This is a genomic window from Cupriavidus neocaledonicus, from assembly GCF_000372525.1.
Taxonomy (GTDB): Bacteria; Pseudomonadota; Gammaproteobacteria; order Burkholderiales; family Burkholderiaceae; genus Cupriavidus; species Cupriavidus neocaledonicus.
Map to the genome: position 1 here is coordinate 1 of NZ_AQUR01000077.1, position 56,971 is coordinate 56,971.

Below are 56,971 nucleotides of genomic sequence, written 5' to 3' on the forward strand. Positions count from 1 at the left end.
TGCCGCCTTCGTGCCGCTGAACGTGCTGGCCGAGCTGATCAATATCGGCACGCTGGCGGCCTTTACGCTGATCTCGGTGGCGGTGCTGGTGCTGCGCAAGACCCGGCCCGAACTGCCGCGCGCGTTCCGCTGCCCGGGCGTGCCGGTGGTGCCGCTGCTGTCGATCGGCTTCTGCCTGTTNCTGATGGCGCACCTGCAGGCGCTGACCTGGGTCGCCTTCCTGGTGTGGCTGGCGCTGGGGCTGGTGATCTACTTTGCCTATGCGCGGCGCAATGCCGTGCTGCACAGCGCCGCCGGATAGACGCCAATACGGGTGGCGAAACGAACCCGGGAATCACAAGTCGTCCACCCGTTCCCGGTCAGCGGCCGGGAACCTCTATTTCACGGGCACAACCAGCGGCGCCCCTTTCGTGACGATATAGGTTGCCAATTCCGATGCCAGGCCGCTGCCAACATTCCGCGCGGAATGCGGCGTGCCTGCCGGGATGAACAGCGATTCGCCTGCCTTCAGCGTCACCGGCGGCTGATCGCCAAGCCGATACTCAAGGCTGCCCTGCAATACATGGGCAATCTCTTCACCCGGGTGCGCGTGCCTGGGCGCGAATGCGCCCGGTTCAAAGTCTACGCGCACCTGAACGCCTTCCTTGCCCGCAACGCTGAGCTCATGGCTGACCAGGTCGGCCCGATGGATTCCCGGCGTTTGTGCGTGGGCGTTGTGTATCGTTGCGGCGAGGCAGGCGACGGTCATGGCGGCGGTGGCAAGCTTGGCGAGAGGCATTTGGGCGTGTCCTTTTCGGGTTGGGATATGTGCAAGCAACGGATATACGTTGCCTGGGCAGCATTGAATGACGCGGATGTATCCCGGCTGTAGCGAAACCCGGCACTTAATGTATTCGTTCGTATCAGCGGGTTGCGCCGCTACGTTGTCATACAAAACTCCCGACAGCCCGCCGCGACGGCGTGCTCTGATGCAAGGCCTATCCTGAAATCACACGTCACCTCCGCCCCGGATGTGCGTGTGGAGGCAACCTCCGCATCAAAGGAAAGCGCCATGCACCCTATCCTCAAGTCCCTTTCAGTGGCCGGCATTGCAGCCGCGTTCTGTGCGAGCGCCTCCGCGCAACCCGCACAAGACGCCATCCGCCCGCCTGCCATCCTTCCCCTTGGCAGCGAACCCGCACCAAAGCTGCTGCCGTATGCGGCGCTGCCGGAGCCGCTCGCGCGCGGCGTCGTCATCGTCCAGTTTCGCACCGAGAATTTCCGCGTGATGCCGGTCTTCGGCAAGGCCGCCACCGAGATCTCGCCTCGCCTCGGGCACCTGCACGTGACGGTTGACGATGGCCCTGGCACCTGGGCCCATACGAGCGAGGATCCCATCATCGTGGTCGGGCTCCCGCCGGGGCCGCACAGGCTACGCCTGGAGCTGGCCGATCCCGGCCACAAGATCCTCGCCACCGAGGTGGTCGCCGTCACGGTGCCTGACGTGAGGGCCCAGGGCTCGCCGCCGGCATCGCCGTCCGGATCCCACCGGCATTGAGCGGATTCTTGCCCGTCTGTAGCGTGCACTACGAAAACTCGCGGATCATGCTGATGGCGAGCCGATGATGGGCTGCCGCAGCTTCCGCCGTGCCCCCGACTGTGCCCGCGCTGCTGCAGCCTGAAGCGGCCCGGACACCGGGCGCAAAGCCTGTCCCCATCAAGCCGATGCGACAGGCGCCGTCATGACGAGGCGGCGATGAGGTGCTATATTGGGAGAAATCGTTTCCCAATTTGCAAATCCACCAGCATGAGCGCGACCCGGCCTCACGTCACCACAGGCTCCCGCAGTCGGGGCCGCCCACGCGAGTTCAACGTCGACCAGGCACTGGATCGGGCCGTGCGCGTGTTCAGCGAACGCGGTTACCACGGCGCTTCGATTACCGATCTCACCCGCGCCATGCGCGTCGCGCAAGGCAGCCTCTACAAGGCGTTCAAGGACAAGCAAGCGCTGTTCCTGGCGGCGTTCGAGCGCTACCGCGCCCAGCGGTCGGAGACACTGCAGCGCGCGCTCGGCAACGCCGGCACCGGGCTGGAGCGCCTGCGCGCCACCCTGGTCTTCTATGCCGACTCCGCCCAGGGCGCGGCTGGCCGACAAGGTTGCCTGGTCGTCGGCAGCACGGTGGAACTGTGTGCATTCGACCAACCCGTCGCCCGCCATATCGCTGGCGCGCTGGCGCGCAACGAGGCGTTTCTCGCCGAACTGATCCGCCAGGGCCAGGAAGACGGCTCGATCCCGGCCCATGTGAATGTCGAAGCGACTGCGCAGATGCTGCTGTGCCTGACGCAAGGCATGCGCGTCGTCGGCAAGACCGGGCGCAGCCGCGCACAGATGCAGGCCGTGGCGGCCGCTGCGCTCAAGGTATTAACCTGAAAAAATTTTTGGCTATTTAGGAAACGTTCATTCCCTTTTAACCAAGGAGAACTTGCTATGAAGATCGCTTTTCTCGGCCTCGGCACGATGGGCCTGCCAATGGCCACCAATTTGCTCAAGGCGGGCTATGCGGTGCGGGCCTGGAATCGCTCGCCCGCGCCGGTGGCGAAATTGGGCGCGCTCGGCGCGCAAATCGCCGCCACACCGGTCGAGGCGGTGGCCGACGCGGACGTGCTGATCTCGATGCTGGCCGACGATGCAGCTACCCGCGCCACGATACTGGATGCGCGGACACTGCCCGCGCTCAGGCGGGGAGCGATCCATGTCAACATGGCCACGATATCGGTGGCGCTGGCAGCCGAACTGGCTGCGTTGCACCAGGCGCAAGGCTTAGCCTACATTGCCGCGCCGGTGCTGGGACGGGTAAACGTTGCGGAAGCGGGCCAGCTCAACATCCTGGCTGCCGGCAACGCCAAGGCCATTGCCGCCGTGCAGCCGCTGCTGGATGTACTCGGCCAAAAGACCTGGCACCTCGGGGAGCGGCCAGAGCAGGCGAATGCCGCCAAGCTTGCCGTGAATTTCATGATCGCCAGCGCCATCGGCACCATGGGCGAAGCCGTGGCATTGGCGCATGGCCATGGGGTAGACAAGGCCGGCTTTCTGGAACTGGTCATGTCCACGGCCTTCGCCGCCCCCGTCTACAAGGGGTACGGGCAGGCCATCGCTGAAGAGCGCTTCGAACCAGCCGGATTCAAGCTCGCGCTCGGCCTCAAGGACGTGCGCCTGGCGTTGGCAGCCGCGGAACAGGTGAACGTTCCCCTTCCCCTGGCCAGTACGCTGCGCGATACCCATATCGAAAGCCTTGCCCATGGCGAAGGCCACCTGGATTGGGCGGCACTGTCGCGCACGTCCGCCCGCCGTGCCGGGCAGGCCTGAACGGCCACCGTACCTGCGACGACATCGCGGCCGTCACGACAACAACATGCCCACCAGACTCCGGCGTGCCGTGCGATGTCTGCCGCGATGTCGACATGTATGCAGGCCGTTCACGCCATGATATTGACGCCGCCATCCACATACAGCGTCTCGCCCGACAGCCGCCTGGCGTATGGCGTCGCCAGGAAGGCGCAGGTGTACCCGACATCCATGATGTCGACCAGTTCGCCAAGCGGAGCGCGCTCCACGGCATCGGCGAGCATCAGATCGAAGCCCTTCAGCCCCGACGCCGCGCGAGTCTGCAAGGGCCCTGGCGAGATCGCATGCACGCGAATGCCGCGCGGGCCCAACTCGTACGCCAGATAGCGTGACACGGCTTCCAGGGCGGCCTTCACCGGACCCATGACGTTGTAGTTCGGCACCACCTTGTTGGCGCCGTGATAGCTCATGGTGAACATCGTGCCACCGTTTCCCATCAGCGGCGCTGCCAGGCGGGCCATCCGCACGAAGGAATGGCAGGACACATCCATTGCCTTGGCAAAGCCCTCTGCCGAACAGTTGAGCAGACCACCCTGCAGATCGTCTTTCGGCGCCCAGGCGATCGAATGCACCAGGATATCGAGCCCGCCCCACTGCTCCCCGATGCGCGCAAACAACGCGTCCATCTCGGCCGGATGCGTGACATCCAGCGGCATAAAGATGGAAGCGCCAAGCTCCTGCGCCACCGGCTCGACAAATTGCCGCGCCTTTTCGCTGGGATAGGTCATCGCGATCTCCGCTCCCAGTTCGCGGAAGGCTTTGGCGCACCCGTAAGCAATGGAATGTTCATTCGCTATCCCGCAGACGAGCGCGCGGGTGTTGGCGAGGATCGGATGTTTCTCGGCTGTCATGTCGCTTTCCCTGATGGGTTCGTTGCTGCGGTGGCGCCGCCGGTGCCCGTGCCCCGTCATCAGCCCGGGTCGGTGACCAGGTCATCGGGCCTGTGCCGCGAGGACCTCCCTGGTATGCCTGGCAATCATCAGCTCCTCGTTGGTCGGGACGACCCACACCGGGACCGGGCTCGACGCCGGGCTGATGCGTGGCCCGCCGCTGTCGTTCGCCGCGGCATCGATGCTCACGCCCAGCCATGCCGCGAGCTGGCAGACGCGCTCGCGGATCGGCGCAGCATGCTCGCCAATGCCCGCGGTAAAGACCAACGCGTCCAGGCCCTGCGCGGCAGCGGCCAGGGAGCCAAGCTCCCGGGCAATGCGGTAGGTGTACAACTCGATGGCAAAGCGGGCTCGCGGATCGTCGCTGGCGAGCAGCGCGCGCATATCGCTCGACACGCCGGAGACGCCGAGCAGGCCGGACTTGCGGTAGATCAGGTCCTCGATGGCCCGCGCCTCCATGCCGAGTTCGCTGATCAGGTACAAGATCACGCCCGGATCGAGACTGCCGCAGCGCGTTCCCATCGGCAAGCCGTCCACCGCGGTAAAGCCCATGGTGCTGGCGACGCTGCGCCCCCCCACCATTGCGCACATGCTGCTGCCGTTGCCGAGGTGGGCAACGACCGTGCGCCCTGCCGCCGCGGCAGCGTCGACGCTCGGCAGGACCCCGGCGATGTACTCGTAGGAAAGCCCGTGGAAGCCGTAGCGGCGGACGCCGCGCCCGGTCACTTCGGCAGGCAACGCGAATGCCTGTGCCACCTCCGGCTGCGCCCGGTGGAAAGCGGTATCGAAACAGGCGACCTGTGGCAGCTCCGGACGCCGCTCGGCGAGGATGCGGATCGGCTTGAGGTTGTGAGGCTGGTGCAGCGGGGCGAGCGGGCACAGCGTGTCCAACTCCGCCAGCAGCGCCTCGGTCACCCGCTCAGGTCCGGTAAAACGCACGCCCCCATGGACAACCCGGTGTCCCACCGCGCTCAGCGAATGCCCTTCGCCGTGGGCGCGCAGGAAATCCGCCAGGAAAGAGATGGCCCCTTCGTGCCCGAGTTCGCTGCCGGCAGCCCACTGCCTGGTCTCGATTTCGGCTCCCGTCCCGTCCATCGCGCGGAATGCCGGTGCCGTGTAAAGCCCGTCGAGGCTGCCGCGCAGGACCAGCCGCAAGGCGTCGTCATGGGTATCGTAGGCACAGTACTTGATGCTCGACGAACCCGCATTCAGGACCAGGATCAGTTCGGCCATGGCATCACCCCGCCACCTGGCCGGATTCGCGACGCGCCCTGGCCACCAGCGCGGCCACCGCGCAGGAGGCCAGCCGTGTCGTGACCGAGTCGGCACGACTGGTCAGGATAATCGGCACGCGCGCGCCCAGCACGATGCCCGCGGCGTCGGCGCCGGCCAGAAAGGTCAGGCTCTTGGCGAGCATGTTGCCGGCGTCCAGGTCCGGCACCAGCAACACATTGGCGCGCCCCGCCACCGGCGAATCGATCTTCTTGATCCGCGCCGCATCCAGGTTGATGGCGTTGTCCAGCGCCAGCGGGCCGTCGACCACAGCGCCGGTGATCTGGTGGCGGTCGACCATCTTGCACAGTGCGGCGGCATCGAGCGTGGACGGCACCTTGGGGTTGACGGTTTCCATTGCCGACAGGATTGCCACGCGCACCTCATCGACCCGCAGCGCGTGGGCCAGGTCGATGGCGTTCTGCAGGATGTCGGCCTTCTCGGCGAGCGTCGGCGCGATATTGACCGCGGCGTCCGTGACGATCAGCGCGTCTTCATGCCCCGGCACATCCATCACGAAGCAGTGGCTGATGCGCCGGGCCGTGCGCAAGCCGCTGTCGCCCTTGACCACCGCCCCCATCAGCTCGTCGGTGTGCAGGCTGCCCTTCATCAGGGCCTCGGCCTTGCTTTCGCGCACCAGCTGCACGGCGGCGGCCGCTGACGCATGGCTGTGCTCGGCATCGACGATCGGGTAGTCGCGGATGTCGATGCCGGCGGCGCGGGCGGCGTCCTCGATGCGGGCGCGCGGCCCGACCAGGATCGGCGCGATCAGGCCCAGCCGTGCGGCCTCCACCGCGCCTTCGAGCGCGGCCTGGTCGCACGGGTGCGCCACCGCGGTAGGCGTGGCCGGCATGGTCTTGCAGTAATCAATCAGACGCTGGTACTTCTCATGCCTGGCGTTCATGGTTTGCTCCTGCGTCAGGATCATCGGTGCCGGCCGCCCGCGCTGCAGGCGACCCACGGCGCGCAGCGATACGCTACGACGCGCGCTTGAACGCGCGTTCCGGCCTGGCGTCAAGCACTGCGCGGATCTTGTCCAGCATGGTTGCCTGCTCGGCCGTGGGCGTGGCGCCAAGCAGCCGCTCATCGTTACGCAGCTTCTCCGCCAGCGCATGCAGCCGCTGCCGGTCGGCCTGGTTCCTGAGCAGCGTCGGCAGGGTCTGGAGCGCCTGCTCGGGCGCGTACCGCGCGATCAGGTCCTGCTGGCCGCGGATCTTGCGCCAGGCATCTGGTGCAAGATCCGGCAGCAGATCCGCATAGTCCGTCACCAGTTCCTTGCCCAACTCCAGCCGGGACAGTGGCAATGGCTCGCCCTTGCGGCTCAGCAGGCAGGCGAGCCGGGCGATGGCCTCGGCGTATCCGCCACGCGCAACCGCGGCCAGCGCCGCCTTGACCTCCGGCAGCTCCTCCGGCGCGATAGCGGCCGTTGCGCCGGCGCGTGCGGCAGGCTCGCTCCTTGTCAGGAACGGGAACAGGTTGGCGTACACGTTGAAGAAGGTGTACTCGGTCATGGCATCGCGCACGGCCCGGTAGGCGTCCAGGCTGGCGCTGAGGATTTCCGAGCCCGCTTGTTCCTGTTGCCGCAGCGGATGGTCCGGCTGCAGTGCCTGCCGGTTGGCCCTGACCGTGTCCGCGGCCGGCTTGAGCCACGCCATCCACGGGTTCAGGTCCGAGAACAGCCAGTTCTGCATGCGCAGCGGATGGAATTCGCGCAGCACCCGCGCGGTCATCTCGTTGGACACCGCCTGGACATAAGGCTGCGCAAACAGTTCGTAGGCGCGCTGCGTGAAGTCTGACAGGTTCGCGACCGCCTCGAACGGCTTCTCGTCTACCCGTTCGAAGCGGTTGAGCCTGCGTGCAATCTCCTCGAGCGAATATTCCTCGAACTCGACCTCGTACTCCACGCCCGCGCTGCCCGTGCGCTCATGGATCCGCATGGCGTAGAGTCCCGGCGGCAACAACTCGATGCTCTTGAGCACCGAGACGATCTGCGCGTGCTCCTTCTGCGCGACCTTGCCGGAGACGAAGATGCCGAGGTGGCCGACGCTCTCGTGCATCATGCCGACGATGACCTGACCGCGCGCCTTGATCTCCTCGGTGCTGCCGTACATGTCAGCGACCCAGTTGAAGGCCTGCTGCGGGGGCGTGATGTTGTCGCCCATCGAGGCAAACAGCACGATCGGCGAGCGGATCTCGCGCAGATCGAACGCCTTGCCGGCGGACCCCTTGACATCACCGCTCCAGAGCTTGTTGCCGACGAACAGATTGCGCGTGATCCATTCGATTTCCTCGCGGTTCATGAGGTAGTAGCCGCCCCACCAGCGCTCGAATTCCAGGAAGCGGGGCGGCTCGGTATCGACCTTGCGGTACAGGTTGTAGTACTTGTCCCAGAGACTATTGGCCGGATTCAGGTTCTCGAAATTCTGCACCAGCCAGGCGCCGTCGAACTTGCCGTTGCCGAGGTCCGCCGTGTACGACGCCAGCCAGGTCCCGCCCAGCAAGCCGCCGGAATAGCGCATCGGGTTATCGCCTTCGCCCTCGCTCCAGGCACCACTCCAGTACGACATCGGCGCGCCGTTGATGACGATGGGCCCGGTGTCGTCCGGGTCAGAGGCGCCGAGCATCATCGCTGCCCAGCCGCCCTGGCAATTGCCGATGATGGCTGGCTTGGCACTGCGCGGATGCAGCGCGCGCACCCGCTTGATGAACTGTTGCTCGGCATCGCATACGTCGAGCAGGGTCTGCCCCGGCTCCGGGTCGCGAAAGAAGATGACGAAATAGACGGGGTGGCCGGCACGCAGCGCGACGCCCACCTGCGAGTCGTCCTTGAAGCCGCCGATGCCCGGGCCGTGGCCGGCGCGCGGATCGATGATGACATAGGGGCGGCGGCTGTCATCAATGGTAACGCAGTCGGGTGGCGTGATCTTCAGCAGTGCGTAGTTGACGGGCCGTTCGAACTGGCGCCCGTCCAGGATGGTTTCGTAGCCGAAATGCAGGACCGGCCTGAGCCCCTGCATGGTGTTCTCGACAAAGTTGTTGCCCCGTTGCCGCAGCGTGTCCCAGAACAGGACCGCGCGCTGCATGCTGTCGATGGCATAGGCATAGCCGCTCATCGGGTCCAGCCCGCCCCCCGGGATGGCCGGGCCGCCCGAAGCGCCGACCGCCTGTTGCACACGGTCGCTGTAGCCCTCCTGTGCATGCTTGAGGCGCTTCTGCAGGACCATGCCGGTCTTGAGGCCCACTTCGCGCGCGCGCACCAGTTGCTTTGCCGCATCCATACTGTTCTCCGCTGGAATCTTTCACACCGCGCGCCGGCAAGGCGAGCCGGCACCTGTCCGCTACCGGGCGGCGGCAGGCTGCACCGACACGGCAACGGCTTCGGTATAGACCGCCTCGACCCGGTCGCCTCTCTTGATGCCGTTCAAGCGGGTCGGGTCCCCCACCAGCAGCACCATGGTGCGTCCCTTCGGACCCTTCAGGGTAACGCTCCTGGCGGTGGTGTCGAAATCGACCACGTCAGCCGTGATGGTCACTTCCCTGCCGATCGTGCCACCCGGCTTGGCACCCGGCGCGGCGCGCTCCGAGATCTCGCGCTCATGCACGGCGAGCGGCCCGCTGCCCTTCTTCAGGCTCAGCGCAAGCGCTTCCCTGTACGCGATCGTGACGGTATCGCCGACCTTGAGCTGCTCGAAGTTGCGCGCGTCCGGCCCCACCACGATATCGGTGGTCTTGCCGTCCGCCGACTTGAGCGAGACCTTACGTGTCGGCGCATCGATCTTGACGATGCGGGCAGTCAGCGTCGCGGTGCCGGTCGCAGTGGCGCCTTCGGGCGTCTGCGTGACACCCACGCTGGTTTCGGTTTGCGCCGCCGCGAGAGCGCTGGCTGCGGTCATCACAGCCGCAATCACAAGTGTGCCGGGTTTCATGTGGTATCCCCTCCTGTCGGTATTGCTGCATGCGCCGCGCGGCCCGATGCCGGCGCTTCAGCTGAAGCGCTCTCTCAGCACCAGGGCAGAAATCTTGTGGCTTCTCCAGAACATGTCGTGGATACGCTCGCGCAGCTTGTCCAGGGTGTCGTCGTCGAGCGTATCGAAGGTCAGCCGCACCGCAGGCCTGGTACCGTCGCCTGGCATGTGTTCGATGCTGGTGTATTCGGGGAACCCGTACTTCACCAGAAAGGAGCCGATTTCCTCATCCGTGGCTGCGGCGTCCAGATTTCCAAGCAAGAGAATAGACATGACTCATCTCCGAGGTTAGGACGGGAATCCGAAGACGCAGTCGACAGCATCGCCGACGACTCAGGCTGTGTGTCCGCTTATGTGCACGCCGATCACCAACTCTAGCTTCCGCCCTGCGCAAAACAGAACTGAATCTTTTTCGATAAAGAAATAAGAAGATTTTTTTATTTACACGACTGATACCGGACTCTCCCCTCGGGCGCATGCGCATGCTTGCTGATTGCGGCACTGGCACGTGTGGGCCTTCGAGGCTGTCCAGCTTCGGAGGTAGTACCGCGGGAAGCAGGCCGTGATCGACAGGGCATCGACCTCGCGCTCCATTGCGTCAGGGGAAAGCGATGACGTCAAACACGGTGAACTGAGTAAAGCGGATCCTCATCGTGTCAGCAAAGGAATTTTCGCGGGCACGACGATGCCGGCCGAAAAGGCATGGGGCTTCCGTCACTTGATGGGCAGGTCGACCGCCAGGGAGTCGCCCTGAAACGGTGCTGTGCGTTTCCGTTTCCATGACAGGGGTCGGGCCCGCCGACGGGATTGCGCGCAGCCACCGCCTCCCGACGTGGCGGGCCGGGGTGCGTGGCGCCTCCATCAGCCTCAGGTCTTCGAGCTTGGAGGCGTGTGTCAGGATACGGTAGTGAAACAGGCATAAAAAAAGGACCTAGATTACTCTAAGTCCTTGATTTGCCAGCCTCGCGGTGGTGGGTGCTGAGGGGTTCGAACCCCCGACCTACGCCTTGTAAGGGCGCCGCTCTACCAACTGAGCTAAGCACCCGCTCGACCATCGCAGGCTGTCTGCCTGCAACTCGCTGAACACTGAACGCTCCGCACCTCGCGGCAGATGCCGTGGTTTGCGTTGCGAGGGCGCAAGTTTAATACAGGTGATTTCGGTTTGCCAAGGCCACGCGGACAAAAAAACGCCGCGGGGCATGGCTGCCCTGCGGCGCTTCGTTCATGCGGCCGACGCGTCGTCAGTGATGCAGGCGCTCGACCTTGGCCGTGGCCTTGTCCGCCACCTCGGCAGGCTTGGCATCTTCTTCCGGCAACGGCTCGGGCTTGCGCTCGAGCGCCAGTTCCAGCACCTTGTCGATCCAGCGCACCGGCACGATCTCGATGGCGTTCTTGACGTTGTCGGGGATCTCGGCCAGGTCCTTGACGTTTTCCTCCGGGATCAGCACCAGCTTGATGCCGCCACGGTGGGCCGCCAGCAGCTTCTCCTTGAGGCCGCCGATGGGCAGCACCTCGCCGCGCAGCGTGATCTCGCCGGTCATGGCGACATCCGCGCGCACCGGGATGCCGGTCAGCACCGACACCAGCGCCGTGGTCATGGCACCGCCGGCGGACGGGCCGTCCTTGGGCGTCGCGCCTTCGGGCACGTGGATGTGGATGTCGCGCTTCTCGAACATCTCATCCGTAATGCCCAGGCGGCGTGCCCGCGAACGCACCACCGAACGCGCGGCCTCGACCGACTCCTTCATCACGTCGCCCAGCGAACCGGTGCGGGTGATGTTGCCCTTGCCCGGCATGATCGCGGCTTCGATGGTCAGCAGGTCGCCGCCCACCTCGGTCCACGCCAGCCCGGTCACCTGGCCCACCTGGTTTTCCTTGCCGGCCAGGCCGAAGTCGTACTTGCGCACGCCCAGGAACTTGTCCAGGTTGTCCGAATCGACCTTGATCGTGCCCGACTCCTTCTTCAACAGCAGCAGCTTGACCGCCTTGCGGGCGATCTTGGACACCTCGCGCTCGAGCGAACGCACGCCGGCTTCGCGCGTGTAGTAGCGGATGATGTCGCGGATCGCGGCATCGGTGACCTCGATCTCGCCAGCCTTCAGACCATTGTTCTTGATCTGCTTCGGCAGCAGGTAACGCGTGGCGATGTTGAGCTTCTCTTCCTCGGTGTAACCCGACAGGCGGATCACTTCCATGCGGTCGAGCAGCGGCGGCGGAATGTTCAGCGAGTTCGACGTCGCCACGAACATCACGTCGGACAGGTCGAAGTCCACCTCGATGTAGTGGTCCTGGAACGTGTGGTTCTGTTCCGGGTCCAGTACCTCGAGCAGCGCCGACGACGGATCGCCGCGGAAATCCTGGCCCATCTTGTCGATTTCATCGAGCAGGAAGAGCGGATTGCGCACGCCGACCTTGGACAGGCTCTGCAGGATCTTGCCCGGCATCGAACCGATGTAGGTACGGCGGTGGCCGCGGATCTCGGCTTCGTCGCGCACGCCACCCAGTGCCATGCGCACGAACTTGCGGTTCGTCGCGCGCGCCACCGACTGGCCGAGCGAGGTCTTGCCCACGCCGGGAGGCCCGACCAGGCACAGGATCGGCGCCTTCACCTTGTCCACGCGCTGTTGCACCGCGAGGTACTCGAGAATGCGTTCCTTGACCTTTTCCAGGCCGTAGTGGTCTTCATCCAGCACGCGCTCGGCATTGGCCAGGTCGTTGTTGACCTTGCTCTTCTTGCGCCACGGCAGGTTCACCAGCGTGTCGATGTAGTTGCGCACGACGGTGGCCTCGGCCGACATCGGCGACATCAGCTTGAGCTTCTTGAATTCGGCGTCGGCCTTCTTCTTGGCTTCCTTCGGCATGCGCGCAGCCTTGATGCGCTTGTCGAGTTCTTCCAGGTCGGCGCCTTCTTCGCCCTCGCCCAGTTCCTTCTGGATGGCCTTGACCTGCTCGTTCAGGTAGTACTCGCGCTGGCTCTTCTCCATCTGGCGCTTGACGCGGCCCCGGATGCGCTTTTCGACCTGCAGGATGTCGATCTCGCCCTCGAGCTGCGAAAGCAGGCTTTCCAGGCGCTCGGTCACGTTGACCATCTCCAGGATCTTCTGCTTCTGCTCGAGCTTGATCGGCAGGTGCGCGGCGATGGTGTCCGCCAGGCGGCCCGCCTCGTCGATGCCCGACAGCGAGGTCAGGATCTCCGGCGGGATCTTCTTGTTGAGCTTCACGTACTGGTCGAACTGCGACACGATCGCGCGGCGCAGGGCCTCGGTCTCGGCGCTTTCGCCAGGCGCGGGCGGCACGGGCACGGCTTCGCACATGAAGTGCGAATCGTCCTCGCTCACCTCGCGGATATTGGCACGCTGGGTGCCCTCGACCAGCACCTTCACGGTACCGTCGGGCAGCTTCAGCATTTGCAGGATATTGGCGATGCAGCCGACCTCGTACAGGTCGTCGGCGGTCGGCTCGTCCTTGGCCGCCGTCTTCTGGGCCACGAGCATTATGCTCTTGCCCGCCTCCATCGCAGTCTCAAGCGCCTTGATGGACTTTGGGCGTCCCACGAACAGCGGGATCACCATGTGCGGAAACACCACCACGTCGCGCAGCGGCAACAGTGGCAGGCGAATCGGCTCGGCCGGGAGGAGTTGTGTTCCGGACATCATTTTCCCCAAGTCAGTCATTTAAGGCGTAAATTGGGCCGCCCGAATCGATTACAAGATACGTGCCGATCGATTCATCAAGCCAGGCAGATGCCGCTACCTGCACTTGGTGGCCCCTCTGAAACAGCATACCCGCGTTTCCTCCCTCTCGTCGGTAGAAATAAACAAAAAAAGCCGCTCGCTTCTACGCGAACGGCCTTTTCCGCCCTGCTGCCGGTGTGGTGCCGACCTCTGACCACTCTGGCAGGCCTCGCGTCAGTTAGACCCTGCCACCTTGGGCTGCTGCTCCTCATACATCAGCAGCGGCGGCGCATCGCCGTTGATCGTATTTTCATCGATCACCACCTTTTGCACGCCCTTGTAATTCGGCAAGTCATACATGACGTCCATCAGCGACTGCTCCAGGATCGAACGCAGCCCGCGGGCACCGGTCTTGCGGCGGATCGCCTTGCGGGCGATGGCGCTCAGCGCGCCCGGGCGGATTTCGAGCTCGACGCCCTCCATCGCCAGCAGCTTCTGGTATTGCTTGACCAGCGCGTTCTTGGGCTCGACCAGGATCTGCATCAGCGCGGCCTCGTCCAGCTTGGCCAGCGTCGCCACCACCGGCAGGCGGCCGATCAGTTCGGGGATCAGGCCGAACTTGATCAGGTCTTCCGGCTCGGTCTGCGGCAGCACTTCGCTGACGTCGCGCTCTTCCTTGCTCTTGACCTGCGCGGCAAAGCCGATGCCGGTCTTGTCGGAGCGCTGCATGATGACCTTCTCCAGGCCATCGAAGGCGCCGCCGCAGATGAACAGGATGTTGGTCGTGTCCACCTGCAGGAAGTCCTGGTTCGGATGCTTGCGGCCACCCTGCGGCGGCACCGATGCCATGGTGCCTTCGATCAGCTTGAGCAGGGCCTGCTGCACGCCTTCGCCGGAGACATCGCGCGTAATCGAGGGGTTGTCCGACTTGCGCGAGATCTTGTCGATCTCGTCGATGTAGACAATGCCGCGCTGCGCCTTCTCGACTTCGTAGTTGCAGTTCTGCAGCAGCTTCTGGATGATGTTCTCGACGTCCTCGCCGACGTAGCCGGCTTCGGTCAGCGTGGTCGCGTCGGCGATCACGAAGGGAACGTTGAGCAAGCGCGCCAGCGTCTGCGCGAGCAGCGTCTTGCCCGAGCCGGTCGGCCCGATCAGCAGGATGTTGCTCTTGGACAGCTCGACATCGTCCTTCTTGCCGAGGTGCTTGAGGCGCTTGTAGTGGTTGTAGACCGCCACGGCCAGGATCTTCTTGGCCTGTTCCTGGCCAATCACATACTGGTCCAGGCTTTCGCGGATCTCGTGGGGCGTGGGCAGGTCGGAGCGCGCGGCCGCGGCGGCGTCTTTCTCGGATGCCGTGGCCTCATCGCGGATGATCTCGTTGCACAGGTCGATGCACTCGTCGCAAATGAACACCGACGGGCCGGCGATCAGCTTCTTGACCTCATGCTGGCTCTTGCCGCAGAAGGAGCAGTACAGAAGCTTTTCGCTGGATGAACCTTTTTTGTCCGCCATAGGAATCAGTCACTTTTGCAGTGCGCACACCGCGGGGCGACAGGCTCCTCGGCGATACGCTTCAAACGCATCATACGCCAAAACAATTGGCACCACCGGCGGTTCCCCCCGGCTGTGGGGCCAAGGCCCCGTTTCACAGCTTCCGATGCAAAAAACGAGGCACGGGGCCTCGTTCCGGTGTAGCCTTCGCCATTTGGGCCCAGCCAGCGCGGCCGGCCGCCGTCGCACCAGAGGCTACGGCGGCGCGCCGCATCAGCCGCGGCGGGCGAGCACCTTGTCGATCAGGCCGTAGTCGACCGCCTGGTCGCCGCTCATGAAGTTGTCGCGATCGGTATCGCGCGCGATCTTCTCGACCGGCTGGCCCGTCACTTCCGACAGGATGGTGTTGAGCCGCTCGCGCAGGTACAGGATCTCGCGCGCCTGGATCTCGATGTCCGAGGCCTGGCCGCGCGCGCCGCCCAGCGGCTGGTGGATCATGATGCGCGAGTTGGGCAGCGCCGAACGCTTGCCCTTGGCGCCTGCCGCCAGCAGGAAGGCGCCCATGCTGGCCGCCATGCCCATGCACAGCGTCGACACGTCCGGCTTGATGAACTGCATGGTGTCGTAGATGGCCAGCCCCGCCGACACCGAACCGCCCGGCGAATTGATGTACAGGGACACGTCCTTGTCGGGGTTCTCGCTTTCCAGGAACAGCAGCTGTGCCACCACCAGGTTGGCGGTCTGGTCGTTGACCTCGCCCACCATGAACACCACGCGCTCCTTCAGCAGGCGCGAGTAGATGTCATAGGCGCGCTCGCCCCGGCCGGACTGCTCGACGACCATCGGCACCAGCCCCAGGCCCTGGGTTTCCAGTGCCGAAGCCTGCGTGGTGGCGAGACGGTCAAGCAAATCATTGCGGGTCATGCATGTTCTCCATGGATTCATCGGATCGCAAGGCAATCCGGGTAACTCGGGAAGTCCGGGCCCCGCACCGTGGCGCGGGGCTGCCGGTCACTTCCGGCCTCAGGCTTGTTGCGAGTTGCCTTCGGCGGTGAGTTCCTCGAAGGACACCTTCTTGTCGGTGACCTTGGCCTTGCCGCACACGAAATTTACCACGTTGTTTTCGAGCACGTAGGCTTCCATTTCAGCCAGGCGCTGCTGGTCGCCGTAGTACCAGCGCATGACTTCCTTCGGGTCCTCGTAGCTCTTGGCGAAGTCCTCGATCTCGGCCTTGATCTGGTCGGCCTTGGCTTCCAGGCCGTTGGCCTTGACGATCTCGGCCAGGATCAGGCCCAGCTTGACGCGGCGCTCGGCCTGCTGCGCGAACATCTCGGCCGGGATCGGCATGTCCTTGGCGTTGGGCATGCCACGCTGTTCCAGGTCGCGGCGGGCCATCTCGACCAGGCGCTCCTGGTCCTGCTCGATCAGGGCCTTGGGCACGTCCAGCTCGCTCGCCTTCAGCAGCGCTTCCATGACCTGGTCCTTCAGCATGGCGTGCGTGCGGCGCTTCACTTCGCGCTCGAGGTTCTCGCGGATGTCGGCGCGCATCTTGTCGACGCTGCCGTCGGCGATGCCCAGCGACTTGGCGAAGGCTTCATTCACTTCCGGCAGGTGGGCCCACTCGATCTTCTTCAGGGTCACGGTGAACTCGGCGGTCTTGCCGGCCACTTCCTTGCCGTGGTAGTCGGCCGGGAAGGCCAGCGGGAAGGTCTTGCTTTCGCCGACCTTCAGGCCCAGCGCGGCCTGCTCGAACTCGGGCAGCATGCGGCCTTCGCCCAGCACGAACGGGAAGTCCTCGGCCTTGCCGCCGGCGAACTCCTCGCCGTCGATCTTGCCGACGAAGTCCAGCGTCACGCGGTCGCCGTTCTGGGCGCTGACGTCGGCACCGCCGTCGCCATGCTCGCCGGCTTCGCCGCGGGCGTGGTAGTGCACGCGCTGCTTGCGCAGAATGTCGATGGTCTTGTCGACTTCGGCGTCGGTGATCTCGGTGCTGGTGCGGGTGACTTCGGCCGCCGACAGGTCGCCGATGGTCACTTCCGGGTACACCTCGAAGGTGGCGTCGAACGCCACTTCATCCTCGCCCACGCCTTCGTTCTTGATCTCGAACTTGGGCTGGCCGGCAACCTTGACGTCCTGTTCCTTGGTGATGTCGAAGAACTTGCGCGCGGCCTTGTCGAAGCGCACTTCGAACTCGACCTGCTGGCCGTACTGCTTCTCGACCATCTTCATCGGCACCTTGCCCGGACGGAAGCCCGACATCTTCACGGTCTTCGACAGGCGAACCAGGCGCTCCTGCTTTTCCTTTTCCACTTCGGCCTTGGGGATGGCCAGGGTCACCTTGCGGTCCAGCTTGCCGAGGTTCTCAATCACGTTCGACATGGTCGTAGATCCAATCCAGAAATGTAGTTGTGTTCGTAGGTGCTGCCGTCTTGTACGCGTACCGCCCGCTTTACCGCCACGGCGCCGTCACCACAAGGACGGCCAGGGCAGCGCACCGGCGAACGGAAAGCTCCGCGCAAACGGAAAACGGGGATTATCGCACGGTTTTGATTCGCTTCCGGCAGATTTTGCCCGGAACGCACCGCAACCCCGCGGCCCGGGCGCACCGCGCTACGCTGCCTGCCCATGGCGCAGCGCGCGCAGCAGCAGGCGTGCCGGATCCACCGCATCGGCCAGGTCCGACTCCAGCGGCAGCGGCTCGCCTTCGATCTGACTGGCGAGCAGTTCCGCGCCCAGCGCGGCCCAGGTCAGGCCGCGCGAGGCATAGGCAAGCGCCGCATAGAGCCCGGGCAGGCGCGGCAGGTCGCGCAGGTGCGCGCCCCGCAGCGCCGCGGCCTGCGCCACCGCGGCGGCCTCGTCAGGCACTTGCCCGATCAGCGGCAGCCGGTTGTGCGTGACCGTGCGCACGCCGACATAGCCCGACACGTCGGTGGCATCGATCGTCGCCACCGCATCGGCCTGGGCCGGCAGCAGCCCGGCCAGCCGGGCCAGGTTGGCGGCGTGGACCGCCGGCTGCGCCACCAGCGGGCCGGTGTCTTCGTCATAGCTCGAGCCGACCCGGCCGCTGCCGTCGGCGGCGCGCGGCAGCAGGTAGCCGGCACCGGTGACCACGCAGTCGGGCCAGCCGCCGAGCGCGTCGACCTGCGCGGCCGCCAGCGTGGTCAGCTGGCCGCGCACGCGCCGCAGGGTCCAGTGTTGCTGCGGCAGCAGTTGCTGCGCCTCGTGTGCGTTGGCCAACACCAGCACCGGTGCCGACGTCAGCACGGCGCCGTCCTGCGCACGTGCCTGCCATTGGCCGTCGACGCGTGCGATCGCGCCGACCCGGCAGCCGAAGCGCGCTGTGACAGCAGCGCCTGCATGCGCCAGTTGCGCCGCGCAGATATCCGGCGGCGCCACCCATCCGCCCTGCGGGAACCACAGGCCGCCGCGCGGCACGCCGGCGTGGTGCGCCGAGGCCGCCTCGGCGGCGCTCATCCAGCGCACGAAATCCTGCGGCAAGCCCATGGCGTCCAGCGCGGCGCGCTGGGCCTCGCCTTCGGCCTCGTCCGCGCCGATCTGCAGCACGCCGCAGCCGTGCCAGCCGACCGGATGCCCGGCCTCGGCCAGCGCCGCCCACGCGCACAGCGCGTACTGGTTGCCGGCACGCGACAGCCGCGACAGCAGGCTGTCATCGGCCGACACATGCGCATGCATGGCCGCGGCGCGATGCGCCGAGGTCTGCCGCGCCGGACCTTCATGGGCGTCGAACAGGGTCACGCGCCAGCCACGCGCGGCCAGGCGCTCGGCCACTGCGCAGCCGGCCAGCCCGGCGCCGATCACGATGGCATGGCGCTCGGCCCATTGTCCCGGCAACGGCGGTGCGTGGCGGCGCGACTTCCATTGCGGGCGAAAGCGCGCCACCGTCATGTCGCGCTTGCCGCCAAAGCCGGGCGCCTTGCCGACCTCGAAGCCGACTTCCTTCAGCCCGCGCCGCACAAACCCCGCGGCGGTATACGTCGCCAGCGTGGCGCCGGGACGCGCCAGCCGCGCCAGGCCGCGAAACACCGCTGGCGACCACATGTCGGCATTGCGCGCCGGGGAGAAGCCGTCGAGGTAGAACGCATCGGCACCGGCGGCCAGCCGTGGCAGCATGGCCTCGGCATCGCCCAGCGCCAGCGTCAGCACCACGCGCCCCTGCTCGAACGCCAGCCGGTGCAAACCGGGCAGCGCCAGCGGCCATTGCGCCTGCAGCGCCTGCGCCAGTGGCTGCAGCCCGTCCAGGCTGGCATGCAGTTGCGCCAGCCCCGCGCGCGTGAACGGATGCTTTTCGATCGAGATGAAATGCAGCGTGCCGCAGCGCTGCGGATCGTCGCGCCACGCCTGCCACGTCGCCAGGAAATTCAGCCCCTGGCCGAAGCCGGTCTCGACGATGACGAACTGCCGCTTGCCGGCCCATGCCCCGGGCAAGCCATTGCCGCCGAGGAAGACATGGGCCGCCTGCGCCAGGCCGCCTTCGGTGCTGTGGTAGACGTCGTCGTAGCGGGGCGAATACGGAGTGCCCTCGGCCGACAGGATCGGCTCGGCGGGCTCGAGTGCGCGCGGCATGGATGGAAAAGTCTGTGGAAGCGAATTGCCCCGGCCGGAGCACCACGGGCGTGGGAAGGACCAGGATGAGCAACTGGCGCCGGATGGTAGCATAGCGGCCTTGCCGCGGACCGCCTCGCCGTCCGCCTCCGATCTTGCGCCGCCAGGGCGCCCCGCTCCACATGCTCAGCTATCGTCACGCCTTCCATGCCGGCAATCACGCCGATGTCCTCAAGCACGCCGTCGTGGTGCAACTGCTGGAGCACCTGACGCAGAAGGACAAGGCGTTCTGGTACATCGACACCCATGCCGGCGCCGGTCTCTATGCGCTGGATCACGCCTACGCGCAGAAGAAGGCCGAATTCGAGACCGGCATCGCGCCGCTGTGGCGCGCCGCCGCAAGTGGCACGCAGTTGCCGCCGCTGCTGGACGAATACCTGGACCAGGTGCGCGCGCTCAACCCGGATGGCAACCTGCGCCACTACCCGGGCTCGCCCTGGCTGGCCTGGCAGATGCTGCGCGAGCACGACCGCTTGCGGCTGTTCGAGCTGCACAGCACCGAGATCCAGGTCCTGCGCGACAACTTCCGCGGCGCCGGGCGCCGCGTGATGCTGTACGACGGCGACGGCTTCGGCGGCATCAAGGCCATCCTGCCGCCGCCGCCGCGGCGCGCGCTGGTGCTGGTCGATCCGTCGTACGAAGACAAGCAGGACTACGCGCGCACCGTGCAGACCGTGCGCGACGGGCTGGAGCGCTTTGCCACTGGCGTCTACGCGGTCTGGTACCCGCAGGTGCAGCGGCGCGAAGCGCTGCAGCTGCCGGTGCAGCTGCAGGGCCTGCCGCTCAAGAGCTGGCTGCATGTGACCCTGACGGTCAAGCGCCCGGTCGAGGGCGGCCTCGGCCTGCACGGCAGCGGCATGTTCATCGTCAACCCGCCGTGGCGGCTGCAGGAATCGCTGCAGCAGGCCATGCCGGTGCTGGTCGACCTGCTGGGCCAGGACGACGGCGCCGGCTTCACGCTCGAAGCCGAGGAGCGCTGAGCCGGCGCACCAGCCAGTCCAGCGCCAGGGCCGCGGCCACGCCGACCGTGTCGGCGAGCAGGTCGAGCCAGTCGGCCTCGCGGTAGCCGGTCTGCCCCTGCAGCAGCTCGATCACGCCGCCATACGCGACCAGGCCCAGCCACAGCGGCCAGCCGCGCGCGGCGTAGGCGCGTGCGCCCAGCAGGCCCAGCAGCGCAAACCCGAGCGCGTGGTTGGCCTTGTCCCAGCCGGTGGTCGGCAGCGGCTGCGTCGGCGGCATCAGCGACAGCGCCAGCATCGCGGCGGCGCAGGCCCAGAACAGCAGGCGCCAGCGCAGCGGGGTCAGGGTCGGAACGGCAAGCATGGGCGGAAACGGAGGTCTGGAAAGCCGACAATATAGCGGCACGGGCCCGCCACGGCGCGCGGTCGCCACGGGGCTGGATTCCCCCCGCGCCTTGCGCTACAATCCGCAACCTCGTTGCACTGCGGGCTGCCGGCGGCAGATCCGGCAAGAAGACGGCAAAGGCGGGCACTTCCAGCCGCCTTTTTTGCTTTCGTCTCCGGCAACGAGCATCGCGGCCGCCCGCCCGGGCAGCGCCGCAAGGACCGCGAGGGTGGCGAAATTGGTAGACGCACCAGGTTTAGGTCCTGACGCCAGCAATGGTGTAGGGGTTCGAGTCCCCTCCCTCGCACCACCCGCCTTCCAAGTGGCGGGCTGACAACCTTCCCCCGAAAGACTTCTATCGGCTTCGACCGGCCATGCGGCAGCCGCTGCGTGCCGAAGCGATGACGCGCGCGTGCGCCCGCTTGCCGCAGGTGGTAGAACACCTGAGTGGCACCGCCTTTCGCGGACCCCTGCGGCGATCTATGCTGAAGATGTCGGAGCCGCCGTGCGCACTGCGCAGGTGGTGCCCGGCATGATCACCTCAGCCCCGCGGAGGGCATATGAAATTCCCTGCCTTGCTGTTGGCAGCGTCGATGGCCGCTGGCTGGACATCGTTCGCACAGGCCGCCGGATGCCAGTACGACATGCAGTGCAAAGGTGAGCGGATCTGCCACCATGGGCAATGCGTCTATCCCGAAGTAGAAGAGTCGGCTGAAGCGGGCGGTCCACCAAAGGCCGGTGCTGCCGCAGCGGCTGCCGCGCCGGCGGCGGAGGTGACTCCGGTACCGACCACTTCGGTAACCCCGAGCGCCCCAGCCACGATAACCGGCACCACTATCAAACGCAGCCCCTACCCGCCACCGCCGCGCGGGTGCTGCACCGTGGCCGGCAAGCTGAAGCTGTCGCCGGCCTCGGCGTCGGATACCAGCCTGGCCAGCGGCGACGCGTGCCAGGGGCTGACCGCCTCGGGCAAGCCTGTTCCCGGCACGATCTGCAACTAGGCGCAGGCCTGGTGCAGTAGCGCAGGACCGTGGCGCCGGCCGTCACACGGCCACGGCGCCCGGTCCGTCTTCGGGCCGCCGCACGCGGAACCATGCCGCGTACAGCGCCGGCAGGAACAGCAGCGTCAGCACCGTGGCGATGATCAGCCCGCCCATGATGGCCACCGCCATCGGCCCCCAGAACATCGAGCGCGACAGCGGGATCATCGCCAGCACGGCCGCCGCCGCGGTCAGGATGATCGGACGGAAGCGGCGCACCGCGGCTTCGACGATGGCGGTCCATTGCGGCACGCCGGCGCGGATGTCCTGCTCGATCTGGTCGACCAGGATCACCGAGTTGCGGATGATCATGCCCAGCAGCGCGGTGATGCCCAGCTGCGCCACGAAGCCCATCGGCGCACGCAGCAGCAACAGCGTCGCGGCGGCGCCGATCAGTCCGAGCGGGCCGGTCAGGAACACCATGGCGGCGCGCGAGAAGCTGTGGAGCTGCAGCATCAGCAACGTGAAGATGATGAAGATGCACAGCGGCAGCTGCGCCGCGATCGAGGCCCCGGCCTTGCCGCTTTCTTCTTCCGCGCCGGCCACGGTGATGCGGTAGCCCGGCGGCAGCTGCGCGCGCAGCACGTCCAGCTTCGGGTTGATCTGCGCGGTGACGGTCGGCCCCTGGATGCCGTCGACCACGTCGGCCTGCACGGTCACGCCGAAGTCGCGGTTCTCGCGCCAGACCACGCCGGGCTCGGAGCGCAGCGTCACGCGCGCCACCTGCGTCAGCGGCACCACGCGCCCGCTGCTGGCCGGCACCAGCATGTTGTTCAGGTCAGAGATCGCGTCGCGCTCATTGCGCGGCGTGCGCATCAGGATGTCGATCAGCTTGTCGCCGTCGCGGTACTGACCCACCGGCACGCCGCTCAGCACCGTCTGCGTGACGCGGGCGATGGCCTGGGTGGTCACGCCCAGCGCGCGCGCCTTGTCCTGGTCGATCTCCAGGCGCAGCATCTTGACGTTCTCGTTCCAGTTGTCGTTGACGCCGACGGTATTGGGGTTGGCGCGCATCTCGGCCTTGACCTGGTCGGCCAGCCGGCGCACCGCGGCGGCGTCCGGGCCGATCACGCGGAACTGCACCGGATAGGCCACCGGCGGCCCGTTGGGCAGCAGCTTGACGCGCCCGCGCAGGTACGGGAACTCGGCGTCGAGCAGCTGCATGATGCGCCGGCGCAGCGCGTCGCGCACTTCGGTGCTGGCCGGCATCACGATCACCTGCGCCACGTTGGTCTGCGGGAAGATCTGGTCCAGCGGCAGGTAGAAGCGCGGCGCGCCGGTGCCGACGAAGGTGGTCAGGCTGGCGACGTCGCGGTCCTTGCCGATCCGCTGCTCGAAGCGTTTCGCTTCCGTCTCCATCTGGGTAAAACTGGTGCCCTCCGGCATCCACAACTCCACCATCAGTTCGGGGCGGCTGGAATCCGGGAAGAACTGCTTCTCGACGAACTTGAAGGCATAGATGCCCAGCGCGAACGCCGCCAGCGTGATCGCGATCACCAGCTTGCGCCAGCTGACGCACCAGTCCACCAGCCGGCGGAAGCGCGCGTAGAACGGCGTGTCGAAGACCTCGTGGGCCTCGCCCGCGCCCGCGCCGCGGGTCTTGAGCAGCAGGTAGCCCAGGTAGGGCGTGAAATAGACCGCGGCGAGCCACGACAGCACCAGCGCCAGCGCCGTCACCGCGAAGATGGCGAAGGTGTACTCGCCCACCGTCGAGCGTGCCAGCCCCACCGGCAGGAAGCCGGCCGCGGTGATCAGCGTGCCGGTCAGCATCGGCATCGCGGTCGAGGTATAGGCAAAGGTGGCGGCCTCCATCTTGGAGAAGCCCTCTTCCAGCTTGCGCACCATCATCTCGACCGCGATGATGGCGTCGTCGACCAGCAGCCCCAGCGCCACGATCAGCGCGCCCAGCGATATCTTGTGCAGGCCAATGCCAAAGATGTTCATGAACAGGAACGTCACCGCCAGCACCAGCGGGATGGTCAGCGCCACCACCAGCCCGGGGCGCACGTCGAGCCGCAGCGGACGCGTGTGCAGGCCGAGCGAGACAAAGCTGACTGCCAGCACGATCACCACCGCCTCGATCAGCACCCGCACGAACTCGCCCACCGAGCGCTGCACCGCCTCGGGCTGGTCCTGCACCTGGTCCATCTCGATGCCCACCGGCAGCTGGCCGCGCAGCCGCTCGAAGGCGCTGCGCAGGTTCTTGCCCAGCTCGATGATGTCGCCGCCCTTCTGCATCGAGATGCCAAGCCCGATCACGTCCTTGCCGTTGAAGCGCATGCGCTGCTGGGTGGGGTCGACATAGCCGCGGTAGACGTGGGCGATGTCGCCCAGGCGGATATTGGCGATGCCGTTGGGCCCGCGCAGCACCAGGTTCTCCAGGTCGGCCACGCTGGCGAACTGGCCCGACAGCCGCACCTGCAGGTTGTCGCTCGGGGTCACCAGCACGCCGCTGCCGGTCAGGTTGTTCTGCTGCGAGATCTGGTCGGCGATGGCGTTGATGTCCAGCCCCAGCTGGGCAAAGCGCGCCTGGTTGAACTCGATGTAGACCTTCTCGTCCTGCAGCCCGATCAGCGACACCTTGGCCACCGACGGCACGCGCAGCAGTTCCTGGCGCACCAGGTCGGCATATTCGCGCAGCTCCTTGTAACTGAAGCCATCGGCCGAGAGCGCGTAGATGGTGCCGTAGACGTCGCCGAACTCGTCGTTGAAGAAGGGCCCGCGCACGCCGGCCGGCAGGGTCTGCTGGATGTCGCCGATCTTCTTGCGCACGGTGTACCAGACCTGCGCGGTCTCTTTCGCGGGCGAGGTGTCCTTGAGCTGGAAGATCACCGTGGTCTCGCCGGGCTTGGAGAAGCTGCGGATCTTGTCCGCATAGGGCACTTCCTGCAACTGGCGCTCGATCTTGTCGGTGACCTGGACCGCGATCTGCTCGGCCGTGGCGCCGGGCCAGAAGGCCTGCACCACCATCACGCGGAAGGTGAACGGCGGGTCCTCGTCCTGGCCGAGCTGGAAGAATGCCAGCAGGCCGCCGAGCAGCAGCACCACCAGCAGGTAGCGGGTCAGCGGCTGGTGTTCGAGCGCCCAGCGCGACAGGTTGAAGCGGGAATGGTCCATCCGCTCACCCCTGCTTCGGGGCGGCGGCCGCCGCCGACGCCGGCGCGACGGTCTGCAGCGGGCGCACCTTCTGCCCGGGGCGCAGCAGGTGCACCCCAGCGGTAACGATGGTCTGCCCCGGCGCCAGGCCCTGGCGCACCTCGATCTCGTTGCCGAAGGCCGTGCCCAGCGTCACCGCCACCGGCTTGACCGTGCCGGCGGCGGCATCGTAGATCCACACCAGGTCGCGCCCCTGCTCCTGCAGCAGCGCGGTCAGCGGCACGCGCAGCGCGGGCGCGGCGCCGGTGCGCACGAAGGTCACCACCGCAGTCATGCCCAGCTTGAGGTCGGCGGGCGGGTTGGGCACGCTCACGCGGGTGGCGTAGGTGCGCGTGACCGGGTCGGCCGCGGCGGCGATCTCGCGCACACGGCCGGGCAGCGCGCGCTGCGGCTCGGCCCAGGTATGGACGGTGACGTCGGTCAGGCCGCGCAGCAGGCCAACCTGGTCCTCGGGCAGGCCGATCGCCACTTCCTTTTCAGCAGTCTGCGCCACCCGCACCACCGACTGGCCAGGGCTGACCACCTGGCCCACCTCGGCGTCGATGGCGGTGACCACGCCGTCGGCGTCGGCATGCAGCACGGCATAGGCGGTCTGGTTGGACTGGCTGCGCAGCCCGGCCTGCGCCTGGCGCAGCCGCGCTTCGGCGGCGTCGAAGCTGGCCTGGCGCCGTTGCTGCTCGGCGGCGCTGATAAAGCCCTTGGCGAACAGGTCGTTGTAGCGCTTCAGGTCGGCCGCGGCGAGGTCGCGGTCGGTGCGGGCGGCCTCGAACTGCGCGCGCGAGCCGGCTTCGGCCAGCGACAGGTCGGCCGGGTCCAGCCGGGCCAGCGGCTGGCCCTTGCTGACCACCGCGCCGACATCCACCAGCCGCGCCGCGATCTTGCCGCCGACGCGAAAGCCCAGCCGCGACTCCACGCGCGGGCGCACGTCGCCGGAAAATTCGAAGGCAGTCTTGCCACTATGCGGGCTGAGCTGCATCATGCGCACCGGGCGGATCTCCGGCGCGGGCTCGGGCGCCTTGCCGCAGCCGGCCAGGACCAGCGCGCCGGCGAGCGACAGCGCCGCCACGGCCGTGCCGCGGCCAGGGCGCCTGGCCCGCCGGTGCGGCGTGGTGACGACAGGGGTGACAGAAGGTTCTGCAGCCGCAACTTCCGGCACTTGGCAAAGCACTGGCATCGGTAGGCAACGAGTCGGAATGGGTACAACGGCCAGGCGGGCCGCGCTCCACCCTCGTTACGCCGCCCGATTGGGCGGGCCGAGGTGGCGGCCTGACGATGGCCGGCGGGTGGGCCGGCGGCTGGCCGGCGGGTGTCAGGAGGCCGGCACGGGCACTAAATAACTTTCCGGTCAGCAATATAACGACCGCTCCGGGGTGCGTCAAACGGCAGGCGACGAAACGACTGGAAGGAAGCCTCAGCGGCGCTACGGGGCGGCGAACCGCGCCGGCCCGCCGGGAGCCAGCGGGCCGCGGTGCTACAATCCGGCGCGCCGCCCGGCGCACCGCGACGCGGCTGACTTCCATCGGCCTGGCACCCCCGCTTATCTGCGATTCGCTGCGATCAGGCGCGGTTTCCACCCATCTTTGACCCGAGACCGGCGTGACGCCCGATCAGTATTGCCAAGAGAAAGTCGCCCAGAGCGGCTCGAGCTTCTATTACAGCTTCCTGTTCCTGCCGGCCGAGCGGCGCCGCGCGATCACCGCGCTGTATGCCTGGTGCCGCGAAGTCGACGACGTGGTCGACGACACCCATGACGCCGGCCTCGCGCACCAGCAGCTCGACTGGTGGCGCGCCGAACTGCGCCGCCTGTTCGACGGTGCGCCGACCCATCCCACCACCCAGGCCCTGCAGCCGCACATCGCCAGCGCCGGCCTGAGCCAGGCCGAGATGGCCGAGGTGCTGGAGGGCATGGAAATGGACCTGACCCAGACCCGCTACCTCGACGAAGCCGGCCTGGCGCGCTACTGCCACTGCGTGGCCGGGGTGGTCGGCACGCTCAGCGCGCGCCTGTTCGGCTACACCGATCCGCAGACACTGGTCTTTGCCGAAAAGCTGGGCCAGTCGCTGCAGCTGGTCAATATCCTGCGCGATGTCGGCGAGGACGCCCGGCGCGGGCGCATCTACCTGCCGGTCAATACCCTGCAGCAGTTCCAGGTGCCGGCCTCCGAGATCCTCAAGGGCGAGCATTCCGGGCGCTTCGTCGCGCTGATGCAGTACCACGCCGGCCGGGCCCGCGCGCTGTACCATGAGGCGCTGGCGCTGCTGCCGCGGCAGGACCGCCGCGCCCAGCGCGCCGGCCTGCTGATGGGCGCGATCTACCATGCGCTGCTCGACGAGCTCGAAGCCAGCCAGTTCCAGGTGCTGAACCAGCGCATCGCGCTGACGCCGCTGCGCAAGCTGTGGATCGCCTGGAAGACCTGGGTGCGCAACAGCTAGCGCGCGCACCACGCCGCCCTTCCCGACCACCTGCCACCAGCCGTACCGCCATGACGCAGACCTCCGCCGCCCTCGGCGACACCATCCTCGCCCATGCCGACGCACTCGCCCGCTTCTCCGACATGGAGGGCGGCCTGACCTGTGCCTACCTGACGCCCGCGCACCGCGCCGTACAGGCCCTGCTGGCGCAGTGGATGGAAGCCGCCGGCATGCAGGTGCGCATCGATGTCATCGGCAATGTGATCGGCCGCTATGCCGCCGATCCCGCGGTGCCCGACGCGCGCGCGCTGCTGACCGGCTCGCATTTCGACACCGTGCGCAATGGCGGGCGCTATGACGGCCGGCTTGGCATCCTGCTGCCGGTCGCCGTGATCGGCGCGCTCAACCAGGCCGGCATCCGCCTGCCCTATCACGTCGACGTGGTGGCCTTCGCCGAGGAAGAAGGCCTGCGCTTCAAGACCAGCTTCCTGGCCAGCAGCGTGCTGGCCGGCCGCTTCGACGCCGCCTTGCTCGAACGCCGGGACGCGGACGGCATCAGCTTGCGCGAGGCGCTGGCCGCATCCGGCCTGCCCGGCGCCGGCGCGCTGCAGGCGCTGCGCGACGCGGCGCTCGACCCGGCGTCGCTGCTGGGCTTTGTCGAAGTGCATATCGAACAGGGTCCGGTGCTGCTGCACCATGAGTTGCCGCTGGGCGTGGTCACGCAGATTGCCGGCAGCAGCCGTTTCTCGGTGCGCGTCGAGGGCCTGGCCAGCCACGCCGGCACCACGCCGATGGGCATGCGCCGCGACGCCGCGGCGGGCGCGGCCGAGATGATCCTGCTGGTGGAGCAGCGCTGCGCGGCGGCACCGACGCTGGTCGGCACGGTGGGCCAGCTGCAGGTGCCGGACGGCTCGAGCAATGTCATCCCCGCGGCCTGCACCTTCTCGATGGACATTCGCGCCGGCGCGGACGCCATCCGCGAGGCGGCCATCGCCGACATCGTCGCCGGCATCGCGCGGATTGCCGAACGCCGCGGGCTGACCGCGCAGGTGGAGCGCGTGCCGCCGGTCAACAACGCGCCGTGCGCGCGCTGGCTGATGGATCAGTTCGGGGCGGTGCTGAGGAAGCGCGGGCTGCAGGCGTTCGAACTGCCGTCCGGGGCCGGCCATGACGCCATGATGATGCAGCGGGTCACCGACGTGGCGATGCTGTTCGTGCGCTGCGGCAACGGCGGCATCAGCCACAACCCGCTGGAGACCATCACCGGCGCGGACGCGCAGCTCGCCGCCGAGGTCTTCGTGGATTTCCTGCGCCACTTCCGGCCGCGCGGCTAGCCGCCCTGGTAGATGTCGCGTCCGAAATCGTACAGGTTCTTGCGCAGCCGGCGGCGTTCGTCCGGCGACAGCCGCGAGCCGCCGCGCTCCTCGCCGCGCCGGCGCTCGGCCTCGCGCTGCTCGGTGCGGTGGCGCTCGGCACGGGCGCGCGCTTCGCGCTGGCTGTTGCCCGGGTCGCTCGCCTGTGCCGACGGGTAGCGCTTGAGCAAGTGGGCCATACCCGCCGATTGCGCCAGCGCCGTCCCGGCCGGCATGCACAGCGCCAGCACGGCCAGCGCCAGCGCAAGGCATGCGCCGGCGATACCATGCTGCGGATGCCCGTGCCGGGTGCGGTTCACTTTCATTGATAATGGCGGTCTTGGCTTCGCGCAAAGGCAGTGGTTGGACCGCCCTGAAGCCTGGAATTCCGGTACCCCCGTCCGGACCGCGCCCTCTGCAAGCAATGCGCCAGCGGCGCTGGACGGGCTGGCGGAAGCCGTGGATCGTCCGGCGGAAATGCGTGGAAAACTGCCGCGCATGGCGCCGAAATGGACGGATTGCGCAGTGTAATCGCACGATTGGTGCACACTGCCATACCACGGGGTAAAGTATGTAACGTTTTGTTAAGCCATTTTGAGCGAAAGCGATAGTCGCTAAGATACCGCCATGGAAAATACCAGCCACAAGATTCTTGTCGTCGACGATGACCCGCGTCTGCGCGATCTGCTGCGCCGCTATCTGGGCGAACAGGGTTTTACCGTGCTGGTGGCGGAGAACGCCACCGCGATGAACAAGCTCTGGCTGCGCGAGCGTTTCGACCTGCTGGTGCTGGACCTGATGATGCCGGGCGAAGACGGCCTGTCGATCTGCCGCCGGCTGCGCGGCGCCAACGACCAGACCCCGATCATCATGCTCACCGCCAAGGGCGAGGACGTTGACCGCATCGTCGGCCTGGAGATGGGCGCCGACGACTACCTGCCCAAGCCGTTCAACCCGCGCGAGCTGATCGCGCGCATCCACGCGGTGCTGCGCCGCAAGGGCCCGGCCGAAGTGCCCGGGGCCCCGTCGGAAACGCCCGAGACCTTTGCCTTCGGCGACTTCGTGCTGAACCTGGCCACGCGCACGCTGACCAAGAACGACGAAGAGATCACGCTGACCACCGGCGAGTTCTCGGTGCTCAAGGTATTTGCGCGCCATCCGCGCCAGCCGCTGTCGCGCGAAAAGCTGATGGAAATGGCGCGCGGCCGCGAATATGAAGTGTTCGATCGCAGCCTGGACGTGCAGATCTCGCGCCTGCGCAAGCTGATCGAGCCGGATCCCAGCAACCCCCGTTTCATCCAGACGGTGTGGGGCCTGGGCTACGTCTTCATTCCCGATGGCGTGAAATAACCGAGTGCGGCCGCTGTTCCTATCGTGGCGACCGTAATCGGCCGTACCGCAACGCGGTTCTTTGGTTCGCTGTTCTGGCGGACCTTCATGCTGATCGCCCTGCTGCTGGCCATCTCGCTGGGGATCTGGTTCCAGAGCTACCGGCTGTTCGAGCGCGCGCCGCGCGCGCAGCAGATCGCCATGCAGGTGGTCAGCGTGGTCAAGCTCACGCGCGCCGCGCTGCTGTATTCCGACCCTGCGCGGCGCCGCTTCCTGCTGCTGGACCTGGTGCAGAACGAAGGCATCAAGGTCTATCCGCGCGAGAAGGACGACGACTTCGCCGCGCCCACCGCCAATCCGTTCCTGACCTCGCTGGTGCAGCAGGAGATCCGCAGCCGCCTGGGCGAGGACACCGTGCTGGCCACCACCGTCAACGACATCCCCGGCGTGTGGGTCAGCTTCGAGATCGAGGGCGACGACTACTGGGTGGCGATCAGCCCGGAACGCTTCGAGCGCGTGCCCGGCATCCAGTGGCTGTGGTGGAGTATCGCCGCGCTGCTGCTGTCGATCATCGGCGCGGCCTTTATCACCGCGCGCGTCAACTACCCGCTCAAGCGGCTGGCCAACGCCGCGCGCGCCATCGGCGCCGGCGGCGACCCGCCGCCGCTGCCCGAGCATGGCGCCAGCGAAGTGGCGCTGGCCAACCACAGCTTCAACCAGATGGTGCGCGACCTGCGCCAGCTCGACGACGACCGCGTGGTGATGCTGGCCGGCATCTCGCATGACCTGCGCACGCCGCTGACGCGGCTGCGGCTGGAAACCGAGATGTCGCCGATGGACGGCACCACGCGCGACGCCATGATCGCCGACATCGAGCAGATGGACGCCATTATCGGCCAGTTCCTCAACTACGCGCGCCCGCCGCTCGAGACGGTCGAGCCGGTCGACCTGTCGGCGCTGGTGCACGATGCCGTCGGCGTCTACGCCGCGCACGACGACGTGCGCGTGCACGTGCGCGCCAACGAGCCGGTGATGGCGGTGGCCAACCGCATGGAGGTGCAGCGCATCCTCGACAACCTGGTCGAGAACGCGCGCCGCTATGCCAAGGACGAGCAGACCGGCATGGCGGTGGTCGAAATCTCCACGCGCGTCGATGACAAGGAAGCCGTGCTGACCGTGGCCGACCACGGCAACGGCGTGCCCGACGGCCAGCTGTCGCTGCTGACGCGGCCTTTCTACCGGCTCGACGCCGCGCGCAGCGAGGCCAAGGGCGCCGGGCTGGGCATGTCCATCGTCAACCGCATCATGCAGCGCAACGGCGGACGGCTGCTGCTGGCCAACCGCGCCGCGCCGGCCACCGGGCTGGTGGTCAGCGCGTGCTTCCGGCGCGCCTGAGCGCGCGCTGACAGGTTTTCGACAGCCGCTGATAGCTTTCTGAAAGCCATTTGACAGGGCAATGACAGGGGCGCGGCGCACACTGGCGCCCGTCATCAGGCCCGCGGCACCTCCCCTCCCGCATGGCGCGGCCCGCGCGCCTGGCTGATACCTCCCGACAATCAAGCCGCCGGCTCGCACCGGCGGTGCCTGAGAGACAGCCATGTCAGAGACCACCGCAGCGTCCGCCGGCTCGCAGCACGGGTTCCGCACCGTGTTCCGCGTCGTCAGCGGCAACTTCCTGGAAATGTATGACTTCATGGTGTACGGCTTCTATGCCGCCGCCATTGCCAGGACATTCTTCCCGAGCGGCAACGAGTTTGCCTCGCTGATGCTTTCGCTCGCCACCTTTGGCGCGGGCTTCCTGATGCGGCCGCTGGGCGCGATCGTGCTGGGCGCGTATATCGACCACCACGGCCGCCGCAAGGGCCTGATCCTGACGCTGGTGCTGATGGCCATGGGCACGCTGCTGATCGCCTGCGTGCCCGGCTATGCCAGCATCGGCGTGGCCGCGCCGCTGCTGGTGCTGGCCGGGCGCCTGCTGCAGGGCTTTTCCGCGGGCGTGGAGCTGGGCGGGGTCTCGGTCTACCTGTCCGAGATCGCCAAACCCGGGCGCAAGGGCTTCTACGTCGCCTGGCAGTCGGGCAGCCAGCAGGTCGCGGTGATCTTTGCCGGGCTGCTCGGCGTGATCCTGCATGGCACGCTGGCGCCGGCGCAGATGGACGAATGGGGCTGGCGCATTCCGTTCCTGGTCGGCTGCCTGATCGTGCCGTTCCTGTTCCTGATCCGCCGTTCGCTGGAAGAGACCGAGGCCTTCAAGGCGCGCAAGCACCGCCCGGCGATCGGCGAGATCTACCGCTCGATGCTGGAGAACTGGCGCATCATCCTGGCCGGCTGCATGATGGTGGTGATGACCACGGTGTCGTTCTACATGATCACCGCATACACGCCGACCTTCGGCAAGACCGTGCTCAGGCTCGACGATACCGACAACCTGATCGTCACCATGTGCGTGGGCCTGTCCAACTTCATCTGGCTGCCGCTGATGGGCGCGCTGTCGGACCGCGTCGGGCGCAAGCCGCTGCTGCTGGGCTTCACGGTGGCGACGCTGCTGACGGCCTACCCGGCGGTGTCGTGGCTGGTGGCGGAGCCGTCGTTCGCGCGGCTGCTGATGGTGGAGTTGTGGCTGTCGCTCCTGTACGGCAGCTATAACGGCGCGATGGTGGTGGCGCTGACCGAGATCATGCCGCCCGCGGTGCGCACCACCGGCTTCTCGCTGGCGTACAGCCTGGCGACGGCGCTGTTCGGCGGCTTCACGCCGGCGATCTCGACCTACCTGATCCACGCCACCGGCAACAAGGCCGCGCCCGGGCTGTGGCTGATGTTCGCCGCGCTGTGCGGGCTGGTCGCGACGCTGGTGATCTTCCGCGCGCGCCGCGGCCGCGAGGCGGCAATGCAGGCGGCTTGATTTCCCCGTGATCGTCACCAAGTTGCCATAAGCGGTGTCATCGCGCGTGGCATACTGGCTCACCGCAGCGGGGGGCGCTGGCGCGACCATGCGCCACATGCCTTGCCATGCAGCTGCCATGTCTTTGCCTATCGGGCTGTTTGAGAATATCAATTAGCCCGGCCCCGCATGATGACGCATAATCACGTTTTGTCGCGGTACGCCGCCGCAGCAGCCGTCTCACCGGTCCCACGCCGGGGCACGCGGCAGTGGCACCGCTCTCATTGCAACCGTATCAGGAGAAGTCTATGAAGACCGTTGGTGACAAGCTCGAAGCCTTCCACGTCGTCGGTGTCAAGCCGGGTTTCAACAATCACGAAGAGAACGGCCAGTCGGCTTTCGAAGACATCACTGAGAAGTCGTTCGAAGGCAAGTGGAAGATCATCTACTTCTACCCGAAGGACTTCACCTTCGTGTGCCCGACCGAAATCGTCGCCTTCGCCAAGCTGAACGCCGACTTCGCCGACCGCGATGCGATCGTGCTGGGCGGCTCGACCGATAACGAGTTCGTCAAGCTGGCATGGCGCCGCGAACACAAGGACCTGAACAAGCTGAACCAATGGCAATTCGCCGACGTGACCGGTTCGCTGATCGACCAGCTGGGCGTGCGTGACCACGCCGCCGGCGTGGCCCTGCGCGCGACCTTCATCGTCGACCCGGAAAACACCATCCAGCACGTTTCGGTGAACAACCTGAACGTCGGCCGCAACCCGGACGAAGTCCTGCGTATCCTGGACGGCCTGCAAACGGACGAGCTGTGCCCGTGCAACCGTGCCGTCGGTGGCGCCACGCTGTAAGTTCTGACCGTCGCCAGACGCCGTGGCGATCCGCGGAGGGCCGCGCCCTCCGCATCGAAACCCGCTCGCGCGGGTTTTTTGAGCCCTGATCGATAGGAGAAATAAATGGAATTCCTCAGCACGATTAAGAATCTCATCCCCGACTACGCCAAGGACATCCGCCTGAACGTCGACGGCACCATCGCGCGTTCCTCGCTGGAAGGCAACGATGCGGTCGGCGTGGCGCTGGCGGCCGCATTCGCGGCGCAGAGCAAGGTGCTGGTGGACGCCATCCGCAATGCCGGCGTGCTGTCGCCCGAGGAAACCAACGGCGCGCTGACCGCGGCGGCGCTGATGGGCATGAACAACACCTGGTACCCGTATGTCGAAATGGCCGACGATCCGGATCTCGCCACCCAGCCCGCCGGGCTGCGCATGAACGCCTACGCCACCCATGGCGGCGTGGACAAGCGCCGCTTCGAGATGTACGCGCTGGCCGCATCGATCGTGGGCAAGTGCCATTTCTGCGTAAAGTCGCACTACCAGCTGCTGAAGAACGAGCAGGGCATGACCGCGCAGCAGCTGCGCGACGTCGGCCGCATTGCGGCGGTGATCGTGGCCGCCGCCAACGTGATTGCGGCCCAGTAAGGAATCTGCGCGCCCCCGCGCCCTCCCTGGCGGCCCGGCAACGGGCGCCGTAGCACAACAGCCGGCAGCTTCCCATCGGAACTTGCCGGCTGTTCCCATCCTGCAACCGTCATGGCCCCGCCCTGCGCAGGCGCGGCGATCCGCCTACAATCCAGGCAGGAACCGCACTCTCAGCCTGCCATGACCCTGCCTTCGCCGACTTCCCCCCGCTTCCACTACCGCCTGGCGGCGGTGCACGACTGGGGCGATATCGCCGCCGTCACGCAACAGGCCTACGGGCAATACGAGCTGGCCATCATGGAAGATTGCCGCGCCTCGTTCCAGCGGGGCATGCAGGCTGTGCTCGCGACCAGCAACCCGGATATGGAATGGTGGGTGGCGGAGACCGATCACGGCATCATGGGCGCGGTGCTGTTCTGCCACCCCGGCGCGACGCTGCCGGCGCTGGACGGCAGCACCATTACCCTGACCCAGCCTGAAGCGCGGCTGCTGTCGGTCAGCCCGCAGGCGCGCGGCCTGGGGCTGGGGCGCACGCTGATGCAGATCTGCATCCAGCGCGCACGTGATATCGGCGCGTCGACGCTGGTGGTGCGCACCATGCCCGAAATGGCGTCGGCCAACCGCCTGTGCCAGCAAATGGGATTCACCAAGCGCACCGAGGCCGGCGCGCGCAGCGGCGCGATGGCGCGGCTGATCGACTACACCTACGCCATCCCGCCCGAAGACGCGGCGCCCGACGCGCCGCGCGCCTGAGCTCAGTCCTGCGCGTCCGCCACCGAGGCGCGCCAGAGCAATACCGCGGCCTGCGCCACGATGCCCTCCTGGCGCCCCTCGAAGCCCAGCTTTTCGTTGGTCTTGGCCTTGACGTTGCAACGCCCGCGCGCGATCGCCAGGTCCTGGGCCAGGTTGGCCACCATCGCACCGATATGCGGCGCCAGCTTGGGCGCCTGCGCGATCACCGTGGCGTCGACATTGCCGATTTCATAGCCGGCCTCGCGCACCCGGCGCGCCGCCTCGCGCAGCAGCGCGCGGCTGTCGGCGCCGGCGAACTGCGCGTCGGTGTCGGGGAAATGGCGGCCGATATCGCCCAGCGCGGCCGCGCCGAAGAGCGCGTCGGTGACCGCGTGCAGCAGCGCATCGGCATCGGAATGGCCCAGCAGGCCACGGTCGTGCGGGATCTCGACCCCGCCCAGGATCAGCTTGCGGCCGGGCACCAGCGCGTGGACGTCATAGCCCTGTCCCACCCGGATATCGAAAGGCATCATGCGGTCATGCTCCTTTGGCGTGGCTGCCCAGCAGCACTTCGGCCAGCGCGAAGTCCTCCGGGTAGGTCACCTTGAAATTTCGCAGCGAGCCGTTTACCAGCCGCGGATGCAGGCCCAGGCGCTCGATTGCGCTGGCCTCGTCGGTCACCACCGCGCCGGCCGCCATGGCGTCCTGCAGCGCCTGGCGCAGTACGCCCAGGCGGAACATCTGCGGCGTCTGCGCCTGCCACAATCCTTCGCGCGGCACCGTGGCGCCGATACGGGCGTCGTCCTGGGCGCGCTTGAGGGTATCCGGCACCGGCACCGCCAGGATGCCGCCGATGGCGGCGTCCGGATCGTCGTCGCCGTCGCTTTCCACCGCGCGCACCAGCGCGTGGACCATCGCCGGGGTCAGCCCGGGGCGCGCGGCATCGTGCACCAGCACCCAGTCGGCGTCGGTCGCGCCCAGCTGCGCCAGGTGGTGCAGGCCGGCCAGCACCGACGCGTGGCGGCTGTCGCCGCCGACAAAGGCGGTATCGAAGCGCAGCCCGGCAAACGCGGCCGCGCCGAAGCGCGATTCCAGCGGCATGTCGTCGGGTGCCAGCACCAGCGCGGTGGCGTTGATGGCGTCGCACGCCGAGAACGCCGCCAGCGCGTACCAGATCATCGGCCGGCCGGCCACGGTCTGGTATTGCTTGGGCACGGTGCCGCCGGCGCGGCTGCCGGTACCGGCACAGGGAATCAGGGCAAAGCGGCGAGCGGACACAGGATCGGCGTGGAGTAAAAGAAGCGCGGGCGGCCCGCCGGCCGGGCAGATGGCTTCGGCAAAGGGGCGGCAGCGGGACAACCGGTGCGCATTCTATAATACGGCCCTTGCCCGTCGCCATGCCGCGTCGCCGTTACCGGCAGGGCGCCACCGGCACCTGGAGTCCCCTGTTCCGACCCCCGCCCGCAATGCCGGCGGGGCGTCGTCGTTTTGAACGCCCCCTGCCGACATGCCTGACGCCACGCCCGCCTTTCCCTTTGTCAACCTGCCGCTGGTCAAGCCGGGGCTGCGCCACAGCGTGGCCGGCCTGCGCGGCTCGGCCGATGCGCTGGCGGTGGCCGCGTACGCGCGCCAGCACCGCGCGCGCGCGCCGATGCTGGCGGTGGTGTGCTCGCATGCGGTCGATGCGCAGCGCCTGGCCGAGGAAATCCCGTGGTTCGCGCCGGAGCTGCGCGTGCGCCTGCTGCCCGACTGGGAAACCCTGCCCTACGACAGCTTCTCGCCGCACCAGGACCTGGTCTCCGAACGCCTGGCGACGCTGCACGACATCCAGACCGGCCAGTGCGACGTGATGCTGGTGCCCGCCACCACCGCGCTGTACCGGCTCGCGCCGCCGGCCTTCCTGGCGGCCTACACCTTCTTCTTCAAGCAGGGCGAGCGGCTCGACGAGGCCGCGCTCAAGGCACAGTTCACGCTGGCCGGCTACGAGCACGTCAGCGCGGTGATGCGGCCCGGCGAATACAGCGTGCGCGGCGGCCTGATCGACCTGTACCCGATGGGCTCGGCGCTGCCGTACCGCATCGACCTGTTCGGCGACGAGATCGAGACCATCCGCGCCTTCGATCCGGACACGCAGCGCAGCCTGTATCCGGTCAAGGAAGTGCGGCTGCTGCCCGGGCGCGAGTTCCCGCTCGACGAAGCCGCGCGCACCGCCTTCCGCGGCCGCTGGCGCGAGGTCTTCGAAGGCGACCCGACCAAGTCGCCAATCTACAAGGACATCGGCAACGGCGTGCCGTCGGCCGGCATCGAGTACTACCTGCCGCTGTTCTTCGAGCACAGCGCGACCGTGTTCGACTACCTGCCCGCCGACACCCAGCTGGTGTTCGCCGGCAACATCGACGAGGCCATCCGCCGCTTCTGGGCCGACACCACGCAGCGCTACAACTTCATGCGCCACGACCGCGAGCGCCCGCTGCTGCCGCCCGCGGACCTGTTCCTGTCCGAGGAGCAGTTCTTCGTCGCCGCCAAGCCGATGGCGCGGCTGGTGCTGCAGGTGGAAGCCGGCGCGGAGCAGCCGGCATTCTCGGGCATCCTGCCCGACGTCGCGGTCAACCGCCGCGCCGAAGACCCGCTGGTCAACCTGGAGTCGCTGCTGCTCGACCGGCAGACCCGGGTGCTGATGTGCGCCGACTCCGCCGGCCGGCGCGAGACGCTGCTGCAGCTGTTTGCCGAAAGCGGCCTGCGCCCGCATCCGGTCGACGACTTTGCCGCGTTCCTCGCCGGCGACGCGCATTTCTCGATCGCGGTGGCGCCGTTGCAGAGCGGCTTTGCGCTGCCGCAGGCAGGGCTGGCCTTCGTCACCGAAGCCGAGCTGTACGCCGGCACCGCGCGCCGCACCGGCCGCCGCAAGCAGGAGCAGGCCTCCGCGGTCGACTCGATGGTGCGCGACCTGGCCGAACTGAAGATCGGCGACCCGGTGGTGCACAGCGAGCACGGCATCGGCCGCTACCAGGGCCTGGTGACGCTCGACATGGGCCAGGGCGACGAGGAATTCCTGCACCTGGACTACGACAAGGGCAGCAAGCTCTACGTGCCGGTGCACCAGCTGCACGTGATCTCGCGCTACTCCGGCGCCGATCCCGATACCGCGCCGCTGCACCACCTGGGCTCCGGCCAGTGGGACAAGGCCAAGCGCCGCGCCGCGCAGCAGATCCGCGACACCGCCGCCGAACTGCTCAACCTGTACGCGCGCCGCGCCGCGCGCGAGGGCTTCGCCTTCCCGCTGTCGCCCAAGGACTACGAGACCTTCGCCGAGAGCTTCGGCTTCGAGGAAACCCCCGACCAGGCCGCCGCGATCGCCGCGGTGATCGCCGACATGACTTCGGGCAAGCCGATGGACCGGCTGGTGTGCGGCGATGTCGGCTTCGGCAAGACCGAGGTGGCGCTGCGCGCGGCCTTCGTCGCCGTGCTCGGCGGCAAGCAGGTGGCGATGCTGGCGCCGACCACGCTGCTGGCCGAGCAGCATTTCCAGACGCTGTCCGACCGCTTCGCCGAATGGCCGGTGCGCATCGTCGAGCTGTCGCGCTTCAAGACCAAGAAAGAGATCGACGCGGCCATCAAGCAGATCAACGAGGGCAGCGTCGACATCGTCATCGGCACCCACAAGATCCTGTCCGACCAGGTCAGGTTCCAGCGCCTGGGCCTGGTCATCATCGACGAGGAACACCGCTTCGGCGTGCGCCAGAAGGAAGCGCTGAAGTCGCTGCGCGCCGAGGTCGACGTGCTCACGCTGACCGCCACGCCGATCCCGCGCACGCTGGGCATGGCGCTGGAAGGGCTGCGCGATTTCTCGGTGATCGCCACCGCGCCGCAGAAGCGGCTGGCGATCAAGACCTTCGTGCGGCGCGAGGAAGACGGCGTGATCCGCGAGGCCATCCTGCGCGAGCTCAAGCGCGGCGGGCAGGTGTACTTCCTGCACAACGAGGTCGAGACCATCGAGAACAAGCGCGCCAGGCTTGCCGAGCTGGTGCCCGAGGCGCGCATCGCGGTGGCGCACGGCCAGATGCACGAGCGCGAGCTGGAGCGGGTGATGCGCGACTTCGTCTCGCGCCGCGACAACATCCTGCTGTGCACCACCATCATCGAGACCGGCATCGACGTGCCGACCGCCAACACCATCCTGATCCACCGCGCCGACAAGTTCGGGCTGGCCCAGCTGCACCAGCTGCGCGGCCGCGTCGGGCGTTCGCACCACCAGGCCTATGCCTACCTGCTGGTGCATGATGTCGACGGCCTGACCAAGCAGGCGCAGCGCCGGCTCGAGGCGATCCAGCAGATGGAGGAGCTGGGCTCGGGCTTCTACCTGGCCATGCACGATCTGGAAATCCGCGGCGCCGGCGAGGTGCTGGGCGACAAGCAGTCGGGCGAGATCCACGAGATCGGCTTCCAGCTCTACACCGACATGCTCAACCACGCGGTCAAGGCGCTGAAGGCCGGCAAGGAGCCCGACCTGATGGCGCCGCTGGCCGCCACCACCGAGATCAACCTGGGCACCCCGGCGCTGCTGCCCAACGACTACTGCGCCGACGTGCACGAGCGCCTGTCGCTGTACAAGCGGCTGGCCAACTGCGAGACCCCGGAGCGGGTCGACGATATCCAGGAAGAGCTGGTCGACCGCTTTGGCCGGCTGCCGGCGCAGGCGCAGGCGCTGGTCGAGACCCACCGGCTGCGCATCGCCGCGGCGCCGCTGGGGGTGCGCAAGATCGACGCCGGCGAAGCCACCATCAGCGTGCAGTTCGTGCCCAACCCGCCGATCGATGCGATGCGCATCATCGACCTGGTGCAGAAGAACCGCCATATCAAGCTGGCGGGGCAGGACAAGCTGCGCATCGAGGCCAAGATGCCAGACGTGGCGGTGCGCGCGCAGACCATCAAGCATACGCTGCGGCAACTGGCCTAACGCCGATGCCGGGCGTGCATGGACGCGGCGCGCGGCCGGGTGTAGCATCGATTCCTTAACAAGTTAGCGATATCGCCCCATGCCCTCCCAAGCCGCCCCCGCCCGATCCGCCGGCCAGCCCGTCACCGAACCCGCCGCGCGCGGCAGCGCGCTGGAATGGACCCAGCGGCTGGTCGCCTACGACACCACCAGCCGCCATTCCAACCTGGGACTGATCGAGGCGGTGCGCGACCATTTCCTGGCCAAGGGGCTGAAGCCGCATCTGAGCTACAACCCGCAACGGGACAAGGCCAACCTGTTCGTCACCGTGCCCGCGGCCAATGGCGAAACCAACGGTGGCATCGTGCTGTCGGGCCATACCGACGTGGTCCCGGTGGACGGGCAGGCATGGACCACCGACCCGTTCAAGCCGGTGGTGCGCGACGGCAAGCTGTACGGCCGCGGCACCTGCGACATGAAAGGCTTTATCGGCACCAGCCTGTCGCTGCTGCCCGCCATCCTCGACGCCAGGCTGCGCGAGCCGGTGCACTACGCGCTGTCGTTCGACGAAGAGATCGGCTGCATGGGCGCGCCCTACCTGCTGGCCGAACTGCGCGAGCGCGGCGTGACCCCCGGCGGCTGCATCGTCGGCGAACCCACCAGCATGCGCGTGATCGTCGCGCACAAGGGCATCAACGCCTACCGCTGCTGCGTGCGCGGCCAGGCCGCGCATTCTTCGCTGACGCCGCGCGGCGTCAATGCCATCGAATACGCGGCGCGGCTGATCTGCTTCATCCGCGACATCGCCGACGAGTTCAAGGCCAACGGCCCCTACGACCAGGCCTTCGACGTGCCCTACACCACCGCGCAGACCGGCACCATCCAGGGCGGCATTGCGCTCAACACGATTCCGGCGCTGTGCGAGTTCGTGTTCGAGTTCCGCAACCTGCCCGGCGTCGATCCGGAAGCGATCTACGCGCGCATCCAGGGCTATGCCAACGACGTGCTGCTGCCGAAGATGCGCGCCGAACATGCCGACGCCGACCTGACGCTGAGCAAGATCGCCGCCGCGCCGTCGCTCGACGTGGCCGAGCAGGAAGCCATTACGCAGCTGGTGCGCGCGCTGACCGCGGACCGCGACACCAACAAGGTGGCCTACGGCACCGAGGCCGGGCTGTTCCAGCGCGCGGGCATTCCGGCGGTGGTATGCGGGCCCGGCGATATCCAGCAGGCGCACAAGCCGGACGAGTTCGTCGCGCTGGAGCAGCTGGCTGCGTGCGAGGCGTTCCTGCACAAGGTGGTGGACAGCCTGCGCGTGGCGGCCTGACCAGCCCGGCGCGGCTTTGTCGCTTGCACTTCGTCGAGACGCCCGCCCTCACTCCAACCCTCTCCCGCACGCGGGAGAGGGAGCACACCATCTGCGTTACACATCATCGTAGCCATCCCATCCCGCCGGTTTGCGCCCCGCTTGCGCTAGCGGGAGAGGGGCGGGGGTGAGGGCCGGCGCTTGCAGCACTGCAGCGCCCCGCTCACAAGCAGCCAACCGCACCGCCAGCACCAAACCAACAACAACGAAGGAGATCTCGCATGGCCGCACGTCGCACCGCATCCCGTTCCACCACCCGCTTCGCCGTCGCCGGCCTGGCCCTGGCTGCCAGCCTGCTGTGCCACACCGCGCAGGCACAGGCCGTACCTGCCGGCGCCGATGCACTGCATGCCCAGATCGAAACCCGCGCCAGGGCGGTCGAAAAGCAGCTGATCGCCTGGCGCCGCGATATCCACCAGCATCCGGAGCTGGGCAACTACGAGACCCGCACCGCAAAGCTGGTGGCGGACCACCTGCGCAAGCTCGGCATGGAGGTGAAGACCGGCGTGGCCAAGACCGGCGTGGTCGGCGTGCTCAAGGGCGGCAAGCCCGGGCCGGTGGTGGCGCTGCGCGCCGACATGGACGCGCTGCCGGTCAAGGAGCGCGTCGACGTGCCGTTCGCGTCGAAGGCCAAGGGCCAGTACCTGGGCAAGGAAGTCGACGTGATGCACGCCTGCGGCCATGACACGCACGTGGCGATCCTGATGGCCACGGCCGAGGTGCTGGCCGGCATGAAGGACCAGCTGCCCGGCACGGTCAAGTTCATCTTCCAGCCGGCCGAGGAAAGCCCGGCCGACTTCGAGCCCAACGGTTCCAACATGTGGGGCGCCAAGCAGATGGTGGCCGAGGGCGTGCTGGACAACCCGAAGGTCGATGCCATCTTCGGCCTGCACGTCACCAGCGGCATCGAGTCGGGCAAGCTGGGCTGGCGCAGCGGCGCCTCGATGGCGGCGGCCGACCAGTTCTGGATCGACGTCAAGGGCCGCCAGACGCACGGCGCGCGGCCGTGGGGCGGGATCGACCCGATCGTGGTGGCGTCGCAGATCGTGATGGGCCTGCAGACCATCCAGAGCCGCCAGGTCAATGCCATGCTGGAGCCGTCGGTGATCACCGTGGGCACCTTCCACGGCGGCAACCGCATGAACATCGTGCCGGAGAAGGTCGAGATGATGGGCACCATCCGCACCTATGACGAAGGCATGAAGAAGGACATCCATGCCCGCATGAAGCGCACCACCGAGGCGATTGCATCCAGCGCAGGGGCCGAGGCCAGTTTCCGCGTGGTCGAGCTGTACAACGCCACCATCAACCAGCCGGCCCTGACCGAGAAGATGGCGCCCACGCTGCAGCGCGTGGCCGGCGACGGCAACTGGATGATCACGCCCAAGGCCACCGCATCGGAGGATTTCTCGTTTTACCAAGAGAAGGTGCCGGGGCTGTTCTTCAACCTCGGCGTGACGCCCAAGGGACAGGATGTCACCAAGGCGCCGTCGAATCACTCGCCGGAGTTCTATGTGGATGAGCCGGCGCTGATCAACGGCGTGCGCGCGCTGTCGAGCCTGACCGTCGACTACATGGTGATGGCGCAGCGCTGACTCGCCCCGGGGCGCCGCGGGGGGCTACAATAGCGCTTTTGCCGCGTAGCAGCCCCCGCCTTGCCGACGACCGCGGCAAGCGGCCGATTTTCGCCCGTCATGCCCCTGATCCTGCAGAGCCTCGCCCCGCTTGCCCCCGCCGACCTCGACACCGCCCGCACCCTGGCGCGCGCTTCCGCGCTGCTGCCGCGCAGCGACACCGTGGCCGTGGCCGAGGACTGCGCGCCGCTGACCCCGGCACTGCGCGACGCGCTCGATGACTTCTGCGGCCCGCGCGCGATCGACTGGGCGGTGGTGCCTGCCGGGCGCCGGCTGTCCGACTTCCGCCTGGTGGCGATGGACATGGACTCGACCCTGATCACGATCGAGTGCATCGACGAGATCGCCGACTTCTGCGGCCTCAAGGCCGAGGTCTCCGCCATCACCGAAGCCGCCATGCGCGGCGAGATCACCGATTTCAACGAAAGCCTGCGTCGCCGCGTGGCGCTGCTCAAGGGGCTTGACGCCGCCGTGCTGGAGCGCGTCTACGCCGAGCGCCTGCGGCTGTCACCGGGCGCCGAGCGCATGCTGGAGACGGTGCGCGCGCTGGGCCTGAAGACGCTGCTGGTTTCCGGCGGCTTCGTGCACTTCACCGACCAGCTCAAGCCGCGCCTGCGGCTCGACTTCACCCGCGCCAACACGCTCGAAATCGTCGACGGAAAGCTGACCGGCAATGTCGTCGGCGAGATCGTCAACGCCGACGTCAAGGCCCGCACGGTGCAGGAAATCTGCGCGCAGATCGGCGCCACGCCGGACCAGGCCATCGTCATGGGCGATGGCTCGAACGACCTGAAGATGATGGCCGTAGCCGGCCTGTCGGTGGCGTTCCGCGCCAAGCCGGTGGTGCGCGCCCAGGCCAGCGTCGCGTTCAACCACGTCGGGCTCGACGGCCTGCTGGCGCTGTTTCCGCACTGATCCGCACTGGTCCGCACGGACCCCGCACGAATTCGCTGCCGCGGGTACGCGCTATCCGCGGCAGCCGCCAGACCGCTGGCCTTGTGGTTGTCCGCCCCACGCGGGTGCCGCACTAGCGTGCCGCCCCCGCCAACGCCTTTCCAGGCGCAGTGAAAAATCCCCGCCACGCCATGCCATGCCCCCCGAGCTGGTGCTTGCGCATACAAATGCGAATCATTATTATTAATGTTTCGTTGATCTGACATTGCCCCATGCAAGTTCTGGCCGTCCTTCTTGGCCTGGCTGCGGCCGCGTGCCTGTACCTGGCCGCGCCCAACCAGGTGTTGCTGCCGCCCGGCACCATGCCCGGGAACCTTTTCCGGCCGCGGCTGGCCGGCTGGCTGGGGCTAGCGCTGATCTGCGCCAGCACCTGGCTGTGGCACCTCACCGATGGCTGGCCGGTAGCGATCGCCGCCAGCCTGGTGACGGTGCCGTGCGCGCTGTCGATGTGGCCGTTCATCGGCACCTACGCGGCACGCAAGCGCCGCGGCGCACGGGAGCGGCAAGCATGAGCGCGGACACCTCCGGCATGGGCACCAAATGGCTGGCCGGCACGCTGCTCGGCCTGCCGCTGGCAATGGTGCTGTGCACGCTGGCGATCCTGGGCCTGCCGGGCGGCTGGCAGAGCGGCATCGTCGCGGCCGTGACGGCCTGCCTGCCGGTGTGGGTCGCGATCATCAGCGCCAGTCTGCTGTTCCGTTCCAGCCGCAGCGCGTGGCTGTGGCTGGGCGGCGCCAACCTGCTGGGCTTCGGCGTGCTGTGGGCGCTGCGCCTGGCCGGCCTGGCGCCGGCCGCACTGGCCGCCCTGCCCACCTCCTGAGACTGCCATCATGAAAACCGCAACCCTGCGCCTGTACCAGACGCTGCATACCTGGGTCGGCCTGATGGCCGGCTGGGCCCTGTTTATCGCCTTTTTTGCCGGCGCGGTCACCGTGTTCCACCACGAGCTGCATGTGTGGCAGTCGCCAGCGCGGCTCAAGGGCAGCGCGCCGGTCGAGGCCACGGCCGACCCCGCCGCGGTCGACCGCTTCATGCAGAAGCTGGTTGCGATCCACCCCGAAGCCGCGGCCAGTGCCTACGTGATCATGCCGTCGGAGGGCGAGCCCAATATCTCGGCTTACTGGCAGGACCAGGCCGGCGAGTGGCAGATGACCACCGACGCGCGCCTGGCCGGCAACGCCGCGATGCAGCGCGACACCTCGCGCGACCACGTCATGGGCGAGCTGTCGGCGTTCCTGAACAGCCTGCACTATTCGCTCGGCATCCCCGTCGGCGGCATCTATTTCATGGGCGCGATCTCGGTGCTGTACGGGCTGGCGCTGGTCTCCGGCGTGCTGCTGCACCTGCCGCGGCTGAAGAAGGATCTGTTCGCGGTGCGTCCCGGGCGCAACCTCAAGCGCTTCTGGATGGACACGCACAATGTGCTGGGCCTGTTCAGCCTGCCATTCCACCTGGTCTTCGCCATCACCGGCGCGCTGTTCTGCCTGTCACTGGTGCTGATGATGGTGTTCAACACGCTGACCTTCGATGGCCGCCTGTTCGAGGCGGTGCCGACCGCCACCACCGCAGTGCCGGAAGTGGCCGCGGCAGGCCGCGCGGTGCCGACGCTGCCCACCGCGACGCTGATGCAGATCGCGCGCGAACACGGCGGCGAGCGCTTCACGCCGGAGTCGTTCCGCTTCCAGCGCTACGGCGACGCCAACGCCGTGGTCGAAGTGCGCGGCACCAGCACACAGGCACTCGGCAACCTGGGCTCGGTCGGCATCCACGCCGCCAGCGGCGAAGCCAATGCCGGCCAGCTGACGGCCAACCAGACCGCCGGCGCGCGCGACAGCAACCATGGTCTCTACAGCGCGCTGTACGCGCTCCATTTCGGCACCTTCGGCGAGCTGCCGGTGCGGCTGGTCTACCTGCTGGCCGGCCTGGCCGGCGCCTTCCTGTTCTATTCGGGCAACCTGCTGTGGATCGAATCGCGGCGCAAGCTGCGCCAGGCCGAGCAGCCGCGCGTGCATCGCCTGCTGGCGCAGGCCACCGTGGGTGTCTGCATCGGCTGCTGCATCGGCGTGGCGCTGTGCTTCCCGGCGGCGCTGCTGTGGCCCGAGCGCGCCGTCAGCCAGACCTATTTCACCGCGTTCGGCCTGGCCTGCGCCTGGGCGCTGCTGCGCCCGCCGGTGCGCGCCGCGGTGGAGCTGCTCTATGCCGCCGCGCTGGCCGCGCTGACGGTGCCGCTGTCGAACGCGATCCTGACCGGCGACCACCTGCTGCACAGCATCCCCAGCGGCCACTGGATCATCGCCGGCTTCGACCTTGGCGCGCTGGCGCTGGCGGCGGGCTTCGTCGCCCTCGCCCGCGCCACCGCGCGCCGCGCTCGCAGCGGGCCGGCGGAATCGGTCTGGGCCATGCCGCGCCCGGCACGGGCGCAACGGAGCGTCAGGCCGGCCACCGGGGCCAAGGCGATGTCCGGCACCGAGACGCGCTGACGCGCAGCGCCGGCACAACAAAAACGGACGCCGCGGCGTCCGTTTTTGTTGCCGGGGCTGCCCTACACTACCAGAGGCCAACCACCGCGAGCCCGATCATCATGGAACCGACCTTCCACCAGTTTGCAGAACTGTTCGACCAGCTTGGCCTGGCGTCGGACGAAACCAGCATCCGCGACTTCATCGGCAAGCATGCGCCGCTGCCCGAGACCCTCGAACTGGCCGAAGCCCCGTTCTGGACGCCCGCCCAGGCCGCGCTGCTGCGCGACGAGCTGCTCGACGACGCCGACTGGGCCGAAGTCGTCGACCAGCTCAACCTGGCGCTGCGACAGCCGGCCTGATCAGGCCGACAGCGTGCCCTCGAGCGCCTGGCGCAGGTCGGCGATCAGGTCGCGCGTGTCTTCCAGGCCGATATAGAGCCGCACCAGCTCGCCGGTATCGTGCCAGTCCGCCGGCGGCCAGGTGCCCGCCGGGCGCATGCCCTGCACGTGGTACGGCACCGCCAGGCTGTGCGCGCCGCCCCACGACCAGCCGATGGCGAACAGCTGCAGGGCCTCGACGAAGGCATCGACCTGCTGGCGCGTATAGCGCTCGCGCAGCACGATGGCGAACAGCCCGCTGGCGCCGGTGAATTCGCGCCGCCAGTTGGCATGGCCGGGACAATCCGGCAGCGCGGGATGCAGCACGCGTGCCACCTCCGGCCGCTGGCGCAGCCATTCGGCCACCTCGCGCGCGGCGCGGTCATGGGCCGCCAGCCGCACCGGCAGGCTCGGCAGCGCGCGCAGCACCAGGTGGCAGTCGTCGGCGGACACGCCCCAGCCCATCAGCATGCGGGCACGCTTGAGCCGGCCGTGCAGGCCGTCGTCGCAGGTCAGGACCGCGCCCATCAGCACGTCGCTGCCGCCGGACTGGTACTTGGTCAGCGCCTGTACCGAGATGTCGATGCCCAGCTCGAACGGGCGGAAATAGACGCCGGCCGACCAGGTATTGTCGATCGCGGTCAGCACGCCGCGCGCGCGCGCCGCGGCGACGATGGCGCCGCAGTCGGGCACCTCCATCGTCACCGAGCCGGGGGATTCCATCCAGATCAGGCGCGTGTTGGGCTGGATCAGCGCGGGCAGCGCGGCGGCGTCCATGGGATCGTAGTAGCGCACGGTCACGCCGAAGTCGCGCGCCAGCCACTCACCGTGGTCGCGGTTGGGGCCGTAGACGTTATGCGGCACCAGCACGTCATCGCCGCTCTTGAGCAGCGCGAAGTACACCAGCGAGATCGCCGCCAGCCCCGACGGCTGCAGCAGCGTGTGGCGCGCGCCCTCGAGCAGCGCCAGGTGCTGGCACAGCGCCTCGCTGGTCGGCGTGGCATGCAGGCCGTAGCGCCAGTAGGTGGTGGCGCCGTCGCCATGCGCGCGCAGTTCGGCGAGGTTGCGGAACACCACGGTCGAGCCACGGTGCGTGGCCGGGGAAAACGAGGCAAAGCCGGGGGCGATGTCCAGCTGCGGCTGGACCGCGACGGTCTGCAGGTAATGGGATGCGGGCTTGTCGGATGGCGAATCGGACACGGCGGTTTCCTTGCTGGCTTGCCGGCCGGCTGCGCAACTCCGAATGCGACGGAGCGCGGCACGGTCAGGCATGAGACGCGATGAGCCTCCGAGCTTACCAGCAAATGCCGCGCGCGCCACCGGGATGCTTCAGCGCGCGGCAGCGGAAAAGGCTTACCAGCCGGAAATCGACGACTTCGGCGGCGGCGGCGCGTAGGTCACGCCGCTGTTGGGCGTCATGTCGAACGGCGGGATCACCAGCATGCCCAGCGGGCGGATGAAGAACGGCAGCACGATGGCGGGATTGAAGGCATCGGTCCAGGTGCCGCGCACGGCGCCGCTGGCGTCGATGGTGCCTTCCCAGTTGCCCGACACCCGGGTGCCGTCGTCGGACTCCTCCATCAGGAAGGCGCCATCCTCCCACTCGCCGGCCAGCAGGCGCACGCCGGCGCCGCGGCCGCTGTACTCGCCGCGCACGCTGTCGCGCTCGTCGGGCTTGGGGCCCAGGCGCAGCCGCACCGGCTGGTCGCCGAGCTTGCCGACATAGACCGGCAGCGATGCATACTCGGGCCGCGGCGCCAGCGGCCTGGCGGCGGCGCCTGTCGACAGCGCCGCGCCGCGGCGGGCCTCGCCGTCGCGGATGGCCTGGTTCAGGCCCAGCGCTTCACCGCCGGCGGCGGCGCCATGCACCGGGCCGGTCGACAGCTCGGTGGCCGGTGCCGCCTGCGCCGCGCCCGCCAGGGCGAACACGGCGGCGGCACCAAGGGTCGTGCAAAGATCGGTCAGCCGGGCCACGCGCAAGGCAATCCTCAGATCCGTTCGAAGATGGCGGCAATGCCCTGCCCGCCGCCGATGCACATCGTCACCAGCGCGTAGCGGCCTTGCACGCGGTTCAGTTCATGCAGCGCCTTGACCGTGATCAGCGCGCCGGTGGCGCCGATCGGATGGCCCAGCGAGATGCCCGAGCCGTTCGGGTTGACCTTGGCCGGATCCAGGCCGAGCGCCTTGCTGACCGCGCAGGCCTGCGCGGCAAAGGCCTCGTTGGCTTCGATCACGTCCAGGTCCGACACCTGCAGGCCGGCACGCTCGAGCGCGATCTTCGTCGCCGGCACCGGGCCGATGCCCATGGTCTTGGGGTCGACCCCGGCATGGCCGTAGGACACCAGGCGCGCCAGCGGCTTCAGGCCGCGGCGCTCGGCCTCGGCCCGCTCCATCATCACCACCGCGGCGGCGGCGTCGTTCAGGCCCGAGGCATTGCCGGCGGTGACGGTGCCGTTTTCCTTGACGAAGACCGGCTTGAGCTTGGTCATGTCGTCCATGGTGGCATCGTGGCGCACGTGCTCGTCGGTGTCGAAGGTGACCTCGCCCTTGCGGCCCTTGGTCACCACCGGGACGATCTGGTCCTTGAAGTAGCCGGCCTTGATCGCGGCCGAGGCGCGGCGGTGCGATTCCAGCGCGGCCTCGTCCTGCTGCGCGCGCGAGATCTCGTATTCCTTGGCGACGTTCTCCGCGGTCACGCCCATGTGGATGCGGTGGAACGGGTCATGCAGCGCGCCCAGCATCATGTCGACCAGGCCGGCATCGCCCATGCGCGCGCCCCAGCGTGCCGCCGGGGCCAGGTACGGGGCACGGCTCATGCTCTCGGCACCGCCGCCGATGGCGACGTCGGCATCGCCCAGCAGGATGGTCTGCGCGGCGCTGACGATGGCCTGCAGGCCCGAGCCGCACAGCCGGTTGACGGTCAGCGCGGGGGCGTTGACGGAAACGCCGCCGTTGACGGCGGCAACACGGCCCAGGTACATGTCGCGCGGCTCGGTCTGGATCACGTTGCCGAACACCACATGGCCGACATCGTCGCCCGACACCTGCGCGCGGGCCAGCGCCTCGCGCACCACCAGCGCACCCAGCTCGGCCGGCGCCACGTCCTTCAGGCTGCCGCCAAAGGTTCCGATCGCGGTGCGGACACCGCTCACTACTACGACTTCACGCGTCATGACTGTCTCCATCCAGGTTATGTTGCACCGCACAGTATAGCCGCAGCGCAGCCGAAGCGAACGGTCGTACTTTTACCTAATGGCAGCCTTGCCGGCATCGTCCGGCGGGACTAGCTCAGACCTCGCCCCACAGGTCGTGGCCGTCGGCGCCGGTGATCTTCACGTCGACGAACTCGCCGGCGCGGTAGCGTTGCGAGGTGCGCTGTGGCGGCGCGATATAGACCAGGCCGTCGATTTCCGGCGCATCGGCAGACGAGCGGCCGATGCCGCCGTCCTGGTTGACCTCGTCGACCAGCACGCGCAGGGTCTGCCCGACCTTGCGCTGCAGGCGGCGCGTGGACACCGCCTCGGCCACCTCCATGAAGCGGGCGCGGCGTTCCTCGCGCACTTCATCGGGCAGCGCACCCGGCAGGTCGTTGGCCGTGGCGCCCTCCACCGGCGAATAGGCGAAGCAGCCGACGCGGTCCAGTTCGGCCTCGGCAATGAAGTCCAGCAGCGTCTGGAATTCGGCCTCCGTTTCGCCCGGGAAGCCGGCGATGAAGGTGCTGCGGATGGTCAGTTCCGGACAGATCTCGCGCCAGGCGCGGATGCGGTCCATGGTCTTCTCGGCGTTGGCCGGGCGCTTCATGCGCTTGAGCACGTCCGGGTGCGCGTGCTGCAGCGGCACGTCGAGGTAAGGCAGCACGTGGCCGTTGTTCATCAGCGGGATGATCTCGTCGACGTGCGGGTACGGGTACACATAGTGCAGGCGCACCCAGGCGCCGTACTGCGCGGCCAGCTCGCCCAGTGCCGCCACCAGCTCGGTCATGCGGGTCTTTAGCGGGCGGCCGTTCCAGAAGCCGGTGCGGTACTTGACGTCGACGCCGTAGGCACTGGTGTCCTGCGAGATCACCAGCAGTTCCTTGACCCCGGCCTTGAACAGGTTTTCGGCCTCGAGCATGACCTCGGCCACCGGGCGCGAGACCAGGTCGCCGCGCATCGACGGGATGATGCAGAACGAGCAGCGGTGGTTGCAGCCCTCGGAGATCTTCAGGTAGGCGTAGTGCTTGGGCGTGAGCTTGATGCCGGCGGCCGGCACCAGGTCGGTGAACGGGTCATGCGGCTTGGGCAGGTGCGTGTGCACGGCTTGCATCACCTCACCGAGGGCGTGCGGGCCGGTCACGGCCAGCACCTTGGGATGCACCGACGACACGATGTCGTGGCCGGCGGCGTCCTTCTTCGCGCCCAGGCAGCCGGTGACGATGACCTTGCCGTTCTCGGTCAGCGCTTCGCCGATCGCGTCGAGGCTTTCCTGCACGGCTTCGTCGATAAAGCCGCAGGTGTTGACCACCACCAGGTCGGCGCCGTCATAGGTCCCGCTGATGGCATAGCCCTCGGCGCGCAGCTGGGTGATGATCTGCTCGGAATCGACCAGCGCTTTCGGGCAGCCAAGGGAAACGAATCCCACACGCGGACTATGGTCTTTCTGGTTCGTTGCTTCTGAGGGGTTTTTCACGTTGGAATCCGAATGTGGGGCAAGGCGCGGCAGCCGCAGCGTCGGTCACGCAGACAAGGCCGCCAGGCGCAAAACAGGCAATCGCGCATTTTAACCGTTTGCCGGAATTTGCCGGCGCCTGACGCACGACATCCGCACCGGCCACGGTTACGCCGGCGTCACTCCGCGCTTGACAGGCCTTGCAGGACCTGACCGATCTCCCGCGAGTCCTGCATGCGCCGGATCGCCGCATGGAGTTCGCCGGCCTGCGGCCAGGTCCGCTTGAGATAACTGAGCCAGAGCTTGACGCGTCCGTGCTCGTGGCATGAGGCGATGCGCGCATGCAGCTTGTCCAGGTACGCCGCGATCTGGCCCAATACCAGGGGCCACTCTCCGGCGGACGGCGTGCTGTCCATCAGGCCGCGAATGCGCAAGGCGAGAAACGGATCCGAGACCGCGCCGCGCCCGATCATGACGTCGTCGCAACCGCTGACTTCGCGGCAGCGGGTCCAGTCCGCAACGCTCCAGACCTCGCCGTTCGCAATCACGGGTATGTCCACGGCCGCGGCAATGCGCGCGATCCAGTCCCAGTGCGCCGGCGGCCGGTAGCCGTGGTCGCGCGTGCGCGCATGCACCACCAGCGAAGCCGCGCCGCCTGCGGCCAGCGCGGCGGCGCAATCGATGGCCAGCGCGGTATCCGAGACCCCCAGCCGCATCTTGGCGGTCACCGGAATATTGGCCGGCACCGCCGCGCGCACCGAGGCGACGATCCGGTTCAGCAGCGCCGGATTGGCCAGCAGCATCGCGCCGCCGCCATGCCGGTTGACCACCTTGGCAGGGCAACCGAAGTTCAGGTCGATGCCATGCGGCGACAGGGTCGCGGCATAGGCGGCATTGCGCGCCAGCCACTCGGGATCACTGCCCAGCAGCTGGATCACCATCGGCGTGCCGCTGCGGGTATGGCCGCCGGACAGGATCTCGGGCGTATCGCGCTCATAGACCCGCGCCGGCAGCAGCGACCCCGTCACCCGCACGAACTCCGACACGCAGCCGTCGTAGCCGCCGGTCGCGGTCAGCACATCGCGCAGCACATAGTCGGCAAGCCCTTCCATCGGAGCCAGGAACAGCCGGCTCATGGCAAGCACCGCGCCGCGGGCACCGGCGCCGGAGAGGAAGATTGGAGAACGTGGGACATGGGACGCCGCGCAGACAAGGCGAGTCCCAAACTGAGCCGCCGCTGAAAGATGCGATACAGGGCCCCGGAGGGGGCAAAGCGCGCATTCTACCTGCTTTGCGATGGGGCGGTTTTTCGGGAATCGGTGATTCCACGCCTGTAGCCGAAAGGCTACGGCGCGGTATGCTGGGCATCCGCACAACCCAAATGTTCGACCGCTGGTACTCCGCCTTGCGCGACAACGCTGCCAGGATTCGCATCCAGGTCCGAATCGACCGCACGCTGAACGGAAATCCAGGCGACGTGAAAGCCGTTGGCGGTGGTCTCTTTGAAATGCCGGTGGATCATGGTCCCGGCTACCGCATCTATTTTCAGCGACCCGGCCAAGTTCTTGTCGTCCTTCTCTGCGGCGGCAACAAGTCGACCGAGCACGCTGATATCGACCGCCACGCCACCTCGCGGCGAATCTTGACCTGGTGTGAGCCATGAAAGAACCAACCCACCCCTGGGATTCGGCAGCACCACTGCGCAACGAGAAAGAAATCGCCACCTACCTGGACGCCTGCCTGGCCCAGGCCGGTGACGACGATCGCTTCATTGCCTATGCGCTCGGCGTGGTCGCACGCGCCCGCGGCATGACGCGGCTGGCCCGCGAAACCGGCCTGTCGCGCGAAAGCCTCTACCGTTCGCTGTCGGGCGAAGGCAATCCGGAATGCGGGACGATCTGGAAGGTGATGCGGGCGCTGGGGATTCGCCTGCACGCAAGCGCCGGCTGAGCGCCGGCCCTGGGGCGGATGCGCGGCGGGCGCTCGGCCCGCCGCCGCGTGTTGCTACTTCTTGTCGGGCTGGTTGAACGGGAACGTGCCGAACATGTTCTTGGCCTGGTTCTGCATCTGCTCCTGCATCTGCACGAACAGGTTCTTGCTCTGCTCGATGTAGTTGCTCATCATGCCCTGCATCATCGGGCCCTGCATGTTCATGAACTGCGACCACATGTCGGGGCTGAACGCCTCGCCGGAGTACAGGCCCTTGGAGTTCTCGGCGAGCTTGTTCTGGATGTCGATGAAGGCCTGGATGTTCTTTTCCAGGTAGGTGCCCATCATGCCCTGCATGGCATGGCCGTAGAAGCGGATGATCTGCGACAGCATGGCGCTGGAGAACATCGGTACGCCGCCGGTCTCTTCTTCCAGGATGATCTGCAGCAGGATGCTGCGCGTCAGTTCGTCACCGGACTTGGCGTCGACAACCTTGAATTCCTCGGAATCCATCACCAGCTGCTTGACGTCGGCCAGGGTGATGTAGGTGCTGGTCTGGGTATCGTAGAGCCTGCGGTTGGGATACTTTTTGATCAGTCGCTCTGCGCCTTTTTTGGTCGTGGCCATCGGTGCTCTGTCCTTGTGTCGTCGCTGTTTGCGCGCTGCTGCACCGCATGGGGTGCAGTGCGCAAATCGGTACCGCCCGCGCCATCTGCTGTTATCGTGCCGGCCGTCTTGCGGCTGTTCGCGCATGGCTGCGCGCCCCGGCTCGCCGTCTCGCCGCCGCGAGGGCCATGCTGCACGACTATGGTGCCGGCTGCGCCGCTGCCCTGATTCTATGCCCAACAAAGCACTAAGAAAAGCGAACGGGCTTAAGGAAAACCCGGTAGACGGGCGCGCCGCGGAGCCGATTCCGCACGGCCGGAAATGATTCGCGGGCCATCACGGCCCGCGCAAGCGGCGACGGAACTCAGACTCCGCCACCTTGTGCGCCGCGCTGGCTGCACCGCAAAACGCGGCCGCCGGCGCGGGCTGGCTGAACGCCAGGTCAGCCCATGTGCAGGCCGCCGTTGAGCGAGAAGTCGGCGCCGGTCGAGAAGCCGGACTCCTCCGAGGCCAGCCAGGCGCAGATCGAGGCGATCTCTTCCGGCTCGCCCAGGCGCTTCACCGGGATCGTGCCGACGATCTTGTCGAGCACGTCCTGGCGGATGGCCTTGACCATGTCGGTGGCGATATAGCCCGGCGACACCGTGTTCACGGTCACGCCCTTGGTTGCCACTTCCTGTGCCAGCGCCATGGTGAAGCCGTGCAGGCCGGCCTTGGCGGTGGAGTAGTTGGTCTGGCCGAACTGGCCCTTCTGCCCGTTCACCGACGAGATGTTGACGATGCGGCCCCAGCCGCGGTCGGCCATGCCGTCGATCACCTGCTTGGTGACGTTGAACAGCGAGGTCAGGTTGGTGTCGATCACCGCATCCCAGTCGGCGCGGGTCATCTTGCGGAACACCACGTCGCGCGTGATGCCGGCATTGTTGATCAGCACATCGACTTCGCCGACCTCGGCCTTGACCTTGTCGAAGGCCGCCTTGGTCGAGTCCCAGTCCGCCACGTTGCCTTCGGAGGCGACGAAGTCGAAGCCCAGGGCCTTCTGCTGCTCCAGCCACTTTTCACGGCGCGGCGAGTTGGGGCCGCAGCCGGCCACCACGCGAAAGCCATCCCTGGCCAGCCGCTGGCAGATGGCGGTCCCGATACCACCCATGCCGCCGGTCACATACGCAATGCGCTGAGTCATGTCCACTCCTTGATTGGCTTTTCGTTATCTGCCGCCGGGCCGCGCCATGCGCGCGCCCGGCGCACCCCTTCTTAGTTGCGCTCGACCGCCAGCGCCACGCCCATGCCGCCGCCGATGCACAGCGACGCCAGGCCCTTCTTGGCATCGCGGCGCTTCATTTCGTGCAGCAGCGTCACCAGGATACGGCAGCCCGACGCGCCGATCGGGTGGCCGATGGCGATGGCGCCGCCATTGACGTTGACCTTGGAGGTATCCCAGCCCATCTGCTGGTGCACCGCCAGCGCCTGCGCGGCGAAGGCCTCGTTGATTTCCATCAGGTCCAGGTCCTGCGGGGTCCAGCCCGCGCGCGACAGCGCGCGCTTGGACGCCGGCACCGGGCCCATGCCCATCACCTTCGGGTCCACGCCGGCGTTGGCGTAGCTCTTGATGGTGGCGAGCGGGGTCAGGCCCAGTTCCTTGGCCTTGGCGGCCGACATCACCACCACCGCGGCGGCGCCGTCGTTCAGGCCCGAGGCGTTGGCCGCGGTCACGGAACCGGCCTTGTCGAAGGCGGGCTTGAGGCCGGCCATGCTGTCCAGCGTGGCGCCGTGGCGCACGAACTCGTCGGTCTTGAACGCCACCGGATCGCCCTTGCGCTGCGGAATCAGCACCGGCACGATTTCTTCGTCGAACTTGCCGGCCTTCTGCGCGGCTTCGGCCTTGTTCTGCGAGCCCACCGCGAATTCGTCCTGGGCTTCGCGCGTGATGCCGTATTCCTTGGCCACGTTCTCGGCGGTGATGCCCATGTGGTACTGGTTGTACACGTCCCACAGGCCGTCGACGATCATGGTGTCGACCAGCTTGGTGTCGCCCATGCGGAAGCCGTCGCGCGAGCCCGGCAGCACGTGCGGCGCGGCGCTCATGTTTTCCTGGCCGCCGGCGACCACGATCTCGGCGTCGCCGGCCATGATGGCGTTGGCGGCCATCATCACCGCCTTCAGGCCCGAGCCGCACACCTTGTTGATGGTCATGGCCGGCACCATCGCCGGCAGGCCGGCCTTGATCGACGCCTGGCGCGCCGGGTTCTGGCCGGAGCCGGCGGTCAGCACCTGGCCCATGATCACTTCGCTGACCTGCTCCGGCTGGATGCCGGCGCGCTCGAGCGCGGCCTTGATCACCACGGCACCCAGTTCCGGCGCCGGAATCTTCGCCAGCGAGCCGCCAAATTTGCCAACCGCGGTACGGGCCGCGGATACGATGACAACGTCAGTCATGGTGTAGTCCTCTCAATGGAATCAGGGACCCGCGGTCCGCCGGCGCCCGTGCGAGGCGCACGCCGGCGGACGCGCGGGCATCAGGCCTTGGCCTTGACGTATCGCCCAGGCGCGGGTTCGATCGCAGGGTAGCGCGCGTTGCCGTACTCCGCCGGCGCGGCGCGCTTGGCGCCGGCATGGCTGGCCAGCCATGCCGACCAGTCCGGCCACCAGCTGCCCGGATGCTCGGTAGCGCCGGCCAGCCATTGCTGCGGCGACGCCGGCAAGGCGTCGTTGGTCCAGTGGCTGCGTTTTTTCTTCGCCGGCGGATTGATCACGCCGGCGATATGGCCGGACGCGCCGAGCACGAAGCGCAGCTTGTTCTTCAGCAGCGCGGTCGAGGCATAGGCCGCGGTCCACGGCACGATATGGTCCTCGCGCGAGCCGTAGAGATAGGTCGGCACGTCGATGCTGCCCAGGTCCACCGGCGCATCGCATACGGTTAGCTTGCCGGGCACCTTGAGCTCGTTCTGCAGGTAGGTGTGGCGCAGGTACCAGCAGTACCACGGCCCCGGCAGGTTGGTCGCGTCGCCGTTCCAGAACAGCAGGTCGAAC

Annotated in this window: 51 protein-coding genes and 2 tRNA genes (1 of these 53 cut by a window edge); 25 read left to right on the forward strand and 28 right to left on the reverse strand. The window is 67.6% G+C overall.

The window, feature by feature from the left end; genetic code table 11:
* The coding region (locus tag A3AG_RS0105395; RefSeq protein WP_276307883.1) for an amino acid permease C-terminal domain-containing protein at positions 1 to 301 on the forward strand (301 nt) is incomplete at its 5' end.
* A 75-nt stretch (positions 302 to 376) separates the two neighbouring features.
* Here the strand turns inward: A3AG_RS0105395 and A3AG_RS0105400 are convergent.
* Positions 377 to 778, reverse strand: coding sequence for a cupin domain-containing protein (locus A3AG_RS0105400; protein ID WP_018004438.1), 402 nt, complete (start codon positions 776 to 778; stop codon positions 377 to 379).
* Positions 779 to 1,051: 273 nt separating this feature from the next.
* Between A3AG_RS0105400 and A3AG_RS0105405 the strand changes: the two genes are divergently transcribed.
* From A3AG_RS0105405 to A3AG_RS0105415, 3 genes are all read left to right on the forward strand, one after another.
* Entirely contained in the window at positions 1,052 to 1,537 is a 486-nt protein-coding gene (locus A3AG_RS0105405) for a DUF6130 family protein (RefSeq protein WP_018004439.1), read from the forward strand.
* 249 nt (positions 1,538 to 1,786) lie between these two features.
* Positions 1,787 to 2,410 (forward strand): TetR/AcrR family transcriptional regulator, encoded by a 624-nt coding sequence (locus A3AG_RS0105410; RefSeq protein ID WP_035847954.1) that lies wholly within the window; start codon positions 1,787 to 1,789, stop codon positions 2,408 to 2,410.
* 57 nt (positions 2,411 to 2,467) lie between these two features.
* Positions 2,468 to 3,346 (forward strand): NAD(P)-dependent oxidoreductase, encoded by an 879-nt coding sequence (locus A3AG_RS0105415; RefSeq protein ID WP_018004441.1) that lies wholly within the window; start codon positions 2,468 to 2,470, stop codon positions 3,344 to 3,346.
* Positions 3,347 to 3,456: 110 nt separating this feature from the next.
* On the opposite strand, the gene fabI is transcribed toward A3AG_RS0105415, so the two are convergent.
* The 12 genes from fabI to mnmC all read right to left on the reverse strand — a co-directional run bounded on the left by fabI (position 3,457) and on the right by mnmC (position 19,261).
* Entirely contained in the window at positions 3,457 to 4,236 is a 780-nt protein-coding gene (gene fabI, locus A3AG_RS0105420; protein ID WP_018004442.1) for an enoyl-ACP reductase FabI, read from the reverse strand.
* Between the two features lie 81 nt (positions 4,237 to 4,317).
* Positions 4,318 to 5,508, reverse strand: a complete 1,191-nt coding sequence (locus A3AG_RS0105425; protein WP_018004443.1) for an acetate/propionate family kinase — start codon at positions 5,506 to 5,508, stop codon at positions 4,318 to 4,320.
* A 4-nt stretch (positions 5,509 to 5,512) separates the two neighbouring features.
* On the reverse strand, positions 5,513 to 6,451 hold the full coding sequence (locus A3AG_RS0105430; RefSeq protein WP_026163973.1) for a phosphate acetyltransferase: 939 nt from the start codon (positions 6,449 to 6,451) through the stop codon (positions 5,513 to 5,515).
* Between the two features lie 73 nt (positions 6,452 to 6,524).
* Positions 6,525 to 8,825: a DUF3141 domain-containing protein gene (locus tag A3AG_RS0105435; RefSeq protein WP_018004445.1), complete on the reverse strand. Its 2,301-nt coding sequence runs from the start codon at positions 8,823 to 8,825 to the stop codon at positions 6,525 to 6,527.
* A gap of 60 nt (positions 8,826 to 8,885) precedes the next feature.
* A complete protein-coding gene (locus A3AG_RS0105440; protein ID WP_018004446.1) occupies positions 8,886 to 9,473 on the reverse strand; it encodes a hypothetical protein in 588 nt (195 codons plus the stop codon).
* A gap of 57 nt (positions 9,474 to 9,530) precedes the next feature.
* On the reverse strand, positions 9,531 to 9,785 hold the full coding sequence (locus tag A3AG_RS0105445) for a hypothetical protein (RefSeq protein WP_018004447.1): 255 nt from the start codon (positions 9,783 to 9,785) through the stop codon (positions 9,531 to 9,533).
* Positions 9,786 to 10,481: 696 nt separating this feature from the next.
* A tRNA-Val gene (locus tag A3AG_RS0105450) sits at positions 10,482 to 10,557 on the reverse strand.
* A 196-nt stretch (positions 10,558 to 10,753) separates the two neighbouring features.
* Positions 10,754 to 13,165: an endopeptidase La gene (lon, locus tag A3AG_RS0105455; protein ID WP_018004448.1), complete on the reverse strand. Its 2,412-nt coding sequence runs from the start codon at positions 13,163 to 13,165 to the stop codon at positions 10,754 to 10,756.
* 255 nt (positions 13,166 to 13,420) lie between these two features.
* A complete protein-coding gene (gene clpX / locus A3AG_RS0105460) occupies positions 13,421 to 14,698 on the reverse strand; it encodes an ATP-dependent Clp protease ATP-binding subunit ClpX (RefSeq protein WP_012352668.1) in 1,278 nt (425 codons plus the stop codon).
* A 252-nt stretch (positions 14,699 to 14,950) separates the two neighbouring features.
* On the reverse strand, positions 14,951 to 15,601 hold the full coding sequence (clpP, locus tag A3AG_RS0105465; protein ID WP_011615108.1) for an ATP-dependent Clp endopeptidase proteolytic subunit ClpP: 651 nt from the start codon (positions 15,599 to 15,601) through the stop codon (positions 14,951 to 14,953).
* Positions 15,602 to 15,700: 99 nt separating this feature from the next.
* Positions 15,701 to 17,056, reverse strand: a complete 1,356-nt coding sequence (gene tig, locus A3AG_RS0105470) for a trigger factor (RefSeq protein WP_018004449.1) — start codon at positions 17,054 to 17,056, stop codon at positions 15,701 to 15,703.
* 231 nt (positions 17,057 to 17,287) lie between these two features.
* A complete protein-coding gene (gene mnmC / locus A3AG_RS0105475; protein ID WP_018004450.1) occupies positions 17,288 to 19,261 on the reverse strand; it encodes a bifunctional tRNA (5-methylaminomethyl-2-thiouridine)(34)-methyltransferase MnmC2/FAD-dependent 5-carboxymethylaminomethyl-2-thiouridine(34) oxidoreductase MnmC1 in 1,974 nt (657 codons plus the stop codon).
* A 161-nt stretch (positions 19,262 to 19,422) separates the two neighbouring features.
* Between mnmC and A3AG_RS0105480 the strand changes: the two genes are divergently transcribed.
* The gene (locus tag A3AG_RS0105480; protein WP_018004451.1) at positions 19,423 to 20,280 is read left to right on the forward strand and encodes a 23S rRNA (adenine(2030)-N(6))-methyltransferase RlmJ; all 858 of its coding nucleotides are present in this window, start codon (positions 19,423 to 19,425) and stop codon (positions 20,278 to 20,280) included.
* Here the strand turns inward: A3AG_RS0105480 and A3AG_RS0105485 are convergent.
* The gene (locus A3AG_RS0105485; protein WP_026163974.1) at positions 20,255 to 20,623 is read right to left on the reverse strand and encodes a VanZ family protein; all 369 of its coding nucleotides are present in this window, start codon (positions 20,621 to 20,623) and stop codon (positions 20,255 to 20,257) included. The genes A3AG_RS0105480 and A3AG_RS0105485 overlap by 26 nt on opposite strands.
* Before the next feature lie 244 nt (positions 20,624 to 20,867).
* Here A3AG_RS0105485 and A3AG_RS0105490 point away from each other — a divergent pair.
* Positions 20,868 to 20,954, forward strand: a tRNA-Leu gene (locus A3AG_RS0105490).
* 250 nt (positions 20,955 to 21,204) lie between these two features.
* Positions 21,205 to 21,645 carry a hypothetical protein gene (locus A3AG_RS0105495; protein ID WP_018004453.1) on the forward strand — a complete coding sequence of 147 codons (441 nt, stop codon included), beginning with the start codon at positions 21,205 to 21,207 and terminating at the stop codon, positions 21,643 to 21,645.
* Between the two features lie 42 nt (positions 21,646 to 21,687).
* Here A3AG_RS0105495 and A3AG_RS0105500 read toward each other — a convergent pair whose 3' ends face one another.
* Positions 21,688 to 24,801: an efflux RND transporter permease subunit gene (locus tag A3AG_RS0105500; protein ID WP_018004454.1), complete on the reverse strand. Its 3,114-nt coding sequence runs from the start codon at positions 24,799 to 24,801 to the stop codon at positions 21,688 to 21,690.
* A gap of 4 nt (positions 24,802 to 24,805) precedes the next feature.
* Entirely contained in the window at positions 24,806 to 26,014 is a 1,209-nt protein-coding gene (locus A3AG_RS0105505) for an efflux RND transporter periplasmic adaptor subunit (RefSeq protein ID WP_026163975.1), read from the reverse strand.
* Between the two features lie 422 nt (positions 26,015 to 26,436).
* Here A3AG_RS0105505 and hpnD point away from each other — a divergent pair, with 422 nt between their 5' ends.
* A complete protein-coding gene (hpnD, locus tag A3AG_RS0105510) occupies positions 26,437 to 27,273 on the forward strand; it encodes a presqualene diphosphate synthase HpnD (protein ID WP_018004456.1) in 837 nt (278 codons plus the stop codon).
* Positions 27,274 to 27,323: 50 nt separating this feature from the next.
* A complete protein-coding gene (locus A3AG_RS0105515; RefSeq protein WP_018004457.1) occupies positions 27,324 to 28,586 on the forward strand; it encodes a Zn-dependent hydrolase in 1,263 nt (420 codons plus the stop codon).
* Here A3AG_RS0105515 and A3AG_RS0105520 read toward each other — a convergent pair.
* A complete protein-coding gene (locus tag A3AG_RS0105520; RefSeq protein WP_018004458.1) occupies positions 28,583 to 28,930 on the reverse strand; it encodes a hypothetical protein in 348 nt (115 codons plus the stop codon). The two genes, A3AG_RS0105515 and A3AG_RS0105520, sit on opposite strands and share 4 nt — an antisense overlap.
* Before the next feature lie 301 nt (positions 28,931 to 29,231).
* On the opposite strand from A3AG_RS0105520, the gene ompR reads away from it, so the two are divergent.
* From ompR to A3AG_RS0105550, 6 genes are all read left to right on the forward strand, one after another.
* A complete protein-coding gene (gene ompR / locus A3AG_RS0105525; RefSeq protein WP_010810107.1) occupies positions 29,232 to 29,954 on the forward strand; it encodes an osmolarity response regulator transcription factor OmpR in 723 nt (240 codons plus the stop codon).
* A 24-nt stretch (positions 29,955 to 29,978) separates the two neighbouring features.
* Entirely contained in the window at positions 29,979 to 31,328 is a 1,350-nt protein-coding gene (locus A3AG_RS0105530) for an ATP-binding protein (protein ID WP_018004459.1), read from the forward strand.
* 202 nt (positions 31,329 to 31,530) lie between these two features.
* Positions 31,531 to 32,835, forward strand: a complete 1,305-nt coding sequence (gene tcuC / locus A3AG_RS0105535) for an MFS transporter (protein ID WP_018004460.1) — start codon at positions 31,531 to 31,533, stop codon at positions 32,833 to 32,835.
* 287 nt (positions 32,836 to 33,122) lie between these two features.
* Positions 33,123 to 33,671, forward strand: a complete 549-nt coding sequence (locus tag A3AG_RS0105540; RefSeq protein WP_018004461.1) for a peroxiredoxin — start codon at positions 33,123 to 33,125, stop codon at positions 33,669 to 33,671.
* Between the two features lie 105 nt (positions 33,672 to 33,776).
* A complete protein-coding gene (locus A3AG_RS0105545; RefSeq protein ID WP_018004462.1) occupies positions 33,777 to 34,298 on the forward strand; it encodes a carboxymuconolactone decarboxylase family protein in 522 nt (173 codons plus the stop codon).
* Between the two features lie 180 nt (positions 34,299 to 34,478).
* The gene (locus tag A3AG_RS0105550; protein WP_018004463.1) at positions 34,479 to 35,051 is read left to right on the forward strand and encodes a GNAT family N-acetyltransferase; all 573 of its coding nucleotides are present in this window, start codon (positions 34,479 to 34,481) and stop codon (positions 35,049 to 35,051) included.
* A gap of 2 nt (positions 35,052 to 35,053) precedes the next feature.
* Here A3AG_RS0105550 and ispF read toward each other — a convergent pair whose 3' ends face one another.
* On the reverse strand, positions 35,054 to 35,563 hold the full coding sequence (gene ispF / locus A3AG_RS0105555) for a 2-C-methyl-D-erythritol 2,4-cyclodiphosphate synthase (protein WP_018004464.1): 510 nt from the start codon (positions 35,561 to 35,563) through the stop codon (positions 35,054 to 35,056).
* Positions 35,564 to 35,567: 4 nt separating this feature from the next.
* Positions 35,568 to 36,308, reverse strand: coding sequence for a 2-C-methyl-D-erythritol 4-phosphate cytidylyltransferase (ispD, locus tag A3AG_RS0105560; protein ID WP_026163977.1), 741 nt, complete (start codon positions 36,306 to 36,308; stop codon positions 35,568 to 35,570).
* A 229-nt stretch (positions 36,309 to 36,537) separates the two neighbouring features.
* Here ispD and mfd point away from each other — a divergent pair, with 229 nt between their 5' ends.
* The 8 genes from mfd to A3AG_RS0105600 all read left to right on the forward strand — a co-directional run bounded on the left by mfd (position 36,538) and on the right by A3AG_RS0105600 (position 46,741).
* On the forward strand, positions 36,538 to 39,987 hold the full coding sequence (mfd, locus tag A3AG_RS0105565; protein ID WP_018004466.1) for a transcription-repair coupling factor: 3,450 nt from the start codon (positions 36,538 to 36,540) through the stop codon (positions 39,985 to 39,987).
* Positions 39,988 to 40,066: 79 nt separating this feature from the next.
* Positions 40,067 to 41,293, forward strand: coding sequence for an acetylornithine deacetylase (gene argE, locus A3AG_RS0105570; RefSeq protein WP_018004467.1), 1,227 nt, complete (start codon positions 40,067 to 40,069; stop codon positions 41,291 to 41,293).
* A 260-nt stretch (positions 41,294 to 41,553) separates the two neighbouring features.
* Positions 41,554 to 42,927, forward strand: a complete 1,374-nt coding sequence (locus tag A3AG_RS0105575) for an amidohydrolase (protein WP_018004468.1) — start codon at positions 41,554 to 41,556, stop codon at positions 42,925 to 42,927.
* A 99-nt stretch (positions 42,928 to 43,026) separates the two neighbouring features.
* Positions 43,027 to 43,881: a phosphoserine phosphatase SerB gene (serB, locus tag A3AG_RS0105580; RefSeq protein ID WP_018004469.1), complete on the forward strand. Its 855-nt coding sequence runs from the start codon at positions 43,027 to 43,029 to the stop codon at positions 43,879 to 43,881.
* A 251-nt stretch (positions 43,882 to 44,132) separates the two neighbouring features.
* Positions 44,133 to 44,432 (forward strand): hypothetical protein, encoded by a 300-nt coding sequence (locus tag A3AG_RS0105585; protein WP_018004470.1) that lies wholly within the window; start codon positions 44,133 to 44,135, stop codon positions 44,430 to 44,432.
* On the forward strand, positions 44,429 to 44,740 hold the full coding sequence (locus tag A3AG_RS0105590) for a hypothetical protein (RefSeq protein WP_018004471.1): 312 nt from the start codon (positions 44,429 to 44,431) through the stop codon (positions 44,738 to 44,740). Before A3AG_RS0105585 ends, A3AG_RS0105590 begins: the two co-directional genes overlap by 4 nt.
* 10 nt (positions 44,741 to 44,750) lie before the next feature.
* The gene (locus A3AG_RS0105595) at positions 44,751 to 46,400 is read left to right on the forward strand and encodes a PepSY-associated TM helix domain-containing protein (protein WP_018004472.1); all 1,650 of its coding nucleotides are present in this window, start codon (positions 44,751 to 44,753) and stop codon (positions 46,398 to 46,400) included.
* 101 nt (positions 46,401 to 46,501) lie between these two features.
* Entirely contained in the window at positions 46,502 to 46,741 is a 240-nt protein-coding gene (locus A3AG_RS0105600; protein ID WP_018004473.1) for a DUF2789 domain-containing protein, read from the forward strand.
* Here the strand turns inward: A3AG_RS0105600 and A3AG_RS0105605 are convergent, their stop codons facing one another.
* The 5 genes from A3AG_RS0105605 to A3AG_RS0105625 all read right to left on the reverse strand — a co-directional run bounded on the left by A3AG_RS0105605 (position 46,742) and on the right by A3AG_RS0105625 (position 52,542).
* Entirely contained in the window at positions 46,742 to 47,959 is a 1,218-nt protein-coding gene (locus tag A3AG_RS0105605; RefSeq protein WP_018004474.1) for a cystathionine beta-lyase, read from the reverse strand.
* A 153-nt stretch (positions 47,960 to 48,112) separates the two neighbouring features.
* On the reverse strand, positions 48,113 to 48,739 hold the full coding sequence (locus A3AG_RS0105610) for a hypothetical protein (protein ID WP_018004475.1): 627 nt from the start codon (positions 48,737 to 48,739) through the stop codon (positions 48,113 to 48,115).
* Positions 48,740 to 48,747: 8 nt separating this feature from the next.
* Positions 48,748 to 49,932, reverse strand: coding sequence for a beta-ketothiolase BktB (gene bktB, locus A3AG_RS0105615; RefSeq protein ID WP_018004476.1), 1,185 nt, complete (start codon positions 49,930 to 49,932; stop codon positions 48,748 to 48,750).
* Positions 49,933 to 50,047: 115 nt separating this feature from the next.
* Entirely contained in the window at positions 50,048 to 51,427 is a 1,380-nt protein-coding gene (rimO, locus tag A3AG_RS0105620; protein ID WP_051073483.1) for a 30S ribosomal protein S12 methylthiotransferase RimO, read from the reverse strand.
* A 158-nt stretch (positions 51,428 to 51,585) separates the two neighbouring features.
* Positions 51,586 to 52,542, reverse strand: coding sequence for a tRNA dihydrouridine synthase (locus A3AG_RS0105625; RefSeq protein ID WP_018004478.1), 957 nt, complete (start codon positions 52,540 to 52,542; stop codon positions 51,586 to 51,588).
* Positions 52,543 to 52,763: 221 nt separating this feature from the next.
* On the opposite strand from A3AG_RS0105625, the gene A3AG_RS0105630 reads away from it, so the two are divergent.
* Positions 52,764 to 53,069, forward strand: a complete 306-nt coding sequence (locus A3AG_RS0105630) for a type II toxin-antitoxin system RelE/ParE family toxin (RefSeq protein WP_018004479.1) — start codon at positions 52,764 to 52,766, stop codon at positions 53,067 to 53,069.
* Positions 53,066 to 53,356 (forward strand): addiction module antidote protein, encoded by a 291-nt coding sequence (locus A3AG_RS0105635; RefSeq protein ID WP_018004480.1) that lies wholly within the window; start codon positions 53,066 to 53,068, stop codon positions 53,354 to 53,356. The genes A3AG_RS0105630 and A3AG_RS0105635 overlap by 4 nt, the downstream gene beginning before the upstream one ends.
* 54 nt (positions 53,357 to 53,410) lie before the next feature.
* Here A3AG_RS0105635 and phaR read toward each other — a convergent pair whose 3' ends face one another.
* From phaR to phaC, 4 genes are all read right to left on the reverse strand, one after another.
* Positions 53,411 to 53,962, reverse strand: a complete 552-nt coding sequence (phaR, locus tag A3AG_RS0105640; RefSeq protein WP_018004481.1) for a polyhydroxyalkanoate synthesis repressor PhaR — start codon at positions 53,960 to 53,962, stop codon at positions 53,411 to 53,413.
* A gap of 421 nt (positions 53,963 to 54,383) precedes the next feature.
* Positions 54,384 to 55,124, reverse strand: coding sequence for a 3-ketoacyl-ACP reductase (locus A3AG_RS0105645; RefSeq protein ID WP_012352634.1), 741 nt, complete (start codon positions 55,122 to 55,124; stop codon positions 54,384 to 54,386).
* Positions 55,125 to 55,195: 71 nt separating this feature from the next.
* Entirely contained in the window at positions 55,196 to 56,377 is a 1,182-nt protein-coding gene (locus A3AG_RS0105650) for an acetyl-CoA C-acetyltransferase (protein ID WP_018004482.1), read from the reverse strand.
* An 80-nt stretch (positions 56,378 to 56,457) separates the two neighbouring features.
* Positions 56,458 to 56,971, reverse strand: the final stretch of a protein-coding gene (phaC, locus tag A3AG_RS0105655) for a class I poly(R)-hydroxyalkanoic acid synthase (protein ID WP_018004483.1). The gene runs 1,268 nt beyond the window's last position; 514 of the gene's 1,782 nt are visible here — the last part of the coding sequence; its start codon lies off the right edge, out of view — the gene reads right to left on this strand; the stop codon is at positions 56,458 to 56,460.

Coding starts and splice junctions, on each gene's coding strand:
- A3AG_RS0105400 (WP_018004438.1), bottom strand. CDS start 778: ATGCCTCTCGCCAAGCTTGCCACCGCCGCCATGACCGTCGCCTGCCTC.
- A3AG_RS0105405 (WP_018004439.1), top strand. CDS start 1,052: ATGCACCCTATCCTCAAGTCCCTTTCAGTGGCCGGCATTGCAGCCGCG.
- A3AG_RS0105410 (WP_035847954.1), top strand. CDS start 1,787: ATGAGCGCGACCCGGCCTCACGTCACCACAGGCTCCCGCAGTCGGGGC.
- A3AG_RS0105415 (WP_018004441.1), top strand. CDS start 2,468: ATGAAGATCGCTTTTCTCGGCCTCGGCACGATGGGCCTGCCAATGGCC.
- fabI (WP_018004442.1), bottom strand. CDS start 4,236: ATGACAGCCGAGAAACATCCGATCCTCGCCAACACCCGCGCGCTCGTC.
- A3AG_RS0105425 (WP_018004443.1), bottom strand. CDS start 5,508: ATGGCCGAACTGATCCTGGTCCTGAATGCGGGTTCGTCGAGCATCAAG.
- A3AG_RS0105430 (WP_026163973.1), bottom strand. CDS start 6,451: ATGAACGCCAGGCATGAGAAGTACCAGCGTCTGATTGATTACTGCAAG.
- A3AG_RS0105435 (WP_018004445.1), bottom strand. CDS start 8,825: ATGGATGCGGCAAAGCAACTGGTGCGCGCGCGCGAAGTGGGCCTCAAG.
- A3AG_RS0105440 (WP_018004446.1), bottom strand. CDS start 9,473: ATGAAACCCGGCACACTTGTGATTGCGGCTGTGATGACCGCAGCCAGC.
- A3AG_RS0105445 (WP_018004447.1), bottom strand. CDS start 9,785: ATGTCTATTCTCTTGCTTGGAAATCTGGACGCCGCAGCCACGGATGAG.
- lon (WP_018004448.1), bottom strand. CDS start 13,165: ATGTCCGGAACACAACTCCTCCCGGCCGAGCCGATTCGCCTGCCACTG.
- clpX (WP_012352668.1), bottom strand. CDS start 14,698: ATGGCGGACAAAAAAGGTTCATCCAGCGAAAAGCTTCTGTACTGCTCC.
- clpP (WP_011615108.1), bottom strand. CDS start 15,601: ATGACCCGCAATGATTTGCTTGACCGTCTCGCCACCACGCAGGCTTCG.
- tig (WP_018004449.1), bottom strand. CDS start 17,056: ATGTCGAACGTGATTGAGAACCTCGGCAAGCTGGACCGCAAGGTGACC.
- mnmC (WP_018004450.1), bottom strand. CDS start 19,261: ATGCCGCGCGCACTCGAGCCCGCCGAGCCGATCCTGTCGGCCGAGGGC.
- A3AG_RS0105480 (WP_018004451.1), top strand. CDS start 19,423: ATGCTCAGCTATCGTCACGCCTTCCATGCCGGCAATCACGCCGATGTC.
- A3AG_RS0105485 (WP_026163974.1), bottom strand. CDS start 20,623: ATGCTTGCCGTTCCGACCCTGACCCCGCTGCGCTGGCGCCTGCTGTTC.
- A3AG_RS0105495 (WP_018004453.1), top strand. CDS start 21,205: ATGAAATTCCCTGCCTTGCTGTTGGCAGCGTCGATGGCCGCTGGCTGG.
- A3AG_RS0105500 (WP_018004454.1), bottom strand. CDS start 24,801: ATGGACCATTCCCGCTTCAACCTGTCGCGCTGGGCGCTCGAACACCAG.
- A3AG_RS0105505 (WP_026163975.1), bottom strand. CDS start 26,014: ATGCCAGTGCTTTGCCAAGTGCCGGAAGTTGCGGCTGCAGAACCTTCT.
- A3AG_RS0105515 (WP_018004457.1), top strand. CDS start 27,324: ATGACGCAGACCTCCGCCGCCCTCGGCGACACCATCCTCGCCCATGCC.
- A3AG_RS0105520 (WP_018004458.1), bottom strand. CDS start 28,930: ATGAAAGTGAACCGCACCCGGCACGGGCATCCGCAGCATGGTATCGCC.
- ompR (WP_010810107.1), top strand. CDS start 29,232: ATGGAAAATACCAGCCACAAGATTCTTGTCGTCGACGATGACCCGCGT.
- tcuC (WP_018004460.1), top strand. CDS start 31,531: ATGTCAGAGACCACCGCAGCGTCCGCCGGCTCGCAGCACGGGTTCCGC.
- A3AG_RS0105540 (WP_018004461.1), top strand. CDS start 33,123: ATGAAGACCGTTGGTGACAAGCTCGAAGCCTTCCACGTCGTCGGTGTC.
- A3AG_RS0105545 (WP_018004462.1), top strand. CDS start 33,777: ATGGAATTCCTCAGCACGATTAAGAATCTCATCCCCGACTACGCCAAG.
- A3AG_RS0105550 (WP_018004463.1), top strand. CDS start 34,479: ATGACCCTGCCTTCGCCGACTTCCCCCCGCTTCCACTACCGCCTGGCG.
- ispF (WP_018004464.1), bottom strand. CDS start 35,563: ATGATGCCTTTCGATATCCGGGTGGGACAGGGCTATGACGTCCACGCG.
- mfd (WP_018004466.1), top strand. CDS start 36,538: ATGCCTGACGCCACGCCCGCCTTTCCCTTTGTCAACCTGCCGCTGGTC.
- argE (WP_018004467.1), top strand. CDS start 40,067: ATGCCCTCCCAAGCCGCCCCCGCCCGATCCGCCGGCCAGCCCGTCACC.
- A3AG_RS0105575 (WP_018004468.1), top strand. CDS start 41,554: ATGGCCGCACGTCGCACCGCATCCCGTTCCACCACCCGCTTCGCCGTC.
- serB (WP_018004469.1), top strand. CDS start 43,027: ATGCCCCTGATCCTGCAGAGCCTCGCCCCGCTTGCCCCCGCCGACCTC.
- A3AG_RS0105585 (WP_018004470.1), top strand. CDS start 44,133: ATGCAAGTTCTGGCCGTCCTTCTTGGCCTGGCTGCGGCCGCGTGCCTG.
- A3AG_RS0105590 (WP_018004471.1), top strand. CDS start 44,429: ATGAGCGCGGACACCTCCGGCATGGGCACCAAATGGCTGGCCGGCACG.
- A3AG_RS0105595 (WP_018004472.1), top strand. CDS start 44,751: ATGAAAACCGCAACCCTGCGCCTGTACCAGACGCTGCATACCTGGGTC.
- A3AG_RS0105600 (WP_018004473.1), top strand. CDS start 46,502: ATGGAACCGACCTTCCACCAGTTTGCAGAACTGTTCGACCAGCTTGGC.
- bktB (WP_018004476.1), bottom strand. CDS start 49,932: ATGACGCGTGAAGTCGTAGTAGTGAGCGGTGTCCGCACCGCGATCGGA.
- A3AG_RS0105625 (WP_018004478.1), bottom strand. CDS start 52,542: ATGAGCCGGCTGTTCCTGGCTCCGATGGAAGGGCTTGCCGACTATGTG.
- A3AG_RS0105630 (WP_018004479.1), top strand. CDS start 52,764: ATGCTGGGCATCCGCACAACCCAAATGTTCGACCGCTGGTACTCCGCC.
- A3AG_RS0105635 (WP_018004480.1), top strand. CDS start 53,066: ATGAAAGAACCAACCCACCCCTGGGATTCGGCAGCACCACTGCGCAAC.
- phaR (WP_018004481.1), bottom strand. CDS start 53,962: ATGGCCACGACCAAAAAAGGCGCAGAGCGACTGATCAAAAAGTATCCC.
- A3AG_RS0105645 (WP_012352634.1), bottom strand. CDS start 55,124: ATGACTCAGCGCATTGCGTATGTGACCGGCGGCATGGGTGGTATCGGG.
- A3AG_RS0105650 (WP_018004482.1), bottom strand. CDS start 56,377: ATGACTGACGTTGTCATCGTATCCGCGGCCCGTACCGCGGTTGGCAAA.